The organism is Rhodoferax sp. GW822-FHT02D07, assembly GCF_058802405.1.
Window position 1 is genome coordinate 388,460 of the sequence record NZ_JBXAOD010000001.1, and the last position, 55,373, is coordinate 443,832.

Below are 55,373 nucleotides of genomic sequence, written 5' to 3' on the forward strand. Positions count from 1 at the left end.
CTTGTACCTCGCTGGCATAGTGGGCGCGGGCCTGTTCACGTGCGGTGGCTAGGGGCAGGTTCAGCAGGTCCAGCCGGGTTTTGGCAACCAGTTCAGGTGCTTGCATGGCGTCAAAGTAGGCGTGGGCGCCGGGGCCCGCCATCAGGCTCGCGGCTTCTCCGCGGTTCAGAAACTGCAGCGTAGGCTCTGCGGCCCGGGCCAGGCCCAACCAGCTGCTGCCGGCCAGGCACAGGGCCAGAAATCCCAAGTGGCGGCGCAGCATGCTTGCCTTAAGCCAGGCGGGCGCGATGCCGCGCCACTTGCGCCCGTACCTGCGCCGGAGCGGTACCGCCCAAGATATTGCGGGCGTTGAGCGAGCCGCGCAGGCTCAGGCACTCGTACACGTCCTTCTCAATGCTGGCGTGGAAGCCTTGCAGCACGGCCAGGGGCAACTCAGACAGGTCGCAAGCGTGGCTCTGAGCGGCCTTCACGGCGTGGGCCACAGTCTCATGTGCATCGCGGAAAGGCAGGCCCTTCTTCACCAAATAGTCGGCCAGGTCGGTAGCCGTGGCGTAGCCCTTGAGTGCGGCACGCTCCATGGCTTCTGCGTTCACGCTGATGCCGCCTTCTTTCTGGCCAGTGGCCGCATTCACTTGGCCGCCAATCATCTCGGAGAAGATGCGCAGCGTGTCCTTCAGGGTATCGACCGTGTCGAACAGCGGCTCTTTGTCTTCCTGATTGTCCTTGTTGTAGGCCAGGGGCTGGCCCTTCATCAGGGTGATCAGGCCCATGAGGTGGCCGACCACGCGGCCGGTCTTGCCGCGCGCCAGTTCGGGCACGTCGGGGTTTTTCTTCTGCGGCATGATCGAAGAGCCGGTGGTGAAGCGGTCGGCTATTCGGATGAAGCCGAAGTTCTGGCTCATCCAGATGATGAGCTCTTCGCTCATGCGGCTGATGTGCACCATGGTGAGGCTGGCAGCGCTGGTGAACTCGATCGCAAAGTCGCGGTCGCTCACAGCGTCCAGGCTGTTCTGGCAAACGCCGTCCATGCCCAGGGTCTTGGCCACACGCTCGCGGTCCAGCGGGTAGCTGGTGCCGGCCAGTGCGGCGCTGCCCAGTGGCAGGCGGTTGGTGCGGCGGCGTACTTCCGCAAAGCGCTCGGCATCGCGGCTGAACATTTCCACGTACGCCAAAATGTGGTGGCCAAAGCTCACCGGCTGAGCTACCTGCAGGTGGGTGAAGCCGGGCAGGATGACGTCGGCATTGGCCTCGGCCACATCCACCAGCGACTTTTGCAGTTCCACCAGCAGCTCGCCGATCAGGTCGATTTCGCTGCGCAGCCACAGGCGCACGTCGGTGGCGACCTGGTCGTTGCGGCTGCGGCCGGTGTGCAGACGCTTGCCGGCATCGCCCACCAGCTGGGTCAGGCGCGCTTCGATGTTCAGGTGCACGTCTTCCAGGTCCAGCTTCCATTCAAAGGCGCCGGATTCGATTTCGCCCCAGATTTGGGCCATGCCCTTCTGGATGGCAGCGTGGTCCTCTGCGCTGATGATGCCCTGCGCGGCCAGCATCTCGGCATGCGCCAGACTGCCGGTAATGTCGGCCTGCCAAAGGCGCTTGTCAAAGAACACGCTGGAGGTGTAGCGTTTGACCAGATCACTCATGGGCTCAGAAAACAGCGCGGACCACGCCTGGGACTTTTTATCGAATTGGTTTTGGGACATGGGGACGCTTTGCAGAATGGAGTCAAAATCCGGTGAACATGCAGGACACCCAAATTTTATCGACCTTCCAGGAACTGGCTCCGGCACCTGCGCCCGAAGCCCACGCGCCGGTGCTGGTGTTCGATGCCTGCCAGATGGGGGTGGTGCTGCGCGCGGTGCTGTTTGTGGAGCTGGGCGTGGCGGTGGCAGCCATGTTTGCCGCCAACACCTGGTGGGATTGGGTCATGCGGCTGTCCCTCATCACCGGCGGCACTTTGCCCGCCACCTTGGCCTGGTTGTTGACTGCCTGTGCCGCGAAGCGCTGGTTGGCCACTTTGCGGCCTGCCGCGCAGTACAGCGCCGCGGTCACCTTGGGGGCGGTGGCGGGTCTGTATGGCTGCGGTCTATTGGCACTCTCCGGGCTAGTTCAGGACGCACCCTGGGTGGCCAGTGCATTTAGCGGCGTGCTCCTGTCTTCCGTTCTGGTGGCGGCCCTGGTCATGCGCGCCAAGGGCCGCACTCCAGCCGATACGGCCGCGCGTCTGGCAGAGCTGCAGTCGCGCATCCGCCCACATTTTTTGTTCAACACGCTCAACAGCGCCATTGCGCTGGTGCGCGCCGAGCCGGCCAAGGCAGAGGCGCTGCTGGAAGACCTCAGCGACCTGTTCCGCCACGCGCTGATGGACCAGGGCACGGCCGTGACCCTGGCCGACGAAATCGCGTTGGCACGGCGCTACCTCGCCATCGAGCAGGTGCGCTTTGGCGAGCGCTTGCAGGTGCAATGGGCGCTGGACCCTGCAGCCGATGGCGCCCGCCTGCCGCCGCTGCTGCTGCAGCCACTGGTGGAAAACGCAGTGCGCCATGGCGTGGAGCCTAGCGCCACGGGTGCGTCGGTGCGGGTGTCGACCCAGCGGCGCGGCTCCACCGTGGTGCTCAAGGTCACCAACACGGTCCCGGCCGGGCAGGGCTCCGAAGGCCATGGCTTGGCCCTGCGCAATGTGCAGGACCGGCTGGCCTTGCTGCATGATGTGCAGGCCCAGTTCCGCTACGGGCTCAAGGATGGTGTGTACCAGGTTCGCATGGAGTTCCCCGTATGACGGCAAGCAACCACCTGACGCGTCGCCCGCAGGTGATGGTGGTCGATGATGAAGCCCTGGCCCGCTCGCGCCTGCGCACCCTGCTGGGCGACTGTCAACAACCTGCTGTTGACGTCGTGGCGGAGGCCGCTAATGCCAGCCAGGCCATGGAACTGTTGCGCAGCCACCGTGTGGACGTGGTGTTCCTCGATATCCACATGCCCGGTGCCGACGGCCTGATGCTGGCCCAGACCCTCAAGACCCTGGCGCATCCGCCGGTGGTGGTGTTCGTCACCGCGCATGCCGAGCACGCGCTGCAGGCCTTCGATCTGGAGGCCGCCGACTACCTGACTAAACCCGTGCGGCTGGAACGGTTGCAGATGGCTCTACAAAAAGCGGAGCGCCTTGCGCAGATTCCATCGGGGCTGGGTGGCGCTTTTGTCTCCGACGAGGTGCTGGTCATCCAGGAACGCCACCGCACCGAGCGCGTGCCCTTGCAGCAGGTGCTGTACTTCAAGGCTGAGCTCAAGTACATCACCGTGCGTACTGCCGCGCGCAGCTACATCCTGGATGGTGCGCTCAACGATCTGGAATCCAAGTACGCCGAGCACTACCTGCGCATCCACCGCAATGCCATCGTGGCCCGCTGGGCCATCCGTGCGCTGGAGAAGCACTACGACGCGGAAGAGGGCGAAGGCTGGGCCGTGCGGCTGCAGGGGGTGGACGAGTTGCTGTCGGTCTCGCGCCGCCAGCTGGCTACCGTGCGGGGCCTGATCACCCAATGAGGGCGTGCCGCCCCTTGCTGCATCGCTGGGGTCTGCAGGCCCTGCTCGGTGTTGCGGGGCTAGCGCTATGTGCTGGCGCCTGGGCCCAGCGCATCCGCATTGGTGCTGAAGACGATTGGCGCCCTTATTCCTACGTGGTGGACGGCAAGCCCATGGGGTTCGCTGTCGACGTGGCGCGCGCCGCTTGGGCGGCAGCGGGGATGGATGTGGAGCTGGTGCCCTTGCCCTATGCGCGTTGCATGAAGGAAGTGGAGAACGGCACGCTGGCGGGTTGCTTCGACACCCTGCGCGACGCGCGCACCGAGAGCCGTTACCTCTGGCACAAGCGGCCCCTGTTCAAGGCCCGCATCAGCATCTACGGCCGTGTGGCCGGGCCTGCAGGCAAAGTGGACCTGGAGAGCCTGCCGGGCCTCCGTGTGGGGGTGACCAATGGCTACGACTATGGCGATGCCTTTGACAACGACCCGCGCATGGTGCGCGAGGTGTCCGCCTCCGACCTGATTTCTCTGCGCAAACTGGTGGCTGGGCGCGTGGATTACGCGCTGGTGTATGACCGCGTGGCCCGGGAAATCGGCCGCGTGCACCCTGAACTCGGACAGGGTTTTGTCCAGCGCGGCGTGCTGGTGGAGCCGCTGCTCTACATCTCCTTTACCAAGCAGCAGCCGGGGCTGGAGTCTGTCATCGCCCGGTTTGACGCCGGGCTGGACAAGATCCACAAATCGGGCGAGTACACCCGGATAGAAGCGCGCTGGAAGTAATTGGGCCCCCACGCTCCGCCGCTGCGCGGGTCGCTTCAGCCCGTGTTGCGCAGCCCCGCTGCAATCCCGTTGATGGAGATGTGAATCCCGCGCTGCACGCGCTCATCGGCCTTGCCTTCGCGGTAGCGGCGCACCAGTTCGACCTGCAGGTGGTGCAGCGGATCGATGTAGGGGAAGCGGTGGCGGATGGAGCGCTGCAGGGCGGCGTTGTTGGCCAGGCGGCCTTTTTCGCCGGTGATGGTGGCCAGCGCCTGGGCGGTGGCATGCCATTCGGTTTCGATGGCGGCAAAGATCTTCTTGCGCAGGCGGGCGTCGCCCACCAGTTCGGCATAGCGCGAGGCCAGGGCCAGGTCGCTCTTGGCCATCACCATGTCCATGTTCGACAGCAGGGTTCCGAAGAAGGGCCATTGCTTGTACATCTTCTGCAGCAGGGCGGTGCGTTCCTTCTGTTCGGCCGCAGTGCCGCTGCCGATGAACTTCTGCACTGCCGAGCCAAAGCCGAACCAGCCTGGCAGCGTGAGGCGGCACTGGCCCCAGCTGAAGCCCCAGGGAATGGCGCGCAGGTCTTCAATGCGCTGCGAGGCCTTGCGCGATGCGGGGCGCGAGCCGATGTTCAGCTCGGCAATCTCGCGCAGCGGCGTGGAGGCGAAGAAGTATTCGGTGAAACCGGGGGTCTCGTACACCAGCGCGCGGTAGGCCGCCATGCTGTTGCTGGAGAGTTCAGCCGCAGCTTCCAAGAAGGCCTTGGTGGCCGACTTGGTGGGTTGCAGCAGCGTGGCTTCCAGCGTGGCGGCGACCAGGGTTTCCAGATTGCGGCGACCGATTTCGGGGTTGGCGTACTTGGAGCCGATGACCTCGCCCTGTTCGGTCAGGCGGATCTGGCCGCGCACGGTGCCGGGAGGCTGGGCCAGGATGGCCTGGTAGCTGGGGCCGCCGCCGCGGCCCACGGTGCCGCCGCGGCCGTGGAACATGCGCAGCTGGATCTTGTGCTGCTTGTCGAGTTCGTCGAACAGCTCCACCAGTGCGATCTCGGCGCGGTACAGCTCCCAGTTGCTGGTGAAGATGCCGCCGTCCTTGTTGGAGTCGGAGTAGCCCAGCATGATGTCCTGCTCGGCACCGCTGCGCTTGACCAGGTCGGCAATGCCTGGCAAGGCGTAGAAGTCACGCATGATGGGCGCGGCGTTGCGCAGGTCTTCGATGGTCTCGAACAGCGGCACGACGATCAGGTCGGCCGTGGCCTGCGCGTCCAGCGTGCCACGCACCAGGCCTACTTCCTTCTGCAGCAGCAGCACTTCGAGCAAGTCGCTCACGGTTTCTGTGTGGCTGATGATGTAGTGGCGGATCGCGTCGTTGCCAAAGCGTTCGCGCATGACCTTGGCAGCGGCAAAGATGGCCAGCTCGCCCTGGGCATGCGCCGAGTAGGCCACGCCGTGCACGCGCAGCGGGCGGGCGTCGTTAAGCAGACCCAGCAGTAGCTTGCGTTTGGCGGCTTCGTCCAGCGCGCTGTAGTTGGCTTCCACACGGGCGGTCGCCAGCAACTCGGCCACGACCTCTTCGTGTTTGTCGGAGCTTTGGCGCAGGTCCACGGTGGCCAGGTGGAAACCGAATACTTCCACGGCACGGATCAGCGGGTGCAGACGTTGCTTGATCAGGGCGCCGCCGTGGTGGGCCTTGAGCGAGGCCTCGATGGTGCGCAGGTCGGCCACAAACTCCTGGGCCAGCAGGTAAGGGTTCTGCGGGGCCACGGCATGGCGGGCGGCCTCGGTACCCGTCAGGTTGTTGAGCGTGGCGGCCAGACGCGCGTACATGCCCGTCAGCGCGCGGCGGTAGGGTTCATCCTTGCGGTGCTCGTTTTGGTCAGGCGAGCGCTCGGCCAGGGCCTGCATCTCGGGCGTGCAGTCTGCCAGCATGGCGGAGATGGACAGCTCGCCACCCAGGCGGTGCACCTCGGTCAGGTAATGGCGCAGGGCTACTTCAGCTTGGCGGCGCAGCGCGTATTCCAGCGTTTGCGCGCTCACATTGGGGTTGCCGTCGCGGTCGCCACCAATCCACTGGCCCATGCGCAGGAAGCTGTGCACGGGCTGGTTGCCCAGCATTTCCTCCAGATCGGCGTAGAGCTTGGGAATCTCGCGCAGGAAGGTGGACTCGTAGTAACTCAGCGCGTTCTCGATCTCGTCAGCCACGGTGAGCTTGGAGAAACGCAGCAGGCGGGTCTGCCACAGCTGCATCACGCGGGCGCGCATCTGCGCCTCGTTGGCGGCCAGCTCCTTGGGCGTGAGCGCATCCTTCTTGCTGTCCACCAGCGTGGCGCGCAGCTTGATTTCGTCGCGCGTGGTTAGCAACTGGGCGATGTCGCGCTCGGCGTCCAGAATGCTCTTGCGCTGCACCTCGGTGGGGTGGGCCGTCAGCACGGGCGAGAGGTAGCTCTGGGCCAGGGTCTGCGAGATGGTGCGCGGTGCAATGCCAGCCCAGCGCAGGCGCGACATGGCGACCTCGATACTGCCTTCTTGCGTGTCACCGGCGCGTTCGTGGATGGCGCGGCGGCGGATGTGGTGGCGGTCTTCGGCCAGATTGGCCAGGTGCGAGAAGTAGGTGAAGGCACGAATCACGCTCACTGTCTGGTCGCCGCTCAAACCCTTGAGCAGCTTCTTCAGCGCCTTGTCGGCTTCCTGGTCGGCATCGCGACGGAAGGCGACGGACAGCTTGCGGATCTGTTCGATCAGCTCGAATGCCTCCACACCCTCCTGCTCCCGAATCACGTCACCCAGAATGCGGCCCAGAAGACGAATGTCTTCCACCAGGGGCCGTTCGTTATCTTTGCTGCGCTTGGCCGACTCTGCGGCAGGTGCTTTGTTCATGATCTCGGAGATGGGAGTGGGAGGGCGCTTCGGACGAAGCAAGGATCGAGCCCATGCTAGCATCGAAGGCATTCTTCCGATTACCAACTGGGTACGATTGTGCGCAATTTTACGATCGCCACGCGCGAGAGCCGGCTCGCCCTCTGGCAGGCCGAACATGTCAAAACGCTGCTGGAGCAACAAGGCGCATCGGTGACCCTTCTGGGCATGACCACCAAGGGTGACCAGATCCTCGATCGCTCACTCTCGAAGGTCGGTGGCAAAGGCCTCTTCGTCAAGGAACTTGAAGTGGCTCTGGAAGAGGGGCACGCCGACCTCGCCGTGCACTCGCTCAAGGACGTGCCCATGGAATTGCCCCAGGGTTTCGAGCTGGCCTGCGTGATGGAGCGCGAAGACCCACGTGATGCCTGGGTTTCCAACCGCTACGACAACCTGGATGCGCTGCCGCATGGTGCCGTGGTCGGTACCTCCAGCCTGCGCCGCGTGGCCCTGCTGCGTGCGCTGCGCCCCGATCTGCGCTTTGAGCCCCTGCGTGGCAACCTCGACACCCGTTTGCGCAAGCTCGACGATGGCCTCTACGACGGCATTGTGCTGGCCGCCGCCGGCCTCAAGCGTCTGGGCCTGGCCCAGCGCATCCGCGCCGTCTTCAGCCCCGAGCAGATGCTGCCTGCCGCAGGGCAGGGCGCATTGGGCATCGAGATTCGTGAGGGCCGCAGTGATGTGGCCGAGGCGTTGGCCGCCTTGGCCCACCAGCCCACCTGGCTGGCCGTAGCGGCGGAACGCGCAGTCAGCCGCATGATGGGCGGCAGCTGTTCCATGCCCCTGGCGGCGTACGCCACGCTGGCCGACGACCAACTGCATATCCGTGCCGCCTGGGGCGATGCCGAGGGGCGGCACCCCCTGGTCACGGCACAGACGCAGGGGCCGGTGGCGCAGTTGGACGACGCGGTCGCCTTGGGCGAGGGGGTGGCGCGGCAACTGCAGGCCGGTGTGCGTGCGCTGCCCGCGGGCGGAGCCTGAGCCATGCGCGTCATCGTCACCCGGCCCCAGGGTGAGGCGCAACAATGGGTCACCACGCTCAGGAACGCGGGCTACCAGGCCCAGAGCCTGCCGCTGATTGACGTACTGCCGGCGGCCCAGGCCCAGCCCGTGAAGGAGGCCTGGGCGCACATCGGGCAATGGGACGCGCTGATGTTTGTCAGTCGCAACGCAGTGGATCATTTTTTTGCATTAAAACCGGCTTTAGCCCCCGTATTCACTGCGCAAGCAGCTACCAAAATAAGAGCATATGTGACCGGCCCCGGCAGCTATTCGGCGCTGCTGCGCGCAGGCGCCGAGGCTCCCTGGATCGATTCGCCCGACCACGGGGCCGGACAATTTGACTCCGAGGCCCTGTGGCGCGTGGTGCGCGGGCAGGTACGTGCGGGGTTTCGCCTGCTGATCGTGCGTGGCACCACGCAGGACGGTGGCGCCAGTGATGAGGGCGTGGGCCGCGACTGGTTTGCCCGTCAGGCCACGGCGGCAGGCGCCACGGTGGACTTTGTGGTCGCCTACCAGCGCCGCCAGCCGCTTCTGGACGCCCGGCAGCAGGAACTGGCCCGGCAGGCAGCCAGTGACGGCACGGTGTGGTTGTTCAGCAGCTCGGAGGCGATTGCCAACCTGCAGGCCCAGTGCCCGGCCCAGATGTGGCAGGACGCACGCGCGGTGGTGACGCATCCGCGCATCGGCAAGGCGGCACGCGAGGCCGGCTTCGGTGTAGTGTGCGAGTCACGCCCCGCGCTGCCGGCCCTGATGGCGTCGATAGAATCGCTGCAATGAACGCCGAGTCTGCCGCCCCAGTCGAACCCTCTCCTGCTGAGCAGGCGCCGCCTGCTGCCCTCTTGCCTGCCGTGAAGTCTTCGCGCCGTCTGCTGCGCGGTGTGGCTGTGGTGGCGGTTGTGGGGGTGCTCGGTAGTGGGTTGCTATGGCAAAAACTCAGCACCATCCAGGAGCAACTGGCGCGCCAAAGCGCCGATGCGGGCACCCAGGCCACCGAGGCGCGAGCCACCGCACGCCAGGCGCAGGAACTGGCCATTGATACGGCCGCCAAGCTAGCCATGACCGAGGCTCGCCTGAGCGAGGTGTCGCTGCAGCGCACCCAGCTTGAGGAGCTGATGCAAAGCCTCTCGCGTTCGCGTGACGAAAACCTGGTGGTGGATATCGAGTCCTCGCTGCGTCTGGCGCAGCAGCAGGCCCAGCTCACCGGCAGTGCAGAACCCCTGCTGGCTGCGCTCAAGACCGCCGAGCTCCGCATTACCCGTGCGGCCCAGCCGCGCCTTACGCCTGTGCAGCGCGCCATTGCCAAGGATGTGGCCCGCATCAAGGCGACCGCCCTGGCCGATCTGCCTGCACTCTTGGTCAAGCTCGACGAACTGGTGCAGATGGCCGACGACCTGCCCGTGGCCAACGCCGTGGCCCAGTCGCGCCCGGCCGAGAGCCTTAAACGCAAGGACGCTGAGTCTGTGGCGGGTTGGTGGAGTCGCTCCGTGGCCATCGTGCACGCCGAACTGCAGGGGCTGGTACGTGTAAGCCGCATCGACGCCCCTGAGGCGGCGCTGCTGACGCCTGAGCAATCCTTTTTCCTGCGCGAGAACCTCAAACTCCGCCTGCTCAATGCGCGCCTGGGCCTGCTCACCCGTCACAGCGATTCGGCCCGCGCAGATCTGGCCACCGCCTACACCGCCATGGTGCGCTACTTCGATGGCTCTTCGCGCAAGACCCAGGCCGCGCAAGCCCTGCTGCAGCAGTTGCAGGGCCAGATGCGTTCGCTGGAGCTGCCGCGCATCGACGACACCTTTGCGGCGCTGACCACGGCCGCGGCGGGGCGCTGAGATGCGGGCCGCACTCTGGCTCCTGGCCCTGTTTGCGGTGGCAGTGGCCACCGCCTTGTTTGCCGGCAATAACCAGGGCACGGTAACCCTGTACTGGCCGCCGTACCGGGTCGATCTGTCGCTCAATCTGGTGGTGGTGTTGCTGGCCCTGGCTTTTGTGACTCTGCACCTGGCGTTGCGCGCGCTCTCCGGCCTTTTGCACATTCCGGTGCAGGCCAAGCGCTGGCGCCTGCTCTACAAGGAGCGCGCCATGCATGTGGCGCTGCTCGATTCGCTGTCCCACCTCGTCGCCGGCCGCTTTGTGCGGGCCCGCAAGGCGGCTGAACTGGTGGTCACGCTGGAAGAATCGCAGCGCAGCAGCGAAGAGCACACCGCGCATGGCCTGCGCCTGCGCACCATGTCGCACCTGATTGCGGCAGAGAGTGCCCATGCGCTGCAGGACCGCAGCCGCCGCGAGCAACACTTCCAGAGTGCCCTGGAGATGACGCGCCCCAGCAATGCGCAGGACAGCCGGGACGGCGTGCTCATGCGCGCCGCGCGCTGGTCCTTTGATGACCGGGACGCCAATGCCGCGCTGGAGTGGCTGGACCAGCTACCCCAAGGGACGGCACGGCGCACCATTGCCATGCGCCTGCGCCTGAAGGCGGCCCGATTGGCGGGCCAGTCGCGGGCTGCGCTGGATGCCGTGCGTTTGCTGACCAAACACCGTGCCTTCTCCGAAGTGGCGGGTGCCGGTATCGCGCGCGGACTGGCTCTGGAAATTCTGCGAGCCGCCCACGACCCGGTGCAGCTGCAGCGCGCCTGGGAAAGTCTGGATATGGCCGAGCGGCATATGCCCGAGGTGGCGCTGGAGGCCGCTGAGCGCTGCCTGCTCTTGGGTGGCGATGTTGCCATGTCGCGTCTGTGGGTGTTGCCCTTGTGGACGGCCATGAGCGAGCGCCTGGATGCCCTGGGGCTGCCGTTGCGTGTACGCGTGGTGCGCGTGCTGGAGCAGGGCTTTGCCCAGGACAGTGGCGCACCGGATGCCGCCTGGCTCCAGCGCATCGAATCGCTGCAACTGAGCAACCCGGGTGACCCCCTGTTGCAATACCTCGCCGGGATGATGTGCGCGCGCCTGGCCCTGTGGGGCAAAGCCCAGCAGATGCTGCGCCAATCGCTGGGCATGCTGAAGGACCCGGAGCTCAAGCGCGACGCTTGGCGCGCGCTGGCCGAAATGGCCGAACAGCGCCAGGATGCGAGTGCCGCAGCGCAAGCCTACAGGGAAGCCGCCAAAGCGTGACGCGCTGAAGTTTCGGGGCTATTATCCGCCCCATGGCCACACTCATAGACCATCTGATCAAGCTCACGGACCATCGGGACCGCGATCTGTTGGAGCTCACCTTGTCCAAGGCATTGATCGACCTGCTGCCGATCCAGCGCGTCATCGTGGCGCGGGTGATCAGCGAGGAAGGCGTCAAGCGCTGGCTCCAGATCGCTACGCTCGATGCCAAAGGCGGCGGCAAGGTAGTGGATCCTTTGCGGGTGGATTTCAACCAGTTGCCCCTGCTGGACGATAACCGGGACCGCCTGCGCGCCATGCAGGAGCGCGAACGTGTGGAGATCGCGTGGGCCGGTGAAGACGGGCCGCGCATCACGTATTTCCCGTTGTTTGCCGAGTCGGTGACCGACGATGAGGGCGCGCTGGAAATTCATTCGGCATCTCCGCTGACCGAGGCGCAGTTGGCCACCCTGGCCGATGTGCAGCATGTGTTTCGTAATATGTACCGGCTGTTGGCCTACAGCGACCGTGATGCACTGACCGGCCTGCTCAACCGCAAGTCCCTGGACGACACCTTTTACAGCGCCGTGCTGGACGAACTGGGCGAGATCACTGACGCCCAGACTGCCGCCCTACAGGTTGCCGTGGCACCCGGACAGGAGCGCCGCCACCGTGTGCCCCCCAACTACTGGCTGGGCACCATCAGCATTGACCAGTTCGGCATCCTCAACGACAAGAACGGTCACCTGATTGCCGAAGAGGTTCTGCTGCTGGTGGCGCGCATCATGAACAACACCTTCCGCACCTATGACCGTCTCTACCGTCTGGGTGGCGAGCAGTTTGCCGTGCTCATGCACTGCCCTGACGAGGCGCTGGTGCTGGCGGCGTTTGAGCGTTTCCGCGCCAACATCGAAAAGTTCAACTTCCCGCAGGTGGGGCGCGTGACGGTCTGCGCGGGCTTCACCCGCATCACGCCCGATGACTCCCCCAGCACGGCGCTGGAGCATGCCGAGCGCGCGGTGGACTACGCGCAGAACAACGGCCGCAACAAGGTGTTCAGCCATGCGGAGCTGGTGCGCAAGGGCCTGTTTGGCGATGTGCAGAAGATAGGCGCTGTCGACATCTTTTGATGCCGGTGTAGCGGCCAAGGAAAAGGGGCACCGTGGTGCCCCTTTTCTATTTCGCCTGACTGCTTAGCTGGCTGCGTTTTCTTCAAACGGCAGTTGCATATTGCGCAGGTCACGGCGGGTTTCCACCAGCACCAGCGGACGGTCGTCCAGCGCTACTGGAGCGGGACGCTCGCGTGGCACATGCACGGGCTTGGGTTCGGCGGCAATCGCAGCCTGAACGGCAGCGATCTTGGCGGCGTCAGAGTTCACCCATTGCAGACCCGATTGCTCGGCCACTTGCTGCAGCGAGTCGGTGGGCAGGGCATAGCCTTGTACCTTGGGCATGCCACCAGTGGCGGGGGCAGGGGTTGCGGCAGCTACGGGAGCAGCGACCACGGCAGGGGCGGCGGCAACAGGCGCTGCCTCGACCTGCAGCGCCACGGGTGCAGATTCACCTTCGATCGGTGCGGCTTCTGCACGTTCCTGGCGGGGGGGACGGTCACCACGGTCACCGCGATCGCGGCCATAGCGGTCGCGCGAACGGCGCTCACGGCCTTCGCCCTGGGCGCGGGGCTCAGCAGAGGCTGTGGCTTCTTCGCCACCTTCGTTGGCGATCGGCGCGGTGTCGGCAAAAGCCAGTGCGGCTTGGTCACCGTCGGTGCGTGTGCCTTCGTCTTGGCGCGGACCGCGCTCGCCGCGTTCACGGCGATTGCGGTTGCGGCCACGGCCTTCGCGACCTTCCTGGCCTTCGCGGCGGGCTTCGCCGTTCAGTTCAGTTGCGGCTGCATCCACAGCCTCGTCGGTACGGCCTTCGGCGCGCACATCTTGCTGGCCACGGTCGGCCTGGTCTTCACGCGGGCCACGGCCTTCACCCCGGTTGTTACGGCCACGGCCTTCACCGCGCGGTGCGCGTTCCTGGCGGGCTTCGTTGCGGGGGGCTTCGGCGTTGATCTGCACATCCTGCGCTGCTGCTGCGCCGGCTTGCACTTGACTATCCTGTCGCTCGGTGCGCTGGTTGCCACGTTGTTCACCACGGTTGCGGTTGCGGCCGTTGCGATCACCGCGTTCGCCCTGGCCTTCGGCACGGGCTTCGCGGTTGTCTTCACGCGGTGCACGGTTCTCGCGGTTTTCACCACGCTCGTTGCGGCCGCCGCGGCTGTTGCCGCGTTCATTGCGTTCGCCACGCTGGTTGCGGTTGCCGTCGCGGCGGCCATCACGGCCTTCGCGCTTTTCTTCGGTCTTGGCAGCGGGGGCAGGAGCGGCCACAGGGGCGGCGGTATCCAGACCCAACAGGCCCTTGATCCAGCCAAAGAAACCAGTGCTGGCCGCTGCAGGCGCTACCACAGGCTTGGCCGCTGGTGCGGGCGCGGCGGCCTTCACGGGTTCGGGCTTTGGAGGGGCAATGGGCGCCGGTGCGTCGGGCAACACACCCTTGATCACCGGGGTTTGCTTGTTGGTGGGCTCTTGCGAACGGCGGGTCACACCGGTGGCCTCTTCCATGTCGTCGGCCATCTTGTAGCTGGCTTCGATGTGGTCCAGGCGCGGGTCGTCGTGCTTCAGGCGCTCCAACTTGTAGTTGGGCGTTTCCAGCGTCTTGTTGGGCACCATCAGCACGTTGATGCGCTGTTTTAGTTCGATCTTGGCGATCTCGGTACGCTTTTCGTTCAGCAGGAAGGACGCGACATCGACGGGCACCTGGCACATTACGGAGGCTGTGTTGTCCTTCAGGGACTCTTCCTGGATGATGCGCAGAATCTGCAGCGCCGAGCTTTCGGTGTCACGGATATGGCCGGAGCCGCCGCAACGCGGGCAGGGGATGGATGCACCTTCGGAGAGGGCCGGGCGCAGGCGCTGGCGGCTCATTTCCATCAGGCCGAATTTGGAAATGGTGCCGAACTGCACGCGGGCACGGTCCTGGCGCAGCGCGTCGCGCAAGCGGTTTTCCACTTCGCGGCGGTTGCGCGACTCTTCCATGTCGATAAAGTCGATCACGATCAGGCCACCCAGATCGCGCAGGCGCATCTGGCGGGCCACTTCGTCGGCGGCTTCCAGGTTGGTGCGGGTGGCGGTTTCCTCGATGTCGCCGCCCTTGATGGCGCGGGCCGAGTTCACGTCCACGGACACCAGGGCTTCGGTGTGGTCGATCACGATGGCGCCACCAGAAGGCAGGTTCACGGTGCGGGCGTAAGCCGATTCGATTTGGTGTTCGATCTGGAAGCGGCTGAACAGCGGTGCGTCGTCACGGTAGCGCTTCACGCGGGCTGCGTGTTCGGGCATGACGTGGGCCATGAACTGCTGGGCCTGTTCGTACACGTCATCGGTGTCGATCAGGATGTCGCCAATGTCGTGGTTGAAGTAGTCACGGATGGCGCGGATCACCAGGGAGGATTCCTGGTAAATCAGATAGGCGCCCTTGCCACCCTTGGCGGCGCCGTCGATGGCGGACCAGAGCTTGAGCAGGTAGTTCAAGTCCCACTGCAGCTCGGGGGCACTACGGCCGATGCCGGCGGTGCGCGCGATGATGGACATCCCGTTGGGGTATTCCAACTGGTCCATGTTTTCCTTGAGCTCGGCACGGTCGTCGCCCTCGATGCGGCGCGAAACGCCACCGCCACGCGGGTTGTTGGGCATCAGCACCACGTAGCGGCCGGCCAGCGACACGAAGGTGGTCAGGGCTGCACCTTTGTTGCCGCGTTCTTCTTTTTCGACCTGGACCAGCAGCTCTTGGCCTTCTTTGATGACGTCCTGGATGCGTGCTTGCGAAGCCGACACGCCTTCCTTGAAGTACATCTTGGAGATTTCCTTGAAGGGCAGAAAGCCGTGGCGGTCTTCGCCGTAGTCCACAAAGCAGGCTTCCAGGGAGGGCTCGACGCGGGTGACGACGGCCTTGTAGATATTGCCCTTGCGCTGTTCGCGCCCTTCAATTTCGATTTCGTAGTCGAGGAGTTTTTGTCCATCGACGATGGCCAAGCGGCGTTCTTCAGCCTGCGTGGCGTTGATCAGCATCCGTTTCATGGGTTGCATCCTTCTTCAATAAGCACATGCCCGAAATGGGCGTACGGTGCCGGACTGACGAATTGAAGTGAGGTGGAATTGCCGGAGAACTTCAGGTCACACGAGGTGCCGAAGCGTAGGCGCAGGGATGGGGACGAGGGGATGGGTTTGTGAACTTGCTATCAAAAGGGTAGCTCGTTGCGCAGGTTGTACCGGGGCTGCAGGCCGATATGTGCCACCCAACGGGGCGTAGACGCTCCGCAGGCACAAGTTCATCAGGCTCAGCAACACAAACATCTCGTTTCATTCCATTCGCAAACCGCTGGCTTGCGAACTTGGGGTATTCCGTTTCAGGGTTTCAATTCGTCGGCTTGACCGCGCTGTTTGCGGGCCATCACAGGCAAGTGGCGTGTGATTTGCAAGCAGGGCAGCGTGGCGGCATCGACCTTCCAGCGCAGCGGTTTGTGGGGTGTGGACTAAACTCCAGACAAATCAACCACTTACGGCGCGTCGCTAGTGAAACACATTATAGGGGGCAATCCGGCCTCAACCCTGCCGCAAGTCAAATCCGTGACTGTTGACGACGACAGTGCCGGCCAGCGCCTGGACAACTTCCTCATGCGCCAGCTCAAGGGCGTGCCCAAGACCCACGTCTACCGCATCATCCGCAGCGGCGAGGTGCGGATCAACAAGGGGCGCGCCAGCGCCGACACCCGGGTGGAAGCTGGCGACGTGGTGCGTCTGCCGCCGGTGCGCGTGTCCGAGCGGGCCGAGCAGAAAACCCAGACCATGGCGCGCGAAGTGCAGGTCGCCCAGTCGGCCGGCCGGGCGCCCGCCAAGGACTTTGCTGTTCTGTTCGAGGACGAGCACCTGCTGATCATTGACAAGCCGGCGGGCGTGGCCGTGCATGGTGGCTCGGGCGTGAGTTTTGGCGTGATCGAGCAGTTGCGCATGGCCCGGCCGCAAGCCAAGTTTCTGGAGCTGGTACACCGGCTAGACCGGGAAACCAGCGGCATCCTGCTAGTGGCCAAGAAGCGCAGCGCGCTAAAAAACCTGCAGGACCAGTTCCGGGAGCGCGAAACCGGCAAAACCTATCTGGCTCTCGTGGTGGGGCAATGGCCCGCCAATAAGAAGGTGCTGGACAAGTCCCTGCACAAGTACCTGTTGCCCAGCAAAGAGGGTGCGGAGGCAGGCGAGCGCCGCGTCAAGGTGGTGGACAAGAGCCACCCCGACGCCATGCACTCCCTGTCCCTGGTCAAGGTGCGGGGGCATTCGGGTGTGCCGGCGGAGGCAGACGCCACCGGCCAGCGCGGCTATTCCCTGCTGGAAGTGACTATCAAGACCGGGCGCACCCACCAGATCCGGGTGCATTTGGCGTCCGAAGGCATGCCGATTGCCGGGGATGACAAGTACGGCGACTTTGACCTGAACAAGGAGCTGGCCCGCACCGCAGGTACCGCCGGGCTCAAGCGCATGTTTCTGCACGCTTGGCGCTTTCAGTGCAAGCACCCGCTCACCGGCGAGAAGATTGAGCTGACGGCCGAACTGCCGCCGGAGCTGGCCGGCTTTCTGGCCCATGCCCTGCCAGCCGCAGCGTGATCCTGCTTGCGTGGATACTCCTGCCATGTCCAGTGCTTCTTCCCGCCCCCGCCAGTTCGACCTGATCGCCTTCGATTGGGACGGCACCCTCTTTGACTCCACCGCCATCATCGCCCGCTGCATCCAGGCCGCGGTTGCTGATGTGGGCGGCACCGTACCCAGTACCAAGGACGCGGCCTACGTGATTGGCCTGGGCCTCATGCAGGCGCTGGCCCATGCGGCGCCCGATGTGCCCAAGGAAAAGTACCCCGAACTGGGCGCACGCTACAAGTACCACTACGTGAAGCACCAGAACGACATCAGCCTCTTTGACGGCGTGTTGCCCATGCTGGACGCGCTCAAGGCGCGTGGTCACTTGCTGACCGTGGCCACGGGCAAGAGCCGCAGCGGGCTCAACGAGGTGCTGCACGCAGTGCAGCTGCGCGGCATGTTCGACGGCTCGCGTACGGCGGACGAGACCGCCAGCAAACCCCACCCGTTGATGCTGCAGGAGCTGATGGCCGAGTTTGGCGTACCGCCCGAGCGCGTGCTCATGATTGGTGATACCACGCACGACTTGCAAATGGCACTGAATGCCGGTTGCGCCAGCGTGGGCGTGAGCTACGGCGCCCACGAGCCCTCGACCTTTGAAGCCCTGCGTCCTTTGCACGTGGCGCACTCGGTGGCCGAACTGCACGCCTGGCTGCTGGATCACGCATAAGGAATCCGCGATGACCCTGGGACCCGCCGGCCAAGCCCATGCGTTGTGCAATAGCGCGGACCTGGTCAACAGTGGCTTGGCCGTTCCCTTTGACGTGGTGTACTGCGGTCAGACCTGTTATGCCTTTGCCATCCGCTATGGCGGCAAGGTCTACGCCTACCTGAACCGTTGCTCCCATGTGCCCATGGAGATGGACTACCAGCCCAACCGATTCTTTGACCTGACCGGCCACTGGCTGATCTGCGCGACCCATGGCGCCATGTACAGCCCGCAAACCGGCCAGTGCCGTACCGGCCCCTGTCGTGGTGGACTGATCCCCATTGCCCTGACCGAGGCGGACGGTGTCGTGCACTGGCATACTGCCCATAACCTGCAACCTGTTGCTTTCTGATATGTCCGAACCCTCTTTCCCGTCTTCGAACGATTCCACGCTCAATCCGCCCCAAGCCCCCACGGACTTTGCGCAAGCAGCTATCAATAACATAGCAAGCGGCGCGGGTGCCAGCACCCAGGCGCCGGGCTGGGAACGCGCCACGCTGGAGAAGCTGGCCATGGCTGCGCTGGTGGAGCAGCGCGCGGCGCGCCGCTGGCGCAACGGCATCCGCCTGGCCTGGCTGGGCTTTCTGTCGGTGCTGGTGTGGCTGGGCCTGCAGCAAGGCAGCACCTCGGCCGATGTGAGCACCCCCCACACGGCGGTGGTGGCCATCCAGGGCGAAATTGCCGCGGGCGCTGACGCCAGCGCGGAATTCGTCGTGTCTGCCATGCGCACCGCTTTCGAGGACAACGGCGCCAAGGCCGTGGTGTTGCTGATCAACTCGCCCGGCGGCAGCCCGGTGCAGGCCGGCATCATCAACGACGAGATCAAGCGCCTCAAGGCCCTGCACAACAAGCCGGTCTATGCCGTGGTGGAAGAAACCTGCGCCTCGGCCGCGTACTACATCGCTGCGGCCTCCGACGAGATCTTTGTGGACAAGGCCAGCATCGTGGGCAGCATTGGCGTGCTCATGGATGGTTTCGGGTTCACCGGCCTCATGGACAAGCTGGGCGTGGAGCGCCGCCTTCTGACGGCAGGCGAGAACAAGGGTTTTCTGGACCCCTTCAGCCCGCAGACCGAAAAGCAGCGCGCCTTCGCCCAGGCCATGCTCAACCAGATCCACCAGCAGTTCATCGGCGTGGTCAAGGAAGGCCGCGGCAAGCGCCTGAAAGAAACGCCCGAGATGTTCAGCGGCTTGTTCTGGACCGGTCAGCAGGCCATTGAGATGGGCCTGGCGGACCAACTGGGTAATCTGGACTATGTCGCCCGCGAAGTGGTCAAGGCCGAAGAGATCATCGACTACACCCGCAAGGACAATGTGGCTGAACGTCTGGCCAAGCGCTTTGGCGCCGCCATTGGCGACGGTGCCGTGCGTGCGCTACGTTCTTTGCCTGCCATCCACTAGAAGATTCAGCGGCCGATCGCAAATACGGTGGGCGTGGCGTTGTCCAGCGCCCACCCGGCTGATTTCCATTGCTTGGCCAAGCCACTGTGGGTGGCCGCGGTTTCCAGTGTCAGTCCACTCGACGTTGCCAGCCGTGTGTTGTGTTGCAGGGTCTGCAGTAGCGAGTGCAGCAGCGCCGTATTGCGGTAGGGCGTCTCTATAAAGAGCTGGGTCTGACCTGTCTTGAGTGCCAGGGATTCCAGTTCCCTGATGCGTTTGGTGCGCTCGGCCGCGTCGGACGGCACATAGCCGACAAACGCAAAGTTCTGGCCGTTGAGGCCGCTGGCGGCCAGTGCCAGCAGCAGCGAAACCGGGCCCACCAGCGGCACCACGCGCAAACCCAGCTCGTGCGCGGCCCGCACCACGGACGAGCCCGGGTCGGCCACCGCCGGCATCCCGGCCTCGCTGACCAGTCCCACGTCATGGCCTTGTAGCGCGGCGTCCAGAAGGGGCTTGGCATCAAAGCTGCCTGCGGCTCCGGCCAAGTGGTCACCTTTCTTGTGGACTTCCCGCGGCAGTTCCTGAATAGCCAGTTCCTGTAAGGCTACGCCTAGCGGGTGGCTGGCGTCCACGCGCTTGAGGTAAGCACGCGTACTCTTGGCGTTTTCGCAGACCCAGTGGCGCAGCCGGGCAGCCACGGCCAGCGTCTGCTGGGGCAGGCTGTGTTCCAGCGGGCTCTGGCTGGCGCAGCCAAAGTCCAGCGGCGCGGGGACGAGGTAGAGCGTGCCCTTGGTGGCGGCGTTGCTCATGCGGCACCCAGCAAGGGGATGCCGGCGGCGCGCAACATCCGGCTGGTGCGTATCAGTGGCAGGCCGACCAGGGCGGTGGGGTCGTCGTTGTCAATGGATTCCAGAAGCGCAATGCCCAAGCCTTCGCTCTTGGCGCTGCCCGCGCAGTCATACGGTGTTTCGGCGCGCAGGTAGTTCTCGATCTCAGCATCGCTCAGGTCGCGGAACACCACGCGCACCGGAGCCAGATCCTGTTGCACAAAGCCGCTTGCCTGGCAGACCACGGCCACGGCGGTCTGGAAGATGACGGTCTTGCCGCGCATTTTTTGCAGCTGAGCCACGGCACGTTCGTGCGTGCCGGGCTTGCCCAGGGGCTCGCCGTCCAGGTCGGCCACCTGGTCGGACCCAATCACCACAGCCTCGGGGTGCTGGGCGGCCACGGCCCGGGCCTTGGCCAGTGCCAGGCGGCGAGCCAGCGCGACCGGTGTTTCGCCGGGCTGGGGCGTTTCGTCTACATGGGGAGCAGCTACCGTGAATGGCACACGCAGGCGTTGCATGAGTTCGCGGCGGTAGACGGAGGTAGAGCCCAGAATGAGGGCGCGGGAAGCGGTGTTTTGCATGGGGCGATTCTCTTACACTGCGCCCATGACACATGAATATTCGGCATTGAGCCTGAACATCACGGCCTTTGCACAGGCAGGCAGCCAGCTCGCGGGCCAGGAGCGCTTGGGCGGCTTTGAGCGCCTGCGTGAAGAAACCGAGGCCTCTCCCGAGGGCGTGCAGGTGCAGTTTGCTGCTACCGGCTCGGTGAGGACCGATGCGGCCGGCGTGGACGAGCCCTGGTTGCACCTGCGCGGCAGCACCACCCTGACCCTGACCTGCCAGCGTTGCCTGGGCCCGGTGGCGGTACCCGTAGACTTTGAGCGCAATTTCCGTTTTGTGGCAACCGAGGCCTTGGCCGAGGTGGAGGATGAAGAATCCGAGGAAGACGTGCTGGTGGCCAGTCGCCACTTCAATGTGCTGGAGCTGGTGGAGGACGAGTTGCTCATGGCCATTCCGGCCGTGCCCAAGCACGAAACCTGCCCCCAGGCCGTGAAGCTGGAGGCGGTGGATCCCGATTTCGAGGGAGGCGCCTCCGAGGAGAAACCCAATCCGTTTGCCGTGCTGCAAAAGCTCAAGGACCGGGGGCTTGGCTAGGTGGCCAGCTTTGGGCTATAATCCAAGGCTTCGCGCGCAAAACCTGCGCCGTTTTGCCTTTTAACCAACCTAACCGTGTTGCCACCCTGTGCAGCACTTTTGCTCAGGAGCCCGTCATGGCCGTTCAACAAAACAAGAAATCTCCTTCCAAGCGCGGCATGCACCGTTCGCACAATGCGCTGACCGTGCCTGGTATCGCCGTGGAACCCACCACCGGTGAAACCCACCTGCGTCACCACATCAGCCCCACCGGTTTCTACCGTGGTCGCAAGGTGCTGAAGACCAAGTCCGAAGCCTGATTCGCCTGAATCCGCCAAAGCCCGAAGCTACAGAGCTGTAGCGTCGGGCTTTTGTCATTTATGGCCCTTACACTGGATGTTTGACGTCCCAGTCGTTGGAATGAAGACTGCATGATCACTGTTGCCGTAGATTGCATGGGAGGCGACCACGGCCCCCAGGTCACTTTGCCTGCTTGCACCCAGTTTCTGGATCAGCACCCTGATGCCGCCCTGGTGTTGGTGGGCTTGCCCGAAGCACTGCAGGGCTTTTCCCATCCCCGTGCCACGCAGGTCACGGTGACCGAGGTCGTCACCATGGACGACCCGTTGGAGGTAGCGCTGCGCAAGAAGAAGGACTCTTCGATGCGTGTAGCCATCCAGCAGGTCAAGGACGGCGCAGCCCAGGCGGCCGTGTCGGCTGGCAACACCGGTGCGCTGATGGCGATATCGCGCTATATCCTCAAGACCATGGACGGCATCGAGCGCCCGGCGATTGCGGGCCAGATTCCCAATGCCACAGGCGGCGCCACCACGGTGCTGGATCTGGGTGCCAATGTGGACTGCACTGCAGAGCATCTGCTGCAGTTCGCCGTCATGGGCTCGGCCCTGGTGTCGGTGCTGACCGGCCACGAATCGCCCTCGGTGGGTCTGCTCAATATTGGTGAGGAAGTCATCAAGGGCAATGAAGTCATCAAAAAAGCTGGCGAATTGTTGCGAAATGCGGCCAAGTCCGGAGATTTGAACTTTGTTGGCAATGTCGAAGGAAATGACATCTTCAAGGGCAAGGCCGAGATTGTCGTGTGTGACGGTTTTGTCGGTAATGTGGCCCTCAAGACCAGTGAAGGTCTGGCGTCCATGATCGGCAACTTCCTCAAGGCCGAGTTCTCCAAAAATATCTTCACCAAAATGGCGGCTATTGCAGCCTATACGGTGCTAACAGCTCTTAAAAATCGCGTCGACCACCGTCGTTACAACGGCGCGGCGCTGCTGGGCCTGCGCGGCCTGGTGTTCAAGAGCCATGGCTCGGCCGACACGCTGGCATTCAGCAATGCCTTGAACCGGGCGTATGATGCAGCCCGCAACAACTTGCTGGACCGCGTTCAGGTCCGCATTGCCCACGCGGCGCCTTTGCTGGCCCCGTCCGACGCAACGCCTTAACCTGAACGGGTGTCTGCCATAACACCCAATGAGACGATATTCGCGTATTACCGGCACAGGCAGCTATGTGCCTCCCCGCCGGCTGAGCAATGCCGATCTGGTGGCCGAGCTGGCCGGCCGGGGGGTAGAGACTTCCGATGAGTGGATCGTCGAGCGCACCGGTATCCGCGCCCGCCACTTTGTGGCCGACGGCGTCTATAGCAGCGACTTGGGCTTCGAAGCCTCCAAGGCAGCGCTGCAGGCCGCAGGTCTGGACGCCAAGGACATTGATCTCATCATCGTCGCCACGTCCACCCCGGACATGGTGTTCCCTTCCACCGCCTGCATTCTGCAAAACAAGCTGGGCGCCAACGGCGGCGCGGCGTTTGACGTGCAGGCTGTCTGCAGCGGTTTTGTCTACGCCCTGACCGTGGCCGATGCCATGATCCAGTCCGGCGCCGCCAACAAGGCACTGGTGGTGGGGGCCGAAGTGTTCTCCCGCCTGCTGGATTTCCAGGACCGCACCACCTGCGTGCTGTTTGGTGACGGCGCAGGTGCCGTGGTGCTGGAGGCCTCGGATACGCCCGGCATTCTGGCCAGCGACCTGCATGCCGACGGCAAGCACGTGGGCATTCTGTGCGTGCCCGGCCACGTGGCCAATGGCCATATCCTGGGTGATCCCTTGCTCAAGATGGATGGCCAAGCCGTGTTCAAGCTGGCCGTGGGCGTTCTGGAAGATGCCGCTCGCGCCACGCTGGTCAAGGCCGGCAAGACGGAAGCAGACATTGATTGGCTGATTCCGCACCAGGCCAATATCCGCATCATGCAGAGCACTGCCAAGAAACTGAAACTTCCCATGGATAAAGTGGTGGTGACGGTGGACCAGCATGGCAATACCTCAGCCGCCTCGATTCCGCTGGCGTTGGACTTTGCGGTGCGCCAGGGGCAGGTCAAACCCGGTCAGAACCTCATGCTCGAAGGCGTGGGCGGTGGTTTCACCTGGGGTGCAGTGCTCCTGACTTTGTAGCTGCTCGCGCAGTATCCATGAGGGCTAGACCTCATTTCATAGTGAACGCCATGAAACCTTTTGCTTTTGTTTTTCCCGGTCAAGGCTCCCAATCTGTAGGCATGCTGGACGCCTGGGGCGACCACCCCGTGGTGGCCGAGACCCTGCGCGAAGCGTCGGATGCGCTGGGTGAAGATGTCGCCAAACTGATCCATGAAGGCCCCAAGGAGGCCTTGGCCCTGACCACCAACACTCAGCCCGTGATGCTGGTGGCGGGTGTGGCGGCCTACCGTGTCTGGATGTCAGAAACCGGCGTGGCGCCGCAGGCTGTGGCTGGCCACTCGCTGGGCGAGTACTCCGCGCTGGTGGCCGCTAGCTCCCTGACGCTGGCCCAGGCCGCGCCGCTGGTGCGCCTGCGCGCCCAGGCCATGCAGGAAGCGGTGCCGGTGGGCGTAGGTGCCATGGCGGCCATTCTGGGCATGGATGCTACTAAAGTGATAGCTGGTTGCGCAGAAGCGACAGGGGCTTTTGGCCCCAACAGCTCTGAGGTGGTGGAGGCGGTGAATTTCAACGATTCCGCCCAGACTGTGATCGCCGGCAGCAAGGCCGCGGTCGACAAGGCCTGCGAAATCCTCAAAGCCAATGGCGCCAAGCGCGCGCTGCTGTTGCCCGTGTCGGCCCCGTTCCACTCCAGCCTGATGAAACCGGCGGCTGAAAAGCTCAAGGCGCGTCTGGAAGAGATCGAGATCGCTGCCCCCCAGATCACGCTGGTCAACAATATAGATGTGGCCGTGGAAGTGGATGCGGACCGCATCCGCGACGCTTTGTACCGCCAGGCCTTTGGCCCGGTGCGCTGGGTGGAGTGCGTGCAGGCCCTCAAGGCCCGCGGCCTGACGACCTTGGTAGAGTGCGGCCCCGGCAAGGTGCTGGCCGGCATGGTCAAGCGCATTGATGCGGAAATGGCAGGCTTGGCCCTGTTTGACCCCGCCACACTGGAAGAAAACAAGGGAGCCTTGGCATGACTGACGTGAAATTTGAAGGCCAAGTGGCCTTGGTGACCGGTGCCTCGCGTGGCATTGGTGCCGCGATTGCGCTGGAACTGGCGCACAAGGGCCTCAAGGTGATTGGTACGGCCACGTCCGACGCCGGCGCGGCCAAAATCCGCGAAGCACTGGCGGCCTTTCCCGGCTGCGATGGCCGTACGCTGGATGTGAATGACGGCGCTGCCGGCGATGCATTGGTGGACGCGATTGCCAAAGAGCAGGGCGGCCTGCATGTGCTGGTCAACAACGCCGGCATCACCCGGGATACCCTGGCCATGCGCATGAAGGACGACGATTGGGATGCCGTGGTCGATACCAACCTCAAGGGCGTGTTCCGCATGAGCCGTTCGGTGTTGCGTACCATGATGAAGCAGCGCTACGGCCGCATCATCAGCATCACCTCGGTGGTGGGCGCCTCCGGCAACCCCGGCCAAACCAACTATGCAGCGGCCAAGGCCGGCGTGGCCGGCATGACGCGTGCGCTGGCGCGCGAACTGGGCTCGCGCAACATCACCGTGAACTGCGTCGCCCCTGGATTCATCGAGACCGACATGACCGCCAGCCTGCCCGAAGAGCAGCAGAAAGCCCTGCTGGGTCAGATTCCGCTGGGCCATCTGGGCAAGCCCGGTGACATCGCGCATGCCGTGGCCTACCTGGCCTCGCCCCAGGCCAGCTATGTGACGGGGCAGGAGCTCCACGTCAACGGCGGCATGTATATGTAAATGCGAACCCCGCCGAAGTCTGAGCGGCGGCCCGGTTAGAGACAGATCTCTAGGACGGGTAAAATCTCGGATTCTTTTACAACCCTTAGAGGGAACCCATGAGCGATATCGAAGTCCGTGTCAAAAAAATCATTGCTGAACAACTCGGCGTTGAAGAGTCCCAAGTGACCAATGAAAAAGCCTTTGTGGCCGATCTGGGCGCTGACTCCCTGGACACAGTGGAACTGGTGATGGCCCTGGAAGACGAATTCGGCATCGAAATCCCCGACGAAGACGCGGAAAAGATCACCACCGTGCAAAACGCGATCGACTACGCCAACACCCACAAGAAGGCCTGATGGCCCGTGGCAGTGCCTCACAAAGGCGCTGCGTGGGTTTGGTTTCATGACCCCTTGCCACGGCTTGGGGCCGTGAAACCAAACCCAGCATCCCGGATGCACCACATGCCGCTGTCTGGCGGCATTTTCTTTGACACACAGCTGGATTCTTGAACCTATGTCCCGTCGCCGCGTTGTAGTTACTGGTTTAGGTTGTATCAGCCCCGTGGGTAACACGGTGGCCGATGCATGGTCCAACTTGCTCGCGGGCAAGTCGGGCATTGACACCATTACCAAGTTTGATGCGTCCGCCATGGCCTGCAAGATTGCCGGCGAAGTGCGCGGCTTTGATCTGGAGTCGTACATCAACTCCAAGGAAGCCCGCACCATGGACACCTTCATCCACTACGGCATTGCAGCCGCAGTGCAGGCGGTGCACGACAGTGGACTCAAGACCGGTGAGGCTCTGGGCGACGAAGAGTCCACCCGTATTGGCTGCGTGATCGGTTCCGGCATCGGCGGTCTGCCGATGATCGAGAACACGCACACCGAGTACACGAACCGCGGCCCGCGCCGCATCTCGCCCTTCTTCGTGCCGGCTTCCATCATCAACATGACGGCAGGCCATGTGTCCATGCGTTTTGGCTTCAAGGGCCCGAACATTGCCATCGTGACGGCCTGCACCACCGGCCTGCACTGCATTGGCGAAGCCGGCCGCATGATCGAGTACGGCGACGCGGATGTGATGATTGCCGGCGGTTCCGAAGCCACGGTGTCGCCGCTGGGCATTGGCGGTTTTGCCGCCATGCGTGCGCTGTCCACCCGCAATGACGATCCCGCCACCGCGTCCCGCCCCTGGGACAAGGACCGCGACGGCTTTGTACTGGGTGAGGGCGGCGGTGTCATGGTGCTCGAAGAGTATGAACACGCCAAGGCGCGCGGCGCCAAGATCTACGCCGAGCTCGCGGGCTTTGGCATGAGCGCCGATGCTGGCCACATGACCGCACCCAATATGGACGGCCCGCGCCGCGCCATGCTCAGCGCACTGCGCAATGCGGGTGTGAACCCTGACCAGGTCGACTATCTCAATGCCCATGGAACCTCCACACCGCTGGGCGATGTGAACGAATCCAATGCCATCAAGGCGGCGCTGGGCGACCATGCCAAGAAGATGGTGGTGAACTCCACCAAGTCCATGACGGGTCATCTCTTGGGTGGCGCGGGCGGTCTGGAGTCGGTGTTCACCGTGCTGGCTTTGCACCACCAGAAGAGCCCGCCCACCATCAACATCTTCAACCAGGATCCCGAGTGCGACCTGGACTACTGCGCCAACACGGCGCGGGATCTGAAAATCGACGTGGCGGTGAAGAACAACTTCGGTTTCGGCGGTACCAACGGTACGCTGGTCTTCAAGCGCGTCTGATTGCCTCGCAGCCCCAAGGGACCATGCACGGGCCGCCCGCGGTGAGTTTTCCGGTGGGGCGCTCGCGCTGGCACGCTGTGGCTTTGGCTGTCGCCTTGGTCCCGGCCGTGCTGGCATGGCCTTGGCTGGCCTCGGGTGTCGAATTCTCCCCTATGGCTGTCGCAGCCCAGATGCTGCTTGTGTGTTTGCTTGGGGCTTTTGCCGTACGAGCGTGGTACTACAGCCCCGTCGGCCATTTGCGCTGGGACGGTGAGCGCTGGTGGTGGTCGGACGTGGCCGTTCAGACCCTGCACACGACGCTGGATGCCCAGGCCATGGTTCTGGTGGCATTGCGGCTGGAAGATTCCAGGCCCATCTGGTTGTGGCTGGAGCGCGCGCAAGGTACACCGCAGGCTTGGCGATCGCTGCGCAGGGCCTTGGTTTACCGGGCAGGTGCCGTGGTTCCGGGCGCTTTGCCATCGCAGTTGACCCGTGAGGTCCTGCCATGAGCTCTTTCGCGGAGTCGAGCCCCAATGATGCGGATTTGCTGCTGGTGGAGCGCACGCTGGCTGGGGATCAGCGGGCCTACGGCCTGCTGGTACTGAAGTACCAACGCCGGATTCAGCGCCTCGTGGGGCGCATGGTGCGCGATGTGGATCTGGTGGAGGATATTGCCCAGGAAACCTTTATTCGGGCCTATCGCGCGCTGCACCAGTTTCGGGGAGACGCCCAGTTTTACACCTGGCTCTACCGCATTGCGGTCAATACAGCCAAGAAATCCCTGCTCGATCTCAAGCGCAACCCCACGTTGAGCGACAGTTTCCTGACTTCTGGCGATGAGGATGAAACTTCTGGCCCCAAATACGAACCAAGCACAGAAGAGACACCGGAGTCCGAGCTGGCGGCCAAGGAAATTGCGGCTGTGGTCAATGGGGCCATGGAGGCATTGCCTGAAGAGCTGCGCCAGGCCGTGACTTTGCGTGAAATTGAAGGTTTGAGTTACGAGGAGATCGCCGCGGCGATGGATTGCCCGATCGGCACGGTGCGTTCCCGGATTTTCCGGGCCCGTGAAGCGATTTCGGCCAAGGTCAAGCCGCTGCTGGAAAAACAGACCGGCAAACGTTGGTAGGAATGAAATCTATGAGCATGCACGAACAGCCCCTGAACGAACGCCTCTCCGCCCTGATGGACGGAGAGTTGCCGGCGTCCGAGCTCGATGCGTTGCTGCAGGAGCTGGCCGGGCAAGAAGTCGGAGCCAACGACTGGCATCTCTACCACGTGGCTGGCGATGTGCTGCGCAGCCAGGCGCTGGCACCCCAGCCGGTCGATCTGGCCTTCTGGGACCGTTTGGAGCAGAAGCTGGCAAAGGAAGTGTCTGTCCGTTTGCCGTCCCAGGCGCCGGTTGCAGCGTCCGTGCGCGTGGCGGCCAATGGTCCCTGGCGTTGGGTTGCCGGTACCTCGTTCAGCGTGCTGCTCGGTCTGGTGGCTGTGGGTCTGTGGTGGAGTGCGGCCCCAGGCGCGTCTTCATCGTCCTCCCAATGGGCTGCTGCACCCGCAGCGCCCCAAGTGGTTGCGGCTAGCGAAGGGCCCGTCGTGATGCTGCGCGATCCCGAGCTGGATGCGCTGATGGCTGCACACCAGCAGATGGGTGGGCATTCGGCCTGGCAGATGCCATCGGGCTTTCTGCGCAATGCCACGTTTGAAAGGCCCGCACGGTGACGCTGCGCCGCTTTTATCTGGCGCTTTGTCTGGCCTGTTTGCCAATGTGGGCGCTCGCGCAGGAGGCTGGGCTCAATAGTTGGCTGATGCGCCTGCATGAGGCCTCGCGGCACCGTACCTATACCGGCACCTTTGTTGTGTCTGCAGCCGGGCAGATGGCCAGTGCGCGGATCTGGCATGTGTGCGACGGTGACATGCAGATGGAGCGTGTGGAGTCGCTGAGCGGCACACCGCGTGCCACCTTCCGCCGCAACGATGAGGTGCTGACTTTTTTCCCAGAGTCGAAGGTGGCGATCAGTGAAAGCCGCGAGTCACTGGGCCTGTTTCCCAATCTGCTCAAGTCCCATGCAGCCGACATCGGCGAGTACTACGTGATGAAGCCCCTGGGCAGCGAGCGCATTGCGGGGCTGGATGCGGAAGTGGTGCAACTCGTGCCCAAAGACGCACTGCGCTATGGCTATCGCGTCTGGAGTGAAAAGCGCTCTGGCCTGGTGGTGCAATTGCAGACGCTGGATACCGAGGGTAAGGTGCTGGAGCAGGCGGCTTTTTCAGAATTGCAATTGGATGCTCCAGTGAGCAAAACCAAGCTGGCGCAAATGATGGCCGCAACCGATGGCTACAGGGTGGAGCGCCGTGATCTGCAAAAGACCACGGCCAAGGCCCAGGGCTGGGATTTGAGCAAGCCTGTTCCGGGCTTTAAGCCCATGGGCTGCTATACCCGCCCCGTGGCCCTGCTGGCGGGTGCCTCGGGGCGCGGCGAGCAGACCATGCAGTGGATGTTCTCAGACGGTCTTGCGACGGTGTCGCTTTTTGTGGAAACCTTCGATGCACGTCGTCATGTTCGTGAGGGTGTGGCGGATCTTGGTGGCGCGACGCGCACCCAGACGCGCCGCCTCGAAGGATGGTGGATTACAGCCGTGGGTGAAGTTCCGGCGCCAACTTTGGCGCTGTTCGTTCAGGGGCTGGAGCGAAAGAAATAGTCATCGGATGTCCGCGTCAGGGCGTTCATGGCAAAGAATGTCTGAAAAGAGGAAAGCGCAATGCAAGTGATGCAACTCAAATCTTTGCGGACGTGGTGGCTCGCCGCGTCTTTGGGACTGGCCACGTTGGGGGTACTCTTGCCCGCGAGCACGGTATCCGCACAGGCTGTTCGCGGCCTGCCGGACTTTACTGATCTGGTGGATCAGGTGGGGCCTTCGGTGGTCAATATCCGAACGCTGGAGAAAGTGGTGCCACGCGCCCAATCAGGCAATGCACCCAACGAGGAGGAAATGCTGGAGTTCTTCCGGCGCTTTGGCCTGCCCATTCCCAACATGCCACGTCAGGCGCCGCGCCAGAACCGCCCGCAGCAGCAGGAAGAGGCTCAGCCGCGTGGTGTGGGGTCTGGCTTTATTCTGACTTCGGACGGCGTGATCATGACCAATGCCCACGTGATCGAGGACGCCGACGAGGTACTGGTGACGCTGACCGACAAGCGCGAATTCAAGGCCCGCATCATTGGCGCTGACAAGCGCACCGATGTGGCTGTGGTCAAGATCGATGCTTCGGGCCTGCCTGCAGTGAAGGTGGGCGATGTGGGCCGGTTGCGCGTGGGCGAGTGGGTCATGGCCATCGGCTCTCCGTTTGGTCTGGACAACACGGTGACGGCCGGCATTGTGAGCGCCAAGCAGCGCGATACCGGCGACTACCTTCCTTTCATCCAGACCGATGTGGCCATCAACCCCGGCAACTCGGGTGGTCCGCTGATCAATATGCGTGGCGAAGTGGTGGGTATCAACAGCCAGATCTACTCGCGCTCGGGTGGCTCCATGGGCATTTCCTTCTCCATTCCCATGGACGAGGCGGTGCGCGTAAGCGACCAGCTGCGCAGCAATGGGCGCGTGACGCGCGGCCGCATCGGTGTGCAGATTGACCAGGTCAGCAAGGAAGTGGCCGAATCGATTGGACTGGGCAAGCCTGTGGGGGCCTTGGTGCGCGGCGTGGAGGCCGGTTCTCCCGCAGAGAAGGCGGGCGTGGAGGCTGGAGACATCATCACCAAATTCGATGGCAAGGTCGTGGAGAAATCCAGCGATCTGCCGCGCGCCGTGGGTGGTACCAAACCAGGAACCCGTAGCATCCTGACAGTATTCCGCAGGGGCAGCAGCAAGGACCTCACCGTTGTCGTTGCGGAGCTGGAAAGCGAGAAGCCGGTGGCCAAAGCTTCTGGCAAGGAAGAGAAGCCGCGCGGCTCGGGTGCAGCCCAGAGCCTTGGCTTGGCTGTGGCAGATCTGACGGAGGCTCAGAAGAAGGAGGCGGGCGTGAAGGGTGGCGTGCGGGTGGAGTCGGCGACCGATGCTGCTGCACGCGCCGGTCTGCGTGAGGGCGACTTGATTACCCAGATCGCCAATATAGAAGTCACCAATGTGAAGGACTTTGAGGTGGTGCTGGCCAAACAGGACAAGTCCAAGCCCCTCAATGTTTTGTTCCGCAGGGGTGACTGGACGCAATACGCCGTGATTCGCCCTGGCCGCTGAGAAATTCCAAGACCCTAAGCCTCAGTTGGGTTTGGGGTTGTTGGGGGAGAAAATTTATTTTTCTCTCTTCCTCAATTTTCCAATCTATGTTGGCGGGTACTAACTAAAAAAGGCCTTCTTAGGCTTTGGTTAGAATATGGCCCGTCTACGGAAGACATTGGATATATGTGGGATGGCAAAGTCCATCATATGGGACGCTAAGGAGTCCCCCACAGTTGTTCCACAACTCTCCCACAAGTTGTCCAGTGCCTTTGTTTTATTTTTGTGAATAATCTGTTGATAAGTTTTTTGTTGCGGTGTCGCAACTCCCCCTGAACCGGGTTTTTTGGACTGTGCACTCTGGACTTTTTGCCTACAATGGGCTTCCAACCTTCGCAGTTGCCAAAGATTGTTGGTTCAGGGCGCGTCGTCACACGATGCGCCCTTTTTTCTTGCCTGCTCGTTTTAATTCAATCACTTGAAGCGCTCCGTTGATGAATCACATCAGAAACTTCTCCATCATTGCCCACATTGACCACGGCAAATCCACGCTTGCAGACCGATTGATTCAGCGTTGCGGCGGACTCGAAGCGCGCGAGATGGAAGCACAGGTGCTGGACTCGATGGACATCGAGAAAGAGCGTGGGATAACCATCAAGGCACAGACCGCAGCGTTGCACTACAAGGCCAAGGATGGGCAGGTCTACAACCTCAACCTGATCGACACACCCGGGCATGTCGACTTCTCGTATGAAGTGAGTCGCTCCTTGTCCGCATGTGAAGGTGCATTGCTGGTGGTGGATGCATCGCAAGGTGTGGAAGCACAGACGGTGGCCAACTGCTACACCGCGTTGGACCTCGGCGTGGAAGTGCTGCCGGTGCTCAACAAGATGGATCTACCGCAGGCAGACCCCGATGCAGCGAAGGCCGAGATTGAGGATGTGATCGGCATTGATGCGTCTGAAGCGATTCCGTGCTCGGCCAAGAGCGGCATGGGTGTGGACGATATTCTGGAAATGATTGTCGCCAAGGTTCCGGCGCCGCGTGGCAATCCCGACTCCGCGTTGCGCGCCATGATCATTGACAGCTGGTTCGACAGCTATGTGGGCGTGGTGATGCTGGTGCGTGTGGTGGACGGTCGCCTGGCCAAGGGTGAGCGCATCAAGATGATGGCCTCGGGCGCCACATACAACGCTGACAACCTGGGCGTGTTCACACCAGCCAACCAGCCGCGCCAGTCGCTGGAGGCTGGCGAGGTGGGTTACATCATTGCCGGCATCAAGGAATTGCAGGCTGCCAAGGTGGGTGACACCGTGACGCTGGTAAAGGCGGGCACTGGCGGCGCTGCGTTCACTGCGACCGAGCCGCTGCCGGGCTTCAAGGAAATCCAGCCCCAGGTGTTTGCCGGTCTGTACCCGACCGAAGCCAGCGAATACGACTCGCTGCGCGACGCGCTGGAAAAGCTCAAGCTCAATGACGCCTCGCTGCACTATGAGCCCGAGGTCTCACAGGCGCTGGGCTTTGGCTTCCGCTGCGGCTTCTTGGGTCTGCTGCACATGGAAATCGTGCAGGAGCGTCTGGAGCGCGAGTTTGACCAGGACTTGATCACGACCGCGCCCAGTGTGGTGTACGAAGTGATGAAGAGCGACGGCGAGGTCATCATGGTGGAGAACCCCTCCAAGATGCCCGAAGTCGGCAAGACCGCCGAGATTCGTGAGCCCATCGTGACCGTGCATCTCTACATGCCGCAGGAGTATGTGGGCGTGGTGATGACCCTGGCCAACCAGAAACGCGGCGTGCAGATGAACATGGCTTACAAGGGGCGTCAGGTCGTGCTGACCTACGAGATGCCGCTGGGCGAGATCGTGCTGGACTTCTTTGACAAACTCAAGAGCGTGAGTCGCGGCTATGCCTCGATGGACTATGAGTTCAAGGAGTACCGCGCGTCCGATGTGGTCAAGGTCGATATTCTGCTCAATGGTGACAAGGTCGATGCCTTGTCCATCATCGTGCACCGCAGCCAGTCGGCCTACCGTGGCCGCGCCGTGGTAGGCAAGATGCGCGAGATCATTTCGCGTCAGATGTATGACGTGGCGATCCAGGCCGCCATCGGGGCCAACATCATTGCGCGTGAGACAATCAAGGCGCTACGCAAGAACGTGCTGGCCAAGTGCTACGGCGGCGATATTTCGCGCAAACGCAAGCTCCTCGAAAAACAAAAAGCAGGCAAGAAACGCATGAAACAAATCGGTTCCGTGGAAGTCCCCCAGGAAGCATTCCTGGCAATTTTGCAGGTGGAAGACTGATGCAGGCGTTGACGGCGGCCGTGCTCGCGGCATTCGGGCTCTATGCGGGCTCCTGGTATTTTGGTCTGGTCGAAGGCAATTTCGCACTACTGCTGTTTCTGGCCTCGGTAGTGACCGGGGCCTACTGGCTGGCCGAACGTTTCTACTTCTTGCCGCAGCGCCAGCAAGCAGTGGCCGCATTGGAGGTCAGCGATGCCCGTCGGCGTGCTGATTTCAGTACCCAAGGCATCCAGCAAGTAGATGGTGATATCAGCGAAGCCAAGGTGCGTCTGCTCATGCAGCCCTGGTGGCTGGACTGGACTGCAGGTCTGTTCCCAGTGATCATCGTGGTGTTCCTGCTGCGCTCCTTTCTGTTTGAGCCCTTCAAGATTCCCTCGGGTTCCATGATTCCCACGCTGCTGGTGGGCGACCTGATTCTGGTCAACAAGTTCACCTATGGCATCCGCCTGCCTGTGCTTAATACCAAGATCACCGAAGGCAACAAGCCGCAGCGCGGGGACGTGATGGTGTTTCGCTATCCGCCCAAGCCCAGCTTGGACTACATCAAGCGCGTCATTGGCGTACCTGGTGATACCGTGGCCTATATCAACAAGCGCCTGACCGTGAACGGACAGGCCGTGCCTACCACGTCCGCGCCTGACTTCCTGGACGAATCTGTTACCCGCTACTACAAACAGTTTGAAGAGACTGTGGGTGAGAAGAAGCACAAGATCCTGAATGATGCGACCGTGCCGGGCTATGTTCAGCCCATGCCCGAGTTTCAGCAGTTCAAGAATAACTGCAGCTACACCGTGGAAGGCGTCACCTGCAAGGTACCGGAAGGCCACTATTTCATGATGGGCGACAATCGCGATAATTCGCAGGATTCGCGCTATTGGGGCTTTGTGCCGGACCAGAACATTGTGGGCAAGGCCTTTTTTGTCTGGATGAACTTTGGCAACCTCAAGCGCATCGGCGGATTCAACTGACGGCCATGCCATCTTGGGATAGGGATTTAACTATGACAGTGCAACGCAAATCGCGCCAACGCGGCATTTCTTTCATCGGCCTGCTGTTCGTCGGCGGCGTGCTGGCCATGGCCGGTGTGGTCGCGGCCCAGGTCTTTCCTACGGTGGTGGAGCTCATGGCGATCCAAAAGGCGGTGCAGCGCGCCGCTGCGGGCCAGTCTGTGGTTGAAGTGCGTGCGATTTTCGACAAGGCGACTGAAATCGACAGCATTACTTCCATCAAAGGTAAAGACTTGGAAGTGGGTAAGCAGGGGGACAAGGTGGTGGTGTCGTTTGCCTATCAGCGCGAGATCCATCTGGCTGGCCCAGCCTTTCTGACCCTCAAGTACGCTGGTCAATCCAAGTAACGTGGCAGATGGTTTGAATGCACTGCAGCAGCGGCTGCAGTACCCGTTTTCCAATGTTTCCCTGCTGCAGCGGGCACTGACGCACCGCAGCTTTTCGTCGGACCACTACGAACGCCTGGAGTTTCTGGGGGATTCGGTGCTGGGGCTGGCGATCTCCGATCTGCTGTACGCGCGTCTCGGCGCATTGCCTGAAGGTGATCTGTCGCGTGTGCGGGCTAATTTGGTCAAGCAGGACACCTTGCACCAGCTGGCGCTGGGCCTGGGCCTGCCAGACCTGTTGCGTTTGGGCGAGGGCGAGATGCGCTCCGGTGGCCCCAAGCGCGCCTCCATTCTGGCCGATGCGCTAGAGGCCATTATTGGTGCCGTGTACCTGGATGCCGGCTTTGTGCAGGCTCAGGCACTGGTGCACCGCCTGTTTGAGGCGGTCGAAATCAATCCGCAGATGGCTGCCATTGGCAAGGATCCGAAGACGGAGTTGCAGGAGTGGCTGCAGGGTCGCAAAATGAAATTGCCGCTGTACAAGGTGGTGGCTACCGTGGGGGCCGCGCACAAGCAAAGTTTTGATGTGGAGTGTGAGATCCCCGAGTTGCGACTGTCCGAACGGGGTATCGGCGGGTCGCGCCGTGCCGGAGAACAGGCAGCCGCGGCGGCGATGCTGCAAACCATCAAATCAAAGGTCAAGTCATGAATGCTCCTAAAAAAGTAGCTGCTCGCGCAGATTCCCCGGGGGCAAAAGGCGTAAATGACGCCAATCCCGAAGTCCAGGACGATCTGGATGCCATGTTGCAAGGCCTGCTCAAAAGCACGCCCAAGCTGGCCCAGCCCGGTGATGCCGCTGAAGACCAGCGTTGTGGGCTGGTGGCCATCGTGGGCAAGCCCAATGTGGGCAAGTCCACACTGCTCAACGCTTTGGTGGGCCAGAAGATCAGCATCACCTCGCGCAAGGCGCAGACCACGCGCCACCGCATCACCGGCATGCGCACCGAAGGCCAGACCCAGTTTGTTTTTGTGGACACGCCTGGTTTCCAGACCATCCATGGCAATGCACTGAACAAATCGCTGAACAAGGCGGTGCAGGGCGCAGTTGCCGACGTGGACTTGGTGCTTTTTGTGGTGGAAGCAGGTAGCTTTACACCGGCCGATGAAAAAGTGCTGAAGCTGTTGGGCGAGGGCATTCCAGTGGTGCTGGTGGCTAACAAGCTGGACCACGTGAAAGAGCGTGCCAGTCTGGCGCCCTGGCTGCAGGCCATGCAGGCGCGCGGCAAGTTTACCGAGCTGATCCCCCTGTCCGCCAAGAACCCCAAGGACGTGGAGCGGCTGCTGACCTTGTGTGAGAAATTCCTGCCCGAGCAAGCTTGGTGGTATTCCGAAGACGAGCTGACCGACCGCAGTGAGAAATTCCTGGCCAGCGAGCTGGTGCGCGAAAAGCTGTTCCGCCTCACGGGCGACGAGCTGCCCTATACCTCCACCGTGGTCATCGACAAGTTCGAGGAAGAGGCGCCGCAGAAGAAGGGCCAGAAGCGCCTGCTGCGCATTGCGGCCACAATTGTGGTGGAGCGCGACGGCCACAAGGCCATGGTGATTGGTGACAAGGGCGAACGCATCAAGCGCATCGGTATGGAGACCCGCGTGGAGCTGGAAAAGCTGGCCGATGCCAAGGTGTTTCTGGAGCTATGGGTAAAAGTCCGCTCCGGCTGGGCGGACGACGAAGCGCGCGTGCGCAGCTTCGGCTACGAGTGAAATGACAGCCCCCACGCTCCGCCGCTGTGCGGGTCGCTGCCCCCCATGGGGGCCAACTCGCCTTGGGGCGGCCCGGCGGCGGGTTGTTGCCCCTGCGACGGCCTGAGCCTTGGCTACCAAACGCATTGCCGACGAGCCCGCGTATGTGCTGCACCGCTACGACTGGAGCGAGTCCAGCCTGATTCTGGAAGTATTCACCCGCCATTACGGGCGCATCGCCTTGGTGGCCAAGGGGGCCAAGAAGCCGACTTCCAGCTTCCGCCCCATCCTGCTGCCGCTGCAGCCCCTGCATGTGGCTTACGGGGGCGACGCCGAAATCCGCACGTTGCGCAGCGCCGAATGGCAAGGCGGCCATGTCATGCCCACGGGCGATGCGCTGCTCTCTGGCTATTACCTCAACGAACTGCTGATGACGCTGCTGGCGCGCGATGACCCGCATGCTGAGCTGTTCGACATATATGCCCGAGTGGTGCAGATCATTGCCAGCGAGCATGACGAGGTGCTGCAGGGCGCTCTGCGCACCTTTGAGCTGCTGCTGTTGCGCGAAGTGGGCTTTCTGCCGCCGCTCAATGTGCAGACCATGACGCTGGCGCCGCTGGAAGCCGAGGTGGCCTACGTGCTGGTGCCTGAAGGCGGCCTGCGCCAGGCCCATGCCGATGACCGTGCCAGCCTGCGCGGTGCAGACTGGTTGCGCCTGCACGATGCGCTGCAAGACCATGCCCCCTTCACCACCACGCTGCGCGCCTGTGCGGAACTGATGGGGGCGCTGAAGCCCCAACTGCGCGTGCTGCTGCACTACCATTGCGGTGTCAAGACGCTGCGCACGCGGCAGATGATGATCGACATTCAGTCCCTCTAGGCGAGGCCTTTCGACTATGACAACCCATCTCTCCGTCAACCTCAACAAAGTGGCCCTGGTGCGCAACACCCGCCATCTGGGCATCCCCAGTGTCACGCGCGCGGCCACGCTGTGCCTGCAGGCGGGGGCGGCGGGTATCACGGTGCACCCGCGGCCTGACGCGCGCCACATCCGCGCGCAGGATGTGCTGGAACTGGCCGAGCTGCTGAAGGCTTGGCCCGACCGCGAATACAACATCGAGGGTAACCCGTTCCACAACCTGATGGACTGCGTGCGCGACCTGCGCCAGCGCGGCTTGCCGGTACATCAGGTAACCTTCGTTCCCGACAGCGAAGGCCAGTTCACCAGCGACCATGGCTGGAGTTTCCCCGCTGATGCAGCGCGCTTGCAGCCGCTGATTGCCGAGGCCCATGCGCTGGGCCTGCGTGTGAGCCTGTTCATGGATGCGGACCCCAGCGCCATGGCAGCCGCCAAGGCCGTGGGCGCCGACCGCATTGAGCTGTACACCGAGCCCTATGCCGCGGCCTGGGGCACGGCAGAGCAGGGCGCCCAACTTGCCCGTTTTGCGGCGGCCGCGCAGGCCGCGTTGGACGCCGGACTGGGCGTGAACGCTGGCCACGACCTCAACCGTGACAACCTGGCCGCCTTTGCGCAGCAGGTGCCGGGTCTGCAGGAAGTATCCATTGGCCATGCGCTGATTGCGGATGCGCTGGAACTGGGCTACGACGCCACAATCCGGGCCTACCTGGCTTGCCTGGGGCAGTAAGGAGCGGCCTTGATCTACGGCATAGGCACCGATATCTGTGACGTGCGGCGCATCCGCGCCAGCCTAGACAAGCATGGTGACCGCTTTGCGGCCAAGGTGCTGTCAGATGCCGAATTCAAGACCTGGAAGGCCCGCAGTGCGCGCTGGCCCGAGCGGGGCGTGCGCTACTTGGCCACGCGCTTCAGCGCCAAGGAGGCCTTCAGCAAGGCCATCGGCTTGGGTATGCGCATGCCCATGACCTGGCGCTTGTGCGAGATTGCCAATGAGCGCAGCGGCAAGCCCGTCATCGTGCTCCATGGCGGGCTCAAGGAATGGGTGGAGGCCAAGGCGCTGACGGTGCACATCACCGTGACCGACGAGACCGACTACGCTGCCAGCTTTTGCGTGGCCGAAACCGCGCCCTGACTAGAGCTTGCCGTACTGGGTGCCGCCGATCATGATGCCACCGTCCAGCGGTGCCAGGTCGGATTGGTACTCCAGATCGCCCACCTTGACGGCGGGCAGTGTGGCACCGCGCTGCAGGGCTTCCATGAAGGCGGCCTGTTCCTGCGCAGAGATAGGCTGAAAGCGCGCACGGGACAGGGCGCCGCTGGGCGCGTGGTCTTCCTCCGCGTGTTCCACGGGCTGGAACTCGCCGCTGCGTGCCGGGTCGGTGGCGCGTGAGTGGCGCTCGAACTGGTCTTCGGTTTCGCTGACGCGCCAGTAGATGCCGTCAATGAGCACCCCAAATCGTTTGTAGGTGTTGACGCGCATGCTCTGCTCCATGGCGGCAAAGCTCTTGGTCTTGCTGTTGGCGCCGGTCACAAAGGACTTGGCCACGTCAATCATGGCGATGAAGCGGTGGTGGCGCTCGTCCACGGGCATGACCTTGAAGCGGTACATGTGGGACACCACTTCCATGGACAAAAACGTTTCGCGGATCGACTGGTAGAGGCGTTCGCGCCGGTAGGCCATCCGCTCTTCAAGCTCCATGCGGCGGATGGTGGGCTCGTCCAGAGGGGCCGGGGCCTCCGGGGCTGTGCGGTCGCGCTTTTTGAACAATCCAAACACGGTGGGACGTTTCCTGACAGTGGTTGGAGCGCAGTCTATCAGCAGCCTACCCGGGCACCTGTAACAAATTGGTGCGGCAGAATTCATGAGAAGGGCATTAAATAGGCCTTTGGCCCTCATAGAATATGCGCAAGCAGCTCCTAAATAAATAGCAGATACGGATATTGCATGACTTTCCACGCTCCGCTCATCATCGACATCGCTGGCACCCAGTTGACCGCGCAAGACCGCAAACGCCTCAAGCACCCGCTCGTAGGCGGCATGATCCTGTTCGCCCGCAACTGGCAGAACCGCGAGCAGCTCACCGCGCTGTGCCGTGACATCAAGAAGGTACGCGCCGACCTGCTGATTTGCGTGGACCACGAAGGCGGTCGTGTGCAGCGCTTCAAGACCGATGGCTTCACGCATCTGCCGCCCATGCGTGCGTTGGGTGAGATGTGGCTGCGCGAGGCGGCGGGCACAGTATCGCCCATGAAGGCAGGCCCGCTGGACGCCACCAATGCCGCCACCGCCTGCGGCTATGTGCTGGGCGCCGAGCTGCGTGCCTGCGGCGTGGACCTGAGCTTCACACCCGTTCTGGACCTGGACTATGGTGAAAGCAGCGTGATCGGCGACCGCGCTTTTGCACGCGACCCGCGTGTGGTCAGCCTGCTGGCCAAGAGCCTGATGCACGGCCTGCAGAAGAGCGGCATGGCCAACTGCGGCAAGCACTTCCCCGGCCACGGTTTTGTGAAGGCCGACTCGCACACCGAGATCCCGGTCGACAAGCGTAGCCTCAAGGCCATCCTGGCCGACGATGCGGCGCCCTACCGCTGGCTCAACACCGTGACCAGCAGCGTCATGCCGGCCCATGTGATCTACCCCAAGGTGGACGCGCGCCCGGCTGGCTTCTCCAGCACCTGGCTCAACGACATCCTGCGTGCGCAACTCGGCTTTACCGGGGCCATTTTCAGCGATGACCTGTCCATGGCAGGGGCTCGCCTCATTGACGGCAAGACCGTGAGCTACACCGAGGCTGCGGTGGTGGCCCTGAATGCGGGCTGCGATCTGGTGCTGCTGTGCAACCAGTCCCTGCCTACGGCGGAGGGCGGTGGCAAGGCGGTGGACGAATTGATCGAAGGCCTGACCGAAGCCCAGCTCAAGGGCCAGTGGCAAGCCCTGGACGCCAGCGAAGCCCGCCGCCGTGCCCTCGTGCCGAGCACGCCGGCGCTGGCGTGGGACGAGCTCATGGTCCATGCGGACTACATGCAGGCACTGGACTGGATTGCCTGACGATTCCAGCACCGCTGCCAGGTGCCTGCGTCGCGGGTGCTGGGGGGGGGCTTTTGCGGCCCTGTGTGCTGTGCTGCAGTTCTGGCCCGGCGCCAGCGAAAGCCTGCGTTTTGAACGTCTGACTTTTACCCAAGGTGCGCTGTGGCAGCCTCTCACGGCACAGTGGGTCCATCTGAATCTGCCTCATGCGTTGGTGAATGCCATGGCAGCCGTGCTGCTGTGCTGGCTATTGACGCCCTGGGTGCCACAGCGGCGCCAGCTGCTGGCCTTGCTGGGTGGCTTTTTGGGTGTGGCCCTGATCCTTGTGCTGGACACCCGCTGTGCGTACTACGCGGGTGCTTCGGGCGCTTTGCACGGCGTGCTTGCCGGGGCGGCGCTGCATGGTTTGGTGCGACGAGGCCCGCTGCGGTATGTCGGAGCGGGCCTCGTGTTACTTCTGGCCGCCAAGCTGTACTGGGAGTTGGCTGGCGACCACATGACTCCCGGCTGGTTGGGCATCCCCGTCTACTACCCGGCCCATGCAGCCGGCGCAGCAGGCGGGGTGCTGGCCTTATTGGCCGGAATGCTGGTTGTGCGTTTGCGCCCATCGGCGCAGTGACCAGGCCACCAGGCTTAGGGCCAGCAGGGCCGCCAGATCCAGCCAGCCCAAGGCGCCACCGCCTCCGCTCGCGTTCGTCGGGGTAGGTGCCGACACCATGGTGACGGATACCCGGCTGCTGGAGCTCTGGGCGTTGGACGCATTCGCCTGAAAGCGGAATGTGATGTCGGTACTGTCGGACGTGGTCGGCGTGATGAAGGTCGCCGTGGTCGTGCTGGCCCCGGTCAAGGTCACGGTAGGGCCGGTCAGCTGCGTCCAGCTCACGCTGGAGATCGTGCTGCCACCCACGGCACCTGCGGTGGCGGTACCTGTCAGTGTCACGGTGGTTCCACGCCCAACAGGGTCCGTGCTGCTGGCGGTGGCGGAGGTCACAGGCGCGCTATCCGCGATCGCAAGCTGCACAGCCGCATCTGCATCCAGCATGCCGGCGCCGCAAGTGGTTTTGCCCACGCAGTACGTACTTGCAGGGAATGCACGCACCGAATTCACGAGCCGTGACGTCAGCTCATCGATCGTCATGGTGGGTTTGATTTGCAGCAGCAGCGCCGCAACGCCTGAGACCATGGGTGCCGCAAAGCTGGTGCCATTCAAGCTCGCGTAGGTGTCTCCGCCGGGGGATGCGATGGGGATGGTGGTACCGGTGTTGCTGGTGCCGTAGATGCTGATACCCGGTGCGCTGATGGTGGTTCCGGGGCCCACGTTGGCAAAGTTCGGACTGTTGCCGGTGAGCATGTGGGCGGTGACCGCGATCACTCCCTTGCAGTTGGCGGGTTGTGTGATGCTGGAAACATTGCCTTCGTTGCCTGTGGAGGCCACGACCACGCTGCCGGCGGCCCGTACCTCATTGATTGCATCCTGGAAGGTATTGGAGCAGGTGCCACTGCCGCCGAGGCTCAGATTCAGCACTTTTGCCGGCGTAGCGGTGTTCGTGATGCCGCCGCCCACAGACAGGCCTGCCGCCCAACGCATGCCCATCACGATGTCCGAGGTGTAGCCACCGCACACACCCAGTACCCGCACTGGCAGGATGCGGGCGCCATAGGCCACGCCGATCATGCCGGCGCTGTTGTTGCCGATGGCGCTGATAACGCCGGCCACGTGGGTGCCGTGCCAGCTGGAGTTGTCCACCGCGCAGCCGTTGAGGGTGTTGGTATTCCAGTTGCCGGGGTCTGAGGCATCTGCGTCTCGGCCACCACCGTCGTTGGCTGTGCTGAAGGGGGAGTAAGTCAGCACGTCAGCAGAAATAAAGTCGTATCCGGTCAGCAGATTGGCGGCCAGATCGGCATGCGGACGGTACCCAGAGTCCAGTACCGCCACCACCACCCCGGTGCCGCTCACTCCGGTGCCTCGGCTCCAGGCGGTTTCCGTATTGGTAGCACCTGCATTGGTCCCCGATGACTGCCAGGCCCACTGGTTACCAGCGTAGTTGGGGTCGTTTGGGGTCATGTGGGGGTAGACCTTTTCGTCCACCTCGGCATATTCCACGTCGGCTTGCTGCGCGAGCTGCTGGGCCAGCGCTTTTGCTTCGCTGTGGTTGAGTGGCTGGTCGGCTTCAATCACGTGGATTTGGTCGGATACCGATTTCAGGTAGGCCAGTGCCACCGCCTTTTGTCCCAGCACCTGCACCCCTCCGGGGACATTGAGGGCCTGGACGCGCTGACGCGCAACACTGGCGTCAGATCGCGCGGCAGTTTGCGATCTGAATTTCACAATCAATCGCTGAGTGGTTTCACCGGTTGCTGCTGACAGTTTCACCGGGGCAGAGGGCGGAGTCCCCTCTGTTTTGGCATCGAACCAGCCCGTTGTTTGTGACATGGCGACCCACGTCGCCCCAAGTCCTGCCAGTGCAAGCGCAGTCAGCAGGGCCGTTTTCAATCCACGTTGGAATCCACGCATATATTTGGTCTTCATGGGTTGCGGGCCTTTGTGTCCATTTCCATATAGACCACTTCGGGGCGCGCGCGCAAGGCGCTGAGTACTTGTCCAGGGTTGTGCCCGGACCTGGGCCGCACGGCGTACACCCAGGTGGTTTCAGAGACAGAGGACAGGGGCTGGATGTCTGCAGCCAGCGTTGTGCGCAAGCTGGCCAAGTCCGTATTGCTCCAGACCTGATCAGCGCGTGCAAAACGGATGATCAGGCGCTGGGTATCGGTGGCGTGGGGTGGGGCTGCGGGGGCAGTTGGTTCCTGTGCGCAAGCCGCCATCACCAGCGTGATGAAGCAGGCGCCCAGAACGTGGCGGTAGTTCAAATGAATCCTCCCTGGATACGGTGTGACGTGACCACGGATATGGTTATTGAATGTTCCGGGTCGCGGGCATTGTAGGCTGTGCCGGAATGCCCGGCCGGGCCAGGGCGCCAACGTAGCCGGTTGGCAAGATCAGGACGAGTTGCTGGCAGGATTGCTGAGTAGCTGCCAGTCCCGGGCTCCATTCGCGCAAGGCCTGCCCCGCAGATTTGAGCCCTGCTTCCCATGCCGTCCAAGCTTCTCCAAATGCGGTGGGTATTTCCAAAGCGGACAGCGTGCAAAGTGCCTGCGCGGTGGTTGGCCCCAGGTAGTCCCGCGCCAGCTGCAGGCACTCTGAGGCATCAGGCAAGGTGCTGGTGGCCAGCAGGTCCACGCCTACGGAACTGCCGGGGGCAATCGCCGCCAGGGATAGTCCTGCCTCATGGCTGATGGACAGACCTGCGCGGCCGGGCGGACTGGCCAGCTGTACCGGGGTACCAGTACCACCCTGTAGCAGCACGTCGGCTGTGGGGCAGTCCAGCCAGGCACCCAGTGCCACCTGCAATGCTTGGCGCACCCGGGCACGGGCTGCAGGGCGATCCGTGCCCGGGGGCTGGGCGATGCACAGCACCATCGTCCGGCCAGCTTGCAAGGCGGTCTGCACCGCCGCCACATCCTTGGGCCAGGTGAGGACGGCAGGAGGCAGCATGGCGTGGGCAGAGTCAGGCGCCTGCGCTGCCGGGCGCAGCAGGGCAGCCACTCCAGCGCGTGGCCGCGGGAATACTCTCGCCCTTCATCACCAGCGTCAGCGGGCCCAGCCAGGCGCCGTCGGCGACAGTGGCGCTGTAGAGCACGGCACCGCGCGGGCCTACGTAGACGCGGCTGCCAATGTGCACGTGGTCGATTTTCATCACGCGGTCTTCAAACAAATGGGTTTGCGGGCAGCTCAGGGCGTTGAGCTCGCTGTGGTCGCCGATCGTCACGCAGTCGAATTCGGTGATGTCGGTGGTGTCCAGGTACACGCTCTTGCCGATGCGGCTGCCCAGCACATTGAAGGCCAGTGGCAGCCAGGGCGTGCCGCGCAGGTAGCGCATGAAGTTGGGAACGGCCACGCCTTCGTAGAGGTTGGTCACCCCTTCGGACAGCCAGACAAAGGGTGTCCACATGGGCACGCTGCGCTGGCGGTAGCGCCCCATGAGCAGCCACTTCAGCGTGGCCACAAACACAAAGGTGCCCAGGCCATAGAGCAGGCCGCACAGCGTCAGGTAGGCAATCACCAGACCCCAGCGCCCTTCGCCGGCCATGGGCATGACGTCGAGCACGATGGTGTAGCCCACCGAGATAACCAGGGCATGCGGCGCCACGATACGGAAGGCCTCAATGAGGCCGCGTGCCAGCCGGCGCCCGGCGGAGGGGTGGTAGGTCAGGTGTTCGGGGAAGCCGGCTGTTTCCTCACGCGCAGGCAGGTGCAGCGGAGGCGAGCCCAGCCAGGTGTCGCCGCTGCGGATCTGTGCGTTGGCCGGTGCGGTGGAGTGCACACCAATCAGTACATTCTCCGGCAGCGTGGTGCCGTCGGGAATGTAGGCGCCATTGCCCACGAAGCTGCGTTTCGAGATCACCGTGGGGCGCATGCTCATCCAGCCACCGTCGATGTGTTCGTCGCCCAGCATCACTGCGTCGGCGATGAAAGTTTCATCGCCCAGCGTCAGCATGTCGGGCACCAGGCCCAGGGCGGAAGAAATTTCGGCATCGCGCCCCACCTTGGCGCCCAGCAGGCGGTACCACCAAGGCGCAAACAGCGTGGCATACACCCCGTGCAGCACATGCAGACTGGACTCCTGGATCTGGTTGACCAGCCACTTGGCGCAGTACAGCGTGCTGTGCACCGGCCAACTGCCGGGTTTGAGGCGCGGCAGCACCGACCAGCGGATGCCGGCCGAGAGCAGGGCAGTACAGACGATGAGCACAGCCGCTGCCGGGAAGGCCAGCATGAAGTATTTGCTGAGCTGGAACCAGACCTCGTTGCCCGCCAGGAAGGGGAAGCGCTCGGTGTCGTCAAACCAGTCGATCAGCACAAAGCTGGGGAACACGGGCAGGAAGAAGAGCGTGGCGATCAGCAGCGCGCCCAGCGTGAAGTACACGCCTTCGACGACCTGCCGCAGGCGTGTCAGCGGTGGGCGTGGGGGCAGGGTGCTGGTGTCAAAGGCGCCGGTGTCGCGTGCGGGAGAGCCGCTCCAGACCCGGCCTGCCGGCACGTTGCGTCCGTCGGCCAGGGCCGATTGGCCCTCCAGATGGCCCATGTCCTGCACTGCAGTGTTGCCCTCCAGGATGGCGTAGGAGCCAATGCAGCTGTCGTGTCCCAGCGTGATCTGGCCCAGGTGCAACACGCCATGTTCCACGCGTGCATTCTCCAGATTCACGGCATTGCCGATGCTGCAGCCATCGCCCACCTGCAGCAGGTCCGGCGCGCGCAGCGTCATGGAGCCGATGACCACGTCACGGCCAATGCGGGCACCCAGCGCGCGCAGCCACCACACGTAGAGCGAAGAGCCGCTCAGCAGGTAGGTGGGCGCTGCTTCGAGCAAGCGGTCTGCCAGCCACCAGCGGTAGTAGGTGACGCCCCACAGCGGGTACTGGCCCGCACGCAGGCGCCCCACCAGCAGCCACTTGCCGCCGATGGCCAGCGCAAACTCCAGCAAGGTGGCGATCAGGTAGGACAGCACCGAGGCACCGATGGCCAGCGCCAGTGAATCCTCGGGCTCGCCGGTGAAGAAGTGGTAGGTGAAGAACGGTGCCAGCCACTGCGCCATGCGCATGGCCACCAGCCAGGGCACGGCAGCGGCCTGTGCGAGGCCACAGCGCCAGCGGCGCCAGGCGCTGGGTGAACCCCATGTTTGGTCTACGGCCTGTGCCTGGCCGTGAACCGCGCCTATGGCCTGCGCAATGGCGCCCACGCTGCGGTGCTGGTAAATGTCGCGCACTGTGACATGGGCGAAGCCGTCATGCGCGCGCAGGCTGGAGGCCAGGCGCGCCGCCAATAGCGAGTGGCCGCCCAGATCGGCAAAGAAGTCGGCGCTACGCACAATGGCTTGGCCGGGGAAGAGTTTGGCCAGGGCGGAAAACAGTGCGGCTTCCGCCGGCGTTGTCGCCGTGTCCGAGTCAGTGGCAGCGGGCGGCGCACTCAGCGGGCGCACCTTGAGCGCGTTGCGGTCAATCTTGCCGGAGGTCAGACGCGGCATGGCGGGCACCGTCTCAAAGTGGCCAGGCACCATGTAGGGGGGCAGGCGCCGGCCCAGGGCTGCGCGCAGTGCGCTGCTGCTCAGCGTGGCGCCGGTATCGGGTGTGATGAAGGCGATGAGCTGGTCCACGCCGTCTTCCGGGCGCAGGACCACCGCAGCAGCAGCCACGCCGGCTTGGTCGGCCAGCGCGGACTCGATCTCGCCCAGCTCCACGCGGAAGCCGCGGATCTTCACCTGGTCGTCGGTGCGGCCCAGGCACTGCACGCAGCCATCCGCATCGATGCGGGCCAAGTCGCCGGTGCGGTACAGGCGTGCGTCCTGCGGGCCATTGGCCCAAGGGTTGGGCAGGAATTTCTCGGCGGTCAGTTCGGGCCGGCCCAGGTAGCCCAGGGCCACGCCGGGGCCGGTGATGCAGAGTTCTCCCACTTCGCCACGCGGCAGCAGGGTCAGTTGGCCATCGGCCGGCGGCGCAATCACCAGCAGGCTGTAGTTGGGCAGCGGGCGGCCAATGGTGACGGGCTCGCCCGCGTGCAACTCGGCCAGGCTGGCCGAAACGGTGGCTTCGGTGGGGCCGTAGGTGTTGAAGACTTGGCGGCCAGGCTTGGCCCAGCGCTCCACCAGCGCGGGCGGACACATTTCGCCGCCCAGGTTGATGGTGCGCAGGCCGGGCACATCCTCATTGAACAGGGCCAGCAGCGTGGGCACCGCGTGCAGCACGGTGATACCGTTGGCGGCCAGTACGCCGGGCAGGCTCTCGGCATCGGTGGCCACCTCTTTGGGCGCAATCCATATGGTGGCACCGGCCAGGTAGCTGATCCAGATCTCCTCGAAGGACATGTCAAACGCGACCGAGAAGCCCTGATACACGCGGTCGCTATGGCGCACGCCGAGCTGCGTGTTCTCGCTGCGCAGAAAGTGGCAGATGCTGCCCTGGTTGATGGCAATGCCTTTGGGCCGTCCGGTGGAGCCCGAGGTGTAGATCACATAGGCCGGGTGCTCTGGCAGCACGCCGCTGCGCCGCTGCGGTTGGGCAAGAGGCTGCGACAGCGCTTCGGCGGTCCAGACCGTGTGGGGGCTGCCGGCGAGCCTGGGCGCCAGGGCCTCACAGCTCACCAGGCCCTTGGCCTGTGCGTCGTCCAGGCACACCTGGATGCGTTCGACTGGTGTGTCTGCGTCCATGGGCAGCCAGGCGGCGCCGGTCTTGGCGATACCCAGCTGCATGACCAACAGCTCCATGCCGCGTGGCAACCATAGGCCAACGATGTCGCCGGGTTGGATGCCGGCCGCCAGCAGATGGGCGGCCACGGTGTCTGCGCGGGTGTTCAGCGCCTGGTAGCTGAGCGATTGGTCGCCAAACACCAGGGCGGTGCTGTCGGGGTACTGTCCTGCGGTGGCTTCGAACAGGTCGGCCAGGACCTCGGTTTGCAGCAGGTCAGCCCGCGCAGGCCCCCGCAGAATGTCGGGGGAGGCGTCCACTTGCATGGTCAGGGGGCTCGGTGCAGGCGGGGGGCGGAGAGCAGGGCTAGGTTGGCTTCGACGGCTTCGTCGAGCAGGCGGTTGGGGGGCAGCTTCTGGGCCTGCATGAGTTTGCGCAGTTGCTGCAGATCCTTGACCGTGGGCGCCACCTTGATCTGGGCCAGGGCGGCCTGGGCGTTGCCGGATTGAATGATGGCCAGGACCTTGGTGGCCCAGACGCTTTGACGGGGAGAAGTATGTTTGGACATGGTGTGCAACGTTGGGCACCATTTTGGCACATGGCCCCCATGCATGGTGCGCAACAAGCTATCAAAATGATAGTGCTTTCAGGCCGGTCTGGCGGGTGGCGCATCCGTTACCATCCTTGGCTAACCCAAGGGGATGACAGTGAAGAACATGACAGGTCAGCGATGGATGCGACAGGCAGCGCTGCTGCTGTGTCTGGGCGGCGGTTTGGCCACGGCCCAGGCCGAGGATTTGCGCAGCGGCACGCTCAAGACCGTGCAAGGCCCGGTGCAGGTGGCCAAGGGCGAGGTGGCACGCGCGGCCGTGCCCGGTGGCGGTGTGGCCGAATCCGAACGCATCGTGACCGGCCCGCAGGGCTCGGCTGTGCTGCTGCTGCGCGACGGCACGCAAATCACCATTGGCCCGAATTCGCAGGTGGACATCACCCGCTTCCAGTTCGATTCCACCACCCAGACCGGCAGCCTGACCGTGCAGGTCATCCTCGGCACCATCCGCATGGTGACGGGCTTGCTGGGCAAGCTGCAGCCCGAGAACGTAAAGGTGCAGACGCCGTCATCCACCGTCAGTGTGCGTGGCACCGATTTCATTGTGGAGGTGCCGTGATGCGGGCGCTGTTGGTTTCCTCCTTGCTGGCCTTGTTGTCGGCCTGCACGCCGCTGAGCCGCGTGACCCTGCTGCCCGATGCGGACGGCCGATCTACTGCCGTGCAGGTGGAAGGCGCTGCCGGTGGCAGCCAGGTGCTGGACCAGCCCTATGCCGTGGCCGCCGTGCAGCGCACGGGCACCGTCGACCGCGCCCAGACCACGGCCGAAGAGCTGCAGAAGCAGCACGGCGCCTTGCTGGCCCTGCAGCCCGCACCGGCCGAGCGTTTTGTGCTGCGCTTTGAACCCGGCAGCTCCACGTTGACAGCCGAGTCGCAGGCCCAACTGGAAGGCATCCTGGCGCAGGCGCTGGCGCGCCCCGGCGGCGAGATTGTGGTCGTAGGCCATACCGACCGCACCGGCAGTCCGCAGGCCAACGACACGCTCTCGCTGCAGCGCGCCCGCGCCGTGCGTGAGCTGCTGGTGGCGCGCGGCTTTGCACCCGAGCTGATCGAGGCCGTGGGTCGTGGCGAGCGTGAGCCCGTGGTGCCCACCGAGGCGAATGTGGACGAGCCACGCAACCGCCGCGCGGAAATCATCGTTCGCTGAAACAGGTTCGCCGTGGCCAAGCTGTCTCTTTCCGATCTGGGCCGACTGGTGTACTCCACCGAGGTGGGCCGCACCTGCCCGGTCTGCCGCCAGGCCATTGCGGCCTGTACCTGCAATGCGCCCAAGCGCCCGGCGGGTGACGGCATCGTGCGCGTGTCCCGTGAGACCAAGGGCCGTGCTGGCAAGGGCGTGACGCTGGTACGTGGCGTGTCGCTGGGCGACGACGAACTGGCCGCGCTGGGCAAGCAGCTCAAGGCCGCCTGCGGTTCGGGCGGCACGGTCAAGGACGGTGTGATCGAAGTGCAGGGCGACCATGTCGACAGGGTGATGGTGGCCTTGGTTGCGCAGGGCTTCAAGGTGAAGCGGGCGGGCGGTTGATATGCAGCCAGAGGACTTGCAGAAGCTCGTGGAGCGTACGATGCCGTTTGGCAAGTACGAGGGCCGTCTGATTGCGGACCTGCCGGGCGACTACCTCAACTGGTTTGCGCGTGAGGGTTTTCCCAAGGGCGAGATTGGCCGGCTGTTGCAGCTCATGCATGAGATCGACCACAACGGGTTGAGCGATTTGCTCAAGCCCCTGCGCGCACCGCGCTAGTCTTTACGGCAATGGTGCGTCGCGCAACGCGCCGGGCGCCAAACCATCCAGCGTGTACGGCCCAATGGCTGCGCGAATCAGCCGCAGCGTGGGGAAACCCACGGCCGCCGTCATGCGGCGCACCTGACGATTACGGCCTTCGCGGATGACCAGCTCCAGCCAACTGGTAGGAATCGACTGTCGAAAGCGTACCGGTGGATCGCGCTCCCACAGGTGCGCCGGCGCCTCCATGCGCTGCGCGTGCGCGGGTAGGGTGGGGCCGTCGTTGAGCTGCACGCCGCTGCGCAAACGCTCCAGCGCAGCCTCGTCCGGTTCGCCTTCCACCTGCGCCCAGTAGGTCTTCTCCATTTTGTAGCGCGGGTCGCTGATGCGCGCTTGCAGTTTGCCGTCGTTGGTCAGCAGTAGCAGGCCTTCGCTGTCGGCGTCCAACCGGCCAGCCACGTAGATGCCCGGAATCGCTATGTAGTCCTTGAGCCCGCGCCAGCGGCCTTCGGGCGTGAACTGGCTCAGCACGCCATAGGGTTTGTTGAAGCACAGCAGACGCGTGGTCATGGGGCTTCAGTCGGCCGTCGCAGCCCACAGGCGTTCGCCCGTGGCTTCCAGGTGGGTGAGGTAGATGCGTACCTCGAACTCCAACTGGTGGTAGCTGGGCTCCATGTGGGTGCAGAGTTGGTAGAAGGCCTTGTCGTGCTCGCGCTCGCGCAGGTGCGCCAGTTCGTGCACCACGATCATTTTCAGGAAGGGCTCGGGCGTGTCCTTGAACAGGCTGGCCACGCGGATCTCGCGCTTGCTCTTGAGCTTGCTGCCCTGCACGCGTGAAACTGTGGTGTGTGTGCCTAGCGCGTTCTTCACCACATGCAGCTTGCTGTCAAACGCCACCTTGGCCAAAGGCTCTGTGCTGCGCAGGTAGTCCGACTTGATGTCCTGCACATAGTCGTACAGCACCTTGTCGGTCCGCACGCCATGCGCCTGCGGGTAGCGCCGGATCAGCCAGTCGCCCACCCGGCCTTCATCCAGCATGCGCTGCACCTGGCCCAGCGCGTCGGCGGGGTAGCCGTTGAGGTAGCGCAGCACAGGCGTTGCTACCGTTTTCATAGCTGCTTGCGCAGATTCTGCTGGGGCTGAATGCCGATTTGGCTTCAAACCCGAATCAGACCTCGCGGCGCAGGGCGGGGAAGAGGATCACGTCGCGGATGCTGGCGCTGTCGGTCAGCAGCATCATCAGGCGGTCAATACCCACGCCGCAGCCACCGGTGGGAGGCATGCCGTATTCCAGCGCCCGCACGAAGTCGTGGTCGTAGTACATGGCCTCGTCGTCGCCAGCGTCCTTGTTGGCCACCTGGGCGTTGAAACGCGCGGCCTGGTCTTCGGCGTCGTTCAGTTCGGAGAAGCCGTTGCCGAATTCGCGGCCGGTGATGTAGAGCTCAAAACGCTCGGTTACTTCGGGGCGCTCATCGTTGGCGCGCGCCAGCGGCGAGATTTCGGTGGGGTGCTCCATGATGAAGGTGGGGTTCCACAGCTTCTCTTCCACGGTCTCTTCAAAGTACAGCACCTGCAGGCCCGCCAGCGTGCGGGTGGACAGGCGGTGCTTCTCTTCGGAGAGGCCCAGCTTGCGCAGCGCGTTGGTCAGCCAGGTGGCGTCGTTCACGTTGTCGCCGGCTTCGGTGTACTTGCGGATGGCTTCCACAATCGTCAGGCGCTCAAAGGGCTGGGCCAGGTCCACGGGCTTGCCGGCGTAGGTGAGCTGCAGGCTACCGGTGGCTTTCTGGGCGGCGTCGCGGATCAGGGCTTCGGTGTAGTCCATCAGGTCCTGGTAGTTCCAGTAGGCTGCGTAGAACTCCATCATGGTGAACTCGGGGTTGTGGCGCACGCTGATACCTTCGTTGCGGTAGCTGCGGTTGATCTCGAACACGCGGTCAAAGCCACCGACGATCAGGCGCTTGAGGTACAGCTCGGGCGCAATGCGCAGAAACATTTCCTGGTCCAGCGCGTTGTGGTGCGTCTTGAAGGGCTTGGCATTGGCACCACCAGGAATGGGGTGCAGCATGGGCGTTTCCACTTCCAGAAAGCCGTTGCCCACCATGAACTCGCGCAGCGCGCTCACGGCCTTGCTGCGTGCCATGAAGCGCTTGCGCGCTTCCACGTCGGTCATCAGGTCCACATAGCGCTGGCGGTACTTCATCTCCTGGTCGGCCATGCCATGGAACTTGTCGGGCATGGGGCGCAGGCTCTTGGTCAGCAGGCGGATGCTGGTAGCGTGGATGGACAGCTCACCTGTCTTGGTCTTGAACAGCGTGCCCTCGGCGGCCACGATATCGCCCAGGTCCCAGTGCTTGAAGGCGGCATACAGGTCCACGCCCACGTCTTCACCACGCACATAGAGCTGGATGCGGCCGCCGCTGGGGCCGAAGGACGAATCCTGCAGCGTGCAGAAGCTGGCCTTGCCCATGACGCGCTTGAGCATCATGCGGCCGGCCACGGAAACGGTCACCTTGAGCGCTTCCAGCTCTTCGTTGGTCTTGCCGTCATAGGCCTCAAACAGCGCAGCCGCCTTGTGCTGGGGCTGGAAGTCGTTGGGGAAGGCCACGCCCTTGCCCTCGGCCTGCTGCTGGCGCAGGGCCTTGAGTTTTTCGCGGCGCTCCAGCATCAACTGGTTGTCGTCTTGCGGGGCGGGGGCGGCGGCTTGGGTGGTATCGGACATGGGATGTATGGAAATTCAGGTAAAGGCGGTCCGCCGGACGGCGGAGAGACCAGAACCCTCAATTCTAAGAGGGCCAAGGCGCCTGGCCTGCCGCTATGATGCGCTCGCCCTGTTTCAATCCCTCGCCATGCTGTACCAAATCATCTCTTTGCTGCTCGAAGTGGTCGCCAGCCTGCTGACCAGCACCTGCCTGCTGCGTCTGTACATGCAGCACCAGCGCATCCCGCTGTCGGCCCGTTCCGGCAATCCGCTGGGGCGTTTTGTTTTTGCGGTGACCGACTGGCTGGTGTTGCCGCTGCGCCGCGTGCTGCCTGCCATGGGCCGCTGGGACACAGCCAGCCTGGTCGGTGCCTATCTGGTGCAACTGGCCGAATTCGCCATCCTCTGGGCGCTGAATGGCGCTGGTGCCAGCCTGTTGTCGGTGGCGGTATTGGCCGTGTTTGGCGTGGTGCGCACGGCGCTCTCGGGCATGACGGTGCTGGTGTTGGTCTACGCCATCCTGTCCTGGGTGCAGACCCAGTCCTACCTGGCTGATTTGCTGGAGCGCCTGGTCCAGCCACCACTCTCGCCAATCCGTCGCGTGCTGCCGCTGGTGGGCGGGGTGGACTTGTCGCCGCTGGCGCTGCTGGTGCTGATCCAGATTGCCATGATCGTGCTGGGATCGGTGCAGCAGACAGTGTTGCTGGCCTTTCGCGTCTGACTCAAAGGCACTGAAGCAATAAAAAAGGCCCGGAGGGGCCTTTTTTATTGGGGTGAGTTCGCTCAGATCACTGCATCCGCCGGCTGGCGCTGCAGCATCGCCAGTGTCTCGGCCACGGTCTTGCGCAGTTCGCGGCGGTCGCAGATGAAGTCCACGGCACCCTTGGTCTGCAGGAACTCGGCGCGCTGGAAGCCTTCTGGCAGCGTCACGCGCACGGTGGACTCGATCACGCGTGGGCCGGCAAAGCCGATCAGCGCCTTGGGTTCGGCAATCACCACGTCACCGATAAACGCAAAACCGGCGCTCACGCCGCCCATGGTGGGGTCGGTCAGCACGCTGATATAGGGCAGGCCCTTCTTGGCCAGGCGGGTCAGTGCCGCATTGGTCTTGGCCATCTGCATGAGCGATAACAGGCCTTCCTGCATGCGTGCGCCGCCGGTGGCGGTGAAGCACAGGAATGGCACCTTTTGCTCGATGGCGGTTTCGACGCCACGCACAAAGCGCTCGCCGACCACCGAGCCCATGGAGCCACCCATGAATTCGAATTCAAAGCACGCAGCCACCAGGCTGATGCCGTGCACGGCGCCGCCCATGACGATCAGCGCATCGGTCTCGCCGGTGTTTTCCAGAGCCTCTTTCAGGCGTTCGGGGTATTTGCGGCTGTCCTTGAACTTTAGGGCGTCCACAGGCAGCACTTCTTGGCCGATTTCGAAGCGACCTTCGTTGTCCAGAAAGGCGTTCAGGCGGGCGCGGGCGCCAATGCGGTGGTGGTGGCTGCAGCTGGGGCAAACGTTCTGGTTTTGCTCCAGATCGGTCTTGTAGAGCACGGTTTCGCAGCTGGGGCACTTGATCCATAGGCCTTCGGGCACGCTGCGGCGGTCCGCAGGGTCGGTTTGCTGAATTTTTGGGGGAAGCAGTTTTTCAAGCCAGCTCATCGTCAGGTCTCCTTGCAGTGCCCACAGGGGCGTCCAACCAACAGGGGGCGATTATCCGCCAAACCGCCCCCGTGCTTTTTTAGCCCTGGTCCAGTGCCGTGCGGATGCCGGCCAGAAACTCCTGCGCCGTGGCCGCCACGCGTTCACGCGGCTGGTTTTCGAGCAACTGGATGATTTTGCTGCCGATCACCACCGCGTCGGCCACGCGGGAGATGGTCTTGGCAGTGGCCGCATCGCGGATGCCAAAGCCCACGCCCACGGGGGTGCTGATGTGCTGGCGGATGCGGGGCAGCATGGCTTCCACCGCACCCACGTCCAGCGCGCCCGAACCGGTCACGCCCTTCAGGGACACGTAGTACACATAGCCGCTTGCCACGCGTGCGACCTGCTGCATGCGCTGCTCCGTGCTGGTGGGGGCCAGCAGGAAGATCAAATCCATGCCATGGGCACGCAGGTCGGCGGCAAAGGCCTCGCATTCCTCGGGAGGGTAGTCCACGATCAGCACACCGTCCACGCCGGCCTCGGCGGCATCCTTCACAAAGCGGCTGCTAACGCCGGGTGTGGAGTGCTTCTGGTCGTAGCGCTCCACCGGGTTGGCGTAGCCCATCAGCACCACAGGGGTTGTGTTGTTGGTTTTGCGGAACTCGCGCACCATGGCCAGCACCTGCACCAGGCCAATGCCAAAGGCGAGGGCCTTGTCGCCAGCCTTCTGGATCACCGGGCCATCAGCACTGGGGTCGGAGAAGGGCACGCCGAGCTCAATGACATCGGCGCCACCCGCCACCATCCCGTGCATGAGTTCGGGCGTGACATCGGCATAGGGGTAGCCGGCGGTGACAAAGGGGATCAGCGCCTTGCGGCCTTGGGCTTTCAACGCGGAGAAGGTTGTAGTGATACGGCTCATGCTCATGCT

58 protein-coding genes (2 of these 58 running past the window's edge) are annotated in these 55,373 nt (G+C 63.5%); 40 read left to right on the plus strand and 18 right to left on the minus strand.

Translation table 11 applies throughout. From position 1 onward, the window contains the following. Both AC1RNN_RS01885 and argH read right to left on the minus strand, forming a co-directional pair. On the minus strand, positions 1–262 hold the 5' end (the start) of the coding sequence (locus AC1RNN_RS01885) for a hypothetical protein (protein ID WP_493086464.1). It extends 752 nt beyond the left edge of the window; only the first 262 of its 1,014 coding nucleotides appear in the window; its start codon is at positions 260–262; the stop codon falls past the left edge of the window. A gap of 7 nt (positions 263–269) precedes the next feature. Then, positions 270–1,703: an argininosuccinate lyase gene (gene argH, locus AC1RNN_RS01890; RefSeq protein ID WP_493086463.1), complete on the minus strand. Its 1,434-nt coding sequence runs from the start codon at positions 1,701–1,703 to the stop codon at positions 270–272. Positions 1,704–1,741: 38 nt separating this feature from the next. Here argH and AC1RNN_RS01895 point away from each other — a divergent pair, with 38 nt between their 5' ends. Genes AC1RNN_RS01895 through AC1RNN_RS01905 form a run of 3 tightly spaced genes read left to right on the plus strand, consistent with a single transcriptional unit; the run spans position 1,742 to position 4,301 of the window. Continuing rightward, positions 1,742–2,779: a sensor histidine kinase gene (locus AC1RNN_RS01895; RefSeq protein WP_493086461.1), complete on the plus strand. Its 1,038-nt coding sequence runs from the start codon at positions 1,742–1,744 to the stop codon at positions 2,777–2,779. Beyond that, the gene (locus AC1RNN_RS01900) at positions 2,776–3,543 is read left to right on the plus strand and encodes a LytR/AlgR family response regulator transcription factor (protein ID WP_493086459.1); all 768 of its coding nucleotides are present in this window, start codon (positions 2,776–2,778) and stop codon (positions 3,541–3,543) included. The genes AC1RNN_RS01895 and AC1RNN_RS01900 overlap by 4 nt, the downstream gene beginning before the upstream one ends. Positions 3,544–3,557: 14 nt before the next feature. Then, entirely contained in the window at positions 3,558–4,301 is a 744-nt protein-coding gene (locus tag AC1RNN_RS01905; RefSeq protein WP_493086457.1) for a substrate-binding periplasmic protein, read from the plus strand. 35 nt (positions 4,302–4,336) lie between these two features. Here AC1RNN_RS01905 and ppc read toward each other — a convergent pair whose 3' ends face one another. Next, positions 4,337–7,159 (minus strand): phosphoenolpyruvate carboxylase, encoded by a 2,823-nt coding sequence (gene ppc, locus AC1RNN_RS01910; RefSeq protein WP_493086455.1) that lies wholly within the window; start codon positions 7,157–7,159, stop codon positions 4,337–4,339. Between the two features lie 99 nt (positions 7,160–7,258). Here ppc and hemC point away from each other — a divergent pair, with 99 nt between their 5' ends. From hemC to AC1RNN_RS01935, 5 genes are read left to right on the plus strand one after another with little or no spacing between them, the layout of a single operon-like run. Beyond that, positions 7,259–8,179, plus strand: coding sequence for a hydroxymethylbilane synthase (gene hemC, locus AC1RNN_RS01915; protein WP_493086453.1), 921 nt, complete (start codon positions 7,259–7,261; stop codon positions 8,177–8,179). Between the two features lie 3 nt (positions 8,180–8,182). Beyond that, positions 8,183–8,977: a uroporphyrinogen-III synthase gene (locus tag AC1RNN_RS01920; RefSeq protein WP_493086451.1), complete on the plus strand. Its 795-nt coding sequence runs from the start codon at positions 8,183–8,185 to the stop codon at positions 8,975–8,977. Further along, positions 8,974–10,029 carry a uroporphyrinogen-III C-methyltransferase gene (locus AC1RNN_RS01925; protein ID WP_493086450.1) on the plus strand — a complete coding sequence of 352 codons (1,056 nt, stop codon included), beginning with the start codon at positions 8,974–8,976 and terminating at the stop codon, positions 10,027–10,029. The genes AC1RNN_RS01920 and AC1RNN_RS01925 overlap by 4 nt, the downstream gene beginning before the upstream one ends. 1 nt (position 10,030) lies before the next feature. Next, positions 10,031–11,308: a heme biosynthesis protein HemY gene (locus AC1RNN_RS01930; protein WP_493086449.1), complete on the plus strand. Its 1,278-nt coding sequence runs from the start codon at positions 10,031–10,033 to the stop codon at positions 11,306–11,308. A 32-nt stretch (positions 11,309–11,340) separates the two neighbouring features. Continuing rightward, positions 11,341–12,417, plus strand: coding sequence for a GGDEF domain-containing protein (locus tag AC1RNN_RS01935; protein WP_493086447.1), 1,077 nt, complete (start codon positions 11,341–11,343; stop codon positions 12,415–12,417). Positions 12,418–12,480: 63 nt separating this feature from the next. On the opposite strand, the gene AC1RNN_RS01940 is transcribed toward AC1RNN_RS01935, so the two are convergent. After that, a complete protein-coding gene (locus AC1RNN_RS01940) occupies positions 12,481–15,411 on the minus strand; it encodes an Rne/Rng family ribonuclease (protein ID WP_493086445.1) in 2,931 nt (976 codons plus the stop codon). Between the two features lie 495 nt (positions 15,412–15,906). Here AC1RNN_RS01940 and AC1RNN_RS01945 point away from each other — a divergent pair, with 495 nt between their 5' ends. From AC1RNN_RS01945 to AC1RNN_RS01960, 4 genes are read left to right on the plus strand one after another with little or no spacing between them, the layout of a single operon-like run. Continuing rightward, entirely contained in the window at positions 15,907–16,989 is a 1,083-nt protein-coding gene (locus AC1RNN_RS01945; RefSeq protein WP_493086443.1) for an RluA family pseudouridine synthase, read from the plus strand. 25 nt (positions 16,990–17,014) lie between these two features. After that, positions 17,015–17,689: an HAD family hydrolase gene (locus tag AC1RNN_RS01950; RefSeq protein ID WP_493086441.1), complete on the plus strand. Its 675-nt coding sequence runs from the start codon at positions 17,015–17,017 to the stop codon at positions 17,687–17,689. Between the two features lie 10 nt (positions 17,690–17,699). Beyond that, the gene (locus AC1RNN_RS01955; RefSeq protein WP_493086440.1) at positions 17,700–18,080 is read left to right on the plus strand and encodes a Rieske (2Fe-2S) protein; all 381 of its coding nucleotides are present in this window, start codon (positions 17,700–17,702) and stop codon (positions 18,078–18,080) included. Position 18,081: 1 nt separating this feature from the next. Next, positions 18,082–19,128 carry a S49 family peptidase gene (locus AC1RNN_RS01960; protein WP_493086438.1) on the plus strand — a complete coding sequence of 349 codons (1,047 nt, stop codon included), beginning with the start codon at positions 18,082–18,084 and terminating at the stop codon, positions 19,126–19,128. A gap of 5 nt (positions 19,129–19,133) precedes the next feature. On the opposite strand, the gene AC1RNN_RS01965 is transcribed toward AC1RNN_RS01960, so the two are convergent. Together AC1RNN_RS01965 and AC1RNN_RS01970 are read right to left on the minus strand one after the other, a co-directional pair. Beyond that, positions 19,134–19,916, minus strand: a complete 783-nt coding sequence (locus tag AC1RNN_RS01965) for an SAM-dependent methyltransferase (RefSeq protein WP_493086436.1) — start codon at positions 19,914–19,916, stop codon at positions 19,134–19,136. Next, positions 19,913–20,515 carry a Maf family nucleotide pyrophosphatase gene (locus AC1RNN_RS01970; protein WP_493086434.1) on the minus strand — a complete coding sequence of 201 codons (603 nt, stop codon included), beginning with the start codon at positions 20,513–20,515 and terminating at the stop codon, positions 19,913–19,915. Before AC1RNN_RS01970 ends, AC1RNN_RS01965 begins: the two co-directional genes overlap by 4 nt. A gap of 25 nt (positions 20,516–20,540) precedes the next feature. On the opposite strand from AC1RNN_RS01970, the gene AC1RNN_RS01975 reads away from it, so the two are divergent. From AC1RNN_RS01975 to acpS, 21 genes are all read left to right on the plus strand, one after another. Then, entirely contained in the window at positions 20,541–21,092 is a 552-nt protein-coding gene (locus AC1RNN_RS01975; RefSeq protein WP_493086433.1) for a YceD family protein, read from the plus strand. A gap of 116 nt (positions 21,093–21,208) precedes the next feature. After that, complete coding sequence (gene rpmF / locus AC1RNN_RS01980) at positions 21,209–21,391, plus strand: 50S ribosomal protein L32 (protein WP_294768470.1); 183 nt, start codon at positions 21,209–21,211, stop codon at positions 21,389–21,391. 111 nt (positions 21,392–21,502) lie between these two features. Continuing rightward, positions 21,503–22,528: a phosphate acyltransferase PlsX gene (gene plsX, locus AC1RNN_RS01985; RefSeq protein WP_493086430.1), complete on the plus strand. Its 1,026-nt coding sequence runs from the start codon at positions 21,503–21,505 to the stop codon at positions 22,526–22,528. A 28-nt stretch (positions 22,529–22,556) separates the two neighbouring features. Beyond that, positions 22,557–23,534 carry a beta-ketoacyl-ACP synthase III gene (locus tag AC1RNN_RS01990; RefSeq protein ID WP_493086429.1) on the plus strand — a complete coding sequence of 326 codons (978 nt, stop codon included), beginning with the start codon at positions 22,557–22,559 and terminating at the stop codon, positions 23,532–23,534. Between the two features lie 50 nt (positions 23,535–23,584). Continuing rightward, the gene (gene fabD / locus AC1RNN_RS01995) at positions 23,585–24,535 is read left to right on the plus strand and encodes an ACP S-malonyltransferase (RefSeq protein ID WP_493086427.1); all 951 of its coding nucleotides are present in this window, start codon (positions 23,585–23,587) and stop codon (positions 24,533–24,535) included. Continuing rightward, positions 24,532–25,278 (plus strand): 3-oxoacyl-ACP reductase FabG, encoded by a 747-nt coding sequence (gene fabG / locus AC1RNN_RS02000; protein ID WP_493086425.1) that lies wholly within the window; start codon positions 24,532–24,534, stop codon positions 25,276–25,278. The genes fabD and fabG overlap by 4 nt, the downstream gene beginning before the upstream one ends. 98 nt (positions 25,279–25,376) lie before the next feature. After that, positions 25,377–25,616, plus strand: coding sequence for an acyl carrier protein (acpP, locus tag AC1RNN_RS02005; protein WP_087496857.1), 240 nt, complete (start codon positions 25,377–25,379; stop codon positions 25,614–25,616). Positions 25,617–25,773: 157 nt separating this feature from the next. Beyond that, positions 25,774–27,018 (plus strand): beta-ketoacyl-ACP synthase II, encoded by a 1,245-nt coding sequence (gene fabF / locus AC1RNN_RS02010; RefSeq protein ID WP_493086423.1) that lies wholly within the window; start codon positions 25,774–25,776, stop codon positions 27,016–27,018. Positions 27,019–27,041: 23 nt separating this feature from the next. Beyond that, positions 27,042–27,506: a hypothetical protein gene (locus tag AC1RNN_RS02015; RefSeq protein ID WP_493086422.1), complete on the plus strand. Its 465-nt coding sequence runs from the start codon at positions 27,042–27,044 to the stop codon at positions 27,504–27,506. Next, positions 27,503–28,126 (plus strand): RNA polymerase sigma factor RpoE, encoded by a 624-nt coding sequence (rpoE, locus tag AC1RNN_RS02020; protein ID WP_493086420.1) that lies wholly within the window; start codon positions 27,503–27,505, stop codon positions 28,124–28,126. The genes AC1RNN_RS02015 and rpoE overlap by 4 nt, the downstream gene beginning before the upstream one ends. 11 nt (positions 28,127–28,137) lie before the next feature. Continuing rightward, the gene (locus tag AC1RNN_RS02025; RefSeq protein WP_493086418.1) at positions 28,138–28,716 is read left to right on the plus strand and encodes a sigma-E factor negative regulatory protein; all 579 of its coding nucleotides are present in this window, start codon (positions 28,138–28,140) and stop codon (positions 28,714–28,716) included. Next, positions 28,713–29,696: a MucB/RseB C-terminal domain-containing protein gene (locus AC1RNN_RS02030; RefSeq protein WP_493086416.1), complete on the plus strand. Its 984-nt coding sequence runs from the start codon at positions 28,713–28,715 to the stop codon at positions 29,694–29,696. Before AC1RNN_RS02025 ends, AC1RNN_RS02030 begins: the two co-directional genes overlap by 4 nt. Before the next feature lie 60 nt (positions 29,697–29,756). After that, positions 29,757–31,229 carry a DegQ family serine endoprotease gene (locus tag AC1RNN_RS02035; protein WP_493137298.1) on the plus strand — a complete coding sequence of 491 codons (1,473 nt, stop codon included), beginning with the start codon at positions 29,757–29,759 and terminating at the stop codon, positions 31,227–31,229. Between the two features lie 473 nt (positions 31,230–31,702). After that, the gene (lepA, locus tag AC1RNN_RS02040) at positions 31,703–33,514 is read left to right on the plus strand and encodes a translation elongation factor 4 (RefSeq protein WP_493086413.1); all 1,812 of its coding nucleotides are present in this window, start codon (positions 31,703–31,705) and stop codon (positions 33,512–33,514) included. Further along, a complete protein-coding gene (gene lepB, locus AC1RNN_RS02045) occupies positions 33,514–34,482 on the plus strand; it encodes a signal peptidase I (protein ID WP_493086412.1) in 969 nt (322 codons plus the stop codon). Before lepA ends, lepB begins: the two co-directional genes overlap by 1 nt. A gap of 32 nt (positions 34,483–34,514) precedes the next feature. Next, entirely contained in the window at positions 34,515–34,868 is a 354-nt protein-coding gene (locus AC1RNN_RS02050; protein ID WP_493086410.1) for a DUF4845 domain-containing protein, read from the plus strand. Between the two features lies 1 nt (position 34,869). Continuing rightward, complete coding sequence (rnc, locus tag AC1RNN_RS02055; protein ID WP_493086408.1) at positions 34,870–35,556, plus strand: ribonuclease III; 687 nt, start codon at positions 34,870–34,872, stop codon at positions 35,554–35,556. 92 nt (positions 35,557–35,648) lie between these two features. Further along, a complete protein-coding gene (gene era, locus AC1RNN_RS02060; RefSeq protein ID WP_493087083.1) occupies positions 35,649–36,608 on the plus strand; it encodes a GTPase Era in 960 nt (319 codons plus the stop codon). Between the two features lie 109 nt (positions 36,609–36,717). Continuing rightward, on the plus strand, positions 36,718–37,467 hold the full coding sequence (recO, locus tag AC1RNN_RS02065; protein ID WP_493086406.1) for a DNA repair protein RecO: 750 nt from the start codon (positions 36,718–36,720) through the stop codon (positions 37,465–37,467). Between the two features lie 16 nt (positions 37,468–37,483). Further along, on the plus strand, positions 37,484–38,233 hold the full coding sequence (locus AC1RNN_RS02070; protein WP_493086404.1) for a pyridoxine 5'-phosphate synthase: 750 nt from the start codon (positions 37,484–37,486) through the stop codon (positions 38,231–38,233). 9 nt (positions 38,234–38,242) lie between these two features. Beyond that, positions 38,243–38,638 carry a holo-ACP synthase gene (gene acpS, locus AC1RNN_RS02075; RefSeq protein WP_493086402.1) on the plus strand — a complete coding sequence of 132 codons (396 nt, stop codon included), beginning with the start codon at positions 38,243–38,245 and terminating at the stop codon, positions 38,636–38,638. Here the strand turns inward: acpS and AC1RNN_RS02080 are convergent, their stop codons facing one another. Further along, positions 38,639–39,283, minus strand: coding sequence for a hypothetical protein (locus AC1RNN_RS02080; protein WP_493086401.1), 645 nt, complete (start codon positions 39,281–39,283; stop codon positions 38,639–38,641). Between the two features lie 168 nt (positions 39,284–39,451). Here AC1RNN_RS02080 and nagZ point away from each other — a divergent pair, with 168 nt between their 5' ends. Together nagZ and rrtA are read left to right on the plus strand one after the other, a co-directional pair. After that, the gene (gene nagZ, locus AC1RNN_RS02085; RefSeq protein ID WP_493086399.1) at positions 39,452–40,555 is read left to right on the plus strand and encodes a beta-N-acetylhexosaminidase; all 1,104 of its coding nucleotides are present in this window, start codon (positions 39,452–39,454) and stop codon (positions 40,553–40,555) included. Further along, entirely contained in the window at positions 40,518–41,153 is a 636-nt protein-coding gene (gene rrtA, locus AC1RNN_RS02090) for a rhombosortase (protein ID WP_493086397.1), read from the plus strand. Before nagZ ends, rrtA begins: the two co-directional genes overlap by 38 nt. Here the strand turns inward: rrtA and AC1RNN_RS02095 are convergent. The 5 genes from AC1RNN_RS02095 to AC1RNN_RS02115 form a co-directional block, all read right to left on the minus strand. Next, positions 41,106–42,773 carry a S8 family peptidase gene (locus AC1RNN_RS02095; protein ID WP_493086395.1) on the minus strand — a complete coding sequence of 556 codons (1,668 nt, stop codon included), beginning with the start codon at positions 42,771–42,773 and terminating at the stop codon, positions 41,106–41,108. The two genes, rrtA and AC1RNN_RS02095, sit on opposite strands and share 48 nt — an antisense overlap. Before the next feature lie 287 nt (positions 42,774–43,060). After that, positions 43,061–43,402: a hypothetical protein gene (locus tag AC1RNN_RS02100; RefSeq protein WP_493086393.1), complete on the minus strand. Its 342-nt coding sequence runs from the start codon at positions 43,400–43,402 to the stop codon at positions 43,061–43,063. A gap of 43 nt (positions 43,403–43,445) precedes the next feature. After that, positions 43,446–44,087: a 4'-phosphopantetheinyl transferase family protein gene (locus AC1RNN_RS02105; protein ID WP_493086391.1), complete on the minus strand. Its 642-nt coding sequence runs from the start codon at positions 44,085–44,087 to the stop codon at positions 43,446–43,448. 13 nt (positions 44,088–44,100) lie between these two features. Beyond that, complete coding sequence (locus tag AC1RNN_RS02110) at positions 44,101–48,099, minus strand: Pls/PosA family non-ribosomal peptide synthetase (protein ID WP_493086390.1); 3,999 nt, start codon at positions 48,097–48,099, stop codon at positions 44,101–44,103. A 2-nt stretch (positions 48,100–48,101) separates the two neighbouring features. Then, positions 48,102–48,341: a hypothetical protein gene (locus AC1RNN_RS02115; protein WP_493086388.1), complete on the minus strand. Its 240-nt coding sequence runs from the start codon at positions 48,339–48,341 to the stop codon at positions 48,102–48,104. Between the two features lie 148 nt (positions 48,342–48,489). Between AC1RNN_RS02115 and AC1RNN_RS02120 the strand changes: the two genes are divergently transcribed. From AC1RNN_RS02120 to AC1RNN_RS02135, 4 genes are read left to right on the plus strand one after another with little or no spacing between them, the layout of a single operon-like run. Continuing rightward, on the plus strand, positions 48,490–48,942 hold the full coding sequence (locus AC1RNN_RS02120; RefSeq protein ID WP_493087081.1) for a FecR family protein: 453 nt from the start codon (positions 48,490–48,492) through the stop codon (positions 48,940–48,942). Beyond that, positions 48,942–49,529 carry an OmpA family protein gene (locus AC1RNN_RS02125; protein WP_493086386.1) on the plus strand — a complete coding sequence of 196 codons (588 nt, stop codon included), beginning with the start codon at positions 48,942–48,944 and terminating at the stop codon, positions 49,527–49,529. Before AC1RNN_RS02120 ends, AC1RNN_RS02125 begins: the two co-directional genes overlap by 1 nt. A gap of 21 nt (positions 49,530–49,550) precedes the next feature. Further along, positions 49,551–49,907: a translation initiation factor Sui1 gene (locus tag AC1RNN_RS02130; RefSeq protein WP_493087079.1), complete on the plus strand. Its 357-nt coding sequence runs from the start codon at positions 49,551–49,553 to the stop codon at positions 49,905–49,907. Between the two features lies 1 nt (position 49,908). After that, positions 49,909–50,124, plus strand: coding sequence for a DUF3820 family protein (locus AC1RNN_RS02135; RefSeq protein ID WP_493086385.1), 216 nt, complete (start codon positions 49,909–49,911; stop codon positions 50,122–50,124). 3 nt (positions 50,125–50,127) lie between these two features. Here the strand turns inward: AC1RNN_RS02135 and AC1RNN_RS02140 are convergent, their stop codons facing one another. The 3 genes from AC1RNN_RS02140 to lysS are packed head-to-tail and all read right to left on the minus strand — an operon-like array spanning position 50,128 to position 52,825. Then, a complete protein-coding gene (locus AC1RNN_RS02140; RefSeq protein WP_493086384.1) occupies positions 50,128–50,676 on the minus strand; it encodes a pseudouridine synthase in 549 nt (182 codons plus the stop codon). 6 nt (positions 50,677–50,682) lie between these two features. Further along, a complete protein-coding gene (locus AC1RNN_RS02145; RefSeq protein ID WP_493086383.1) occupies positions 50,683–51,219 on the minus strand; it encodes a YgjP-like metallopeptidase domain-containing protein in 537 nt (178 codons plus the stop codon). Between the two features lie 55 nt (positions 51,220–51,274). After that, positions 51,275–52,825, minus strand: a complete 1,551-nt coding sequence (gene lysS / locus AC1RNN_RS02150) for a lysine--tRNA ligase (protein WP_493086382.1) — start codon at positions 52,823–52,825, stop codon at positions 51,275–51,277. A gap of 127 nt (positions 52,826–52,952) precedes the next feature. Here lysS and AC1RNN_RS02155 point away from each other — a divergent pair, with 127 nt between their 5' ends. Next, positions 52,953–53,525, plus strand: a complete 573-nt coding sequence (locus tag AC1RNN_RS02155) for a YggT family protein (RefSeq protein ID WP_493086381.1) — start codon at positions 52,953–52,955, stop codon at positions 53,523–53,525. A gap of 62 nt (positions 53,526–53,587) precedes the next feature. Here the strand turns inward: AC1RNN_RS02155 and accD are convergent, their stop codons facing one another. The 3 genes from accD to trpB form a co-directional block, all read right to left on the minus strand. Continuing rightward, positions 53,588–54,460: an acetyl-CoA carboxylase, carboxyltransferase subunit beta gene (gene accD / locus AC1RNN_RS02160; protein WP_294772459.1), complete on the minus strand. Its 873-nt coding sequence runs from the start codon at positions 54,458–54,460 to the stop codon at positions 53,588–53,590. Between the two features lie 79 nt (positions 54,461–54,539). Beyond that, the gene (gene trpA / locus AC1RNN_RS02165; RefSeq protein WP_493086380.1) at positions 54,540–55,364 is read right to left on the minus strand and encodes a tryptophan synthase subunit alpha; all 825 of its coding nucleotides are present in this window, start codon (positions 55,362–55,364) and stop codon (positions 54,540–54,542) included. Between the two features lie 2 nt (positions 55,365–55,366). Beyond that, positions 55,367–55,373 carry the 3' end of a tryptophan synthase subunit beta gene (trpB, locus tag AC1RNN_RS02170; RefSeq protein WP_493086379.1) on the minus strand. Its footprint extends 1,253 nt past the window's final position, so 7 of the gene's 1,260 nt are visible here — the last part of the coding sequence; its start codon lies off the right edge, out of view; the stop codon is at positions 55,367–55,369.

Coding starts and splice junctions, on each gene's coding strand:
- argH (WP_493086463.1), bottom strand. CDS start 1,703: ATGTCCCAAAACCAATTCGATAAAAAGTCCCAGGCGTGGTCCGCGCTG.
- AC1RNN_RS01895 (WP_493086461.1), top strand. CDS start 1,742: ATGCAGGACACCCAAATTTTATCGACCTTCCAGGAACTGGCTCCGGCA.
- AC1RNN_RS01900 (WP_493086459.1), top strand. CDS start 2,776: ATGACGGCAAGCAACCACCTGACGCGTCGCCCGCAGGTGATGGTGGTC.
- ppc (WP_493086455.1), bottom strand. CDS start 7,159: ATGAACAAAGCACCTGCCGCAGAGTCGGCCAAGCGCAGCAAAGATAAC.
- AC1RNN_RS01920 (WP_493086451.1), top strand. CDS start 8,183: ATGCGCGTCATCGTCACCCGGCCCCAGGGTGAGGCGCAACAATGGGTC.
- AC1RNN_RS01925 (WP_493086450.1), top strand. CDS start 8,974: ATGAACGCCGAGTCTGCCGCCCCAGTCGAACCCTCTCCTGCTGAGCAG.
- AC1RNN_RS01930 (WP_493086449.1), top strand. CDS start 10,031: ATGCGGGCCGCACTCTGGCTCCTGGCCCTGTTTGCGGTGGCAGTGGCC.
- AC1RNN_RS01935 (WP_493086447.1), top strand. CDS start 11,341: ATGGCCACACTCATAGACCATCTGATCAAGCTCACGGACCATCGGGAC.
- AC1RNN_RS01940 (WP_493086445.1), bottom strand. CDS start 15,411: ATGAAACGGATGCTGATCAACGCCACGCAGGCTGAAGAACGCCGCTTG.
- AC1RNN_RS01950 (WP_493086441.1), top strand. CDS start 17,015: ATGTCCAGTGCTTCTTCCCGCCCCCGCCAGTTCGACCTGATCGCCTTC.
- AC1RNN_RS01955 (WP_493086440.1), top strand. CDS start 17,700: ATGACCCTGGGACCCGCCGGCCAAGCCCATGCGTTGTGCAATAGCGCG.
- AC1RNN_RS01960 (WP_493086438.1), top strand. CDS start 18,082: ATGTCCGAACCCTCTTTCCCGTCTTCGAACGATTCCACGCTCAATCCG.
- AC1RNN_RS01965 (WP_493086436.1), bottom strand. CDS start 19,916: ATGAGCAACGCCGCCACCAAGGGCACGCTCTACCTCGTCCCCGCGCCG.
- AC1RNN_RS01970 (WP_493086434.1), bottom strand. CDS start 20,515: ATGCAAAACACCGCTTCCCGCGCCCTCATTCTGGGCTCTACCTCCGTC.
- AC1RNN_RS01975 (WP_493086433.1), top strand. CDS start 20,541: ATGACACATGAATATTCGGCATTGAGCCTGAACATCACGGCCTTTGCA.
- rpmF (WP_294768470.1), top strand. CDS start 21,209: ATGGCCGTTCAACAAAACAAGAAATCTCCTTCCAAGCGCGGCATGCAC.
- plsX (WP_493086430.1), top strand. CDS start 21,503: ATGATCACTGTTGCCGTAGATTGCATGGGAGGCGACCACGGCCCCCAG.
- AC1RNN_RS01990 (WP_493086429.1), top strand. CDS start 22,557: ATGAGACGATATTCGCGTATTACCGGCACAGGCAGCTATGTGCCTCCC.
- fabD (WP_493086427.1), top strand. CDS start 23,585: ATGAAACCTTTTGCTTTTGTTTTTCCCGGTCAAGGCTCCCAATCTGTA.
- fabG (WP_493086425.1), top strand. CDS start 24,532: ATGACTGACGTGAAATTTGAAGGCCAAGTGGCCTTGGTGACCGGTGCC.
- acpP (WP_087496857.1), top strand. CDS start 25,377: ATGAGCGATATCGAAGTCCGTGTCAAAAAAATCATTGCTGAACAACTC.
- fabF (WP_493086423.1), top strand. CDS start 25,774: ATGTCCCGTCGCCGCGTTGTAGTTACTGGTTTAGGTTGTATCAGCCCC.
- AC1RNN_RS02015 (WP_493086422.1), top strand. CDS start 27,042: ATGCACGGGCCGCCCGCGGTGAGTTTTCCGGTGGGGCGCTCGCGCTGG.
- rpoE (WP_493086420.1), top strand. CDS start 27,503: ATGAGCTCTTTCGCGGAGTCGAGCCCCAATGATGCGGATTTGCTGCTG.
- AC1RNN_RS02025 (WP_493086418.1), top strand. CDS start 28,138: ATGAGCATGCACGAACAGCCCCTGAACGAACGCCTCTCCGCCCTGATG.
- AC1RNN_RS02035 (WP_493137298.1), top strand. CDS start 29,757: ATGCAAGTGATGCAACTCAAATCTTTGCGGACGTGGTGGCTCGCCGCG.
- lepA (WP_493086413.1), top strand. CDS start 31,703: ATGAATCACATCAGAAACTTCTCCATCATTGCCCACATTGACCACGGC.
- lepB (WP_493086412.1), top strand. CDS start 33,514: ATGCAGGCGTTGACGGCGGCCGTGCTCGCGGCATTCGGGCTCTATGCG.
- AC1RNN_RS02050 (WP_493086410.1), top strand. CDS start 34,515: ATGACAGTGCAACGCAAATCGCGCCAACGCGGCATTTCTTTCATCGGC.
- era (WP_493087083.1), top strand. CDS start 35,649: ATGTTGCAAGGCCTGCTCAAAAGCACGCCCAAGCTGGCCCAGCCCGGT.
- AC1RNN_RS02070 (WP_493086404.1), top strand. CDS start 37,484: ATGACAACCCATCTCTCCGTCAACCTCAACAAAGTGGCCCTGGTGCGC.
- nagZ (WP_493086399.1), top strand. CDS start 39,452: ATGACTTTCCACGCTCCGCTCATCATCGACATCGCTGGCACCCAGTTG.
- rrtA (WP_493086397.1), top strand. CDS start 40,518: ATGCGGACTACATGCAGGCACTGGACTGGATTGCCTGACGATTCCAGC.
- AC1RNN_RS02105 (WP_493086391.1), bottom strand. CDS start 44,087: ATGCTGCCTCCTGCCGTCCTCACCTGGCCCAAGGATGTGGCGGCGGTG.
- AC1RNN_RS02110 (WP_493086390.1), bottom strand. CDS start 48,099: ATGCAAGTGGACGCCTCCCCCGACATTCTGCGGGGGCCTGCGCGGGCT.
- AC1RNN_RS02115 (WP_493086388.1), bottom strand. CDS start 48,341: ATGTCCAAACATACTTCTCCCCGTCAAAGCGTCTGGGCCACCAAGGTC.
- AC1RNN_RS02120 (WP_493087081.1), top strand. CDS start 48,490: ATGACAGGTCAGCGATGGATGCGACAGGCAGCGCTGCTGCTGTGTCTG.
- AC1RNN_RS02125 (WP_493086386.1), top strand. CDS start 48,942: ATGCGGGCGCTGTTGGTTTCCTCCTTGCTGGCCTTGTTGTCGGCCTGC.
- AC1RNN_RS02135 (WP_493086385.1), top strand. CDS start 49,909: ATGCAGCCAGAGGACTTGCAGAAGCTCGTGGAGCGTACGATGCCGTTT.
- AC1RNN_RS02140 (WP_493086384.1), bottom strand. CDS start 50,676: ATGACCACGCGTCTGCTGTGCTTCAACAAACCCTATGGCGTGCTGAGC.
- AC1RNN_RS02145 (WP_493086383.1), bottom strand. CDS start 51,219: ATGAAAACGGTAGCAACGCCTGTGCTGCGCTACCTCAACGGCTACCCC.
- lysS (WP_493086382.1), bottom strand. CDS start 52,825: ATGTCCGATACCACCCAAGCCGCCGCCCCCGCCCCGCAAGACGACAAC.
- AC1RNN_RS02155 (WP_493086381.1), top strand. CDS start 52,953: ATGCTGTACCAAATCATCTCTTTGCTGCTCGAAGTGGTCGCCAGCCTG.
- accD (WP_294772459.1), bottom strand. CDS start 54,460: ATGAGCTGGCTTGAAAAACTGCTTCCCCCAAAAATTCAGCAAACCGAC.
- trpA (WP_493086380.1), bottom strand. CDS start 55,364: ATGAGCCGTATCACTACAACCTTCTCCGCGTTGAAAGCCCAAGGCCGC.